41 protein-coding genes (2 of these 41 cut by a window edge) are annotated in these 57671 nt (G+C 69.0%); 17 read left to right on the top strand and 24 right to left on the bottom strand.

Going from position 1 to position 57671, the window contains the following annotated elements; genetic code table 11:
• A protein-coding gene (locus AC1RR5_RS23100; RefSeq protein WP_492925456.1) for a TonB-dependent receptor crosses the window boundary here: on the top strand, positions 1-444 show its final stretch. It extends 1833 nt beyond the left edge of the window; 444 of the gene's 2277 nt are visible here — the last part of the coding sequence; its start codon lies off the left edge, out of view; its stop codon occupies positions 442-444.
• An 8-nt stretch (positions 445-452) separates the two neighbouring features.
• Here the strand turns inward: AC1RR5_RS23100 and AC1RR5_RS23095 are convergent, their stop codons facing one another.
• The 4 genes from AC1RR5_RS23095 to AC1RR5_RS23080 form a co-directional block, all read right to left on the bottom strand.
• Positions 453-2258 (bottom strand): glycoside hydrolase family 9 protein, encoded by a 1806-nt coding sequence (locus tag AC1RR5_RS23095; protein ID WP_492925454.1) that lies wholly within the window; start codon positions 2256-2258, stop codon positions 453-455.
• Positions 2259-2280: 22 nt separating this feature from the next.
• Positions 2281-4824, bottom strand: coding sequence for a beta-N-acetylhexosaminidase (locus AC1RR5_RS23090; RefSeq protein ID WP_492925452.1), 2544 nt, complete (start codon positions 4822-4824; stop codon positions 2281-2283).
• A 74-nt stretch (positions 4825-4898) separates the two neighbouring features.
• Positions 4899-7508: a TonB-dependent receptor gene (locus tag AC1RR5_RS23085; RefSeq protein WP_492925450.1), complete on the bottom strand. Its 2610-nt coding sequence runs from the start codon at positions 7506-7508 to the stop codon at positions 4899-4901.
• A 227-nt stretch (positions 7509-7735) separates the two neighbouring features.
• A complete protein-coding gene (locus tag AC1RR5_RS23080; protein ID WP_492925448.1) occupies positions 7736-8989 on the bottom strand; it encodes an ROK family transcriptional regulator in 1254 nt (417 codons plus the stop codon).
• A 241-nt stretch (positions 8990-9230) separates the two neighbouring features.
• Here AC1RR5_RS23080 and AC1RR5_RS23075 point away from each other — a divergent pair, with 241 nt between their 5' ends.
• Together AC1RR5_RS23075 and AC1RR5_RS23070 are read left to right on the top strand one after the other, a co-directional pair.
• A complete protein-coding gene (locus AC1RR5_RS23075) occupies positions 9231-10187 on the top strand; it encodes a carbohydrate kinase family protein (protein WP_492925446.1) in 957 nt (318 codons plus the stop codon).
• Between the two features lie 30 nt (positions 10188-10217).
• A complete protein-coding gene (locus AC1RR5_RS23070; protein WP_492925444.1) occupies positions 10218-11441 on the top strand; it encodes an MFS transporter in 1224 nt (407 codons plus the stop codon).
• A gap of 6 nt (positions 11442-11447) precedes the next feature.
• Here the strand turns inward: AC1RR5_RS23070 and AC1RR5_RS23065 are convergent, their stop codons facing one another.
• The 3 genes from AC1RR5_RS23065 to AC1RR5_RS23055 form a co-directional block, all read right to left on the bottom strand.
• Complete coding sequence (locus AC1RR5_RS23065; RefSeq protein WP_492925442.1) at positions 11448-12149, bottom strand: dienelactone hydrolase family protein; 702 nt, start codon at positions 12147-12149, stop codon at positions 11448-11450.
• 113 nt (positions 12150-12262) lie between these two features.
• Entirely contained in the window at positions 12263-13846 is a 1584-nt protein-coding gene (locus AC1RR5_RS23060; protein ID WP_492925440.1) for a tannase/feruloyl esterase family alpha/beta hydrolase, read from the bottom strand.
• Positions 13843-15252 (bottom strand): MFS transporter, encoded by a 1410-nt coding sequence (locus tag AC1RR5_RS23055; protein WP_492925438.1) that lies wholly within the window; start codon positions 15250-15252, stop codon positions 13843-13845. The genes AC1RR5_RS23060 and AC1RR5_RS23055 overlap by 4 nt, the downstream gene beginning before the upstream one ends.
• A 106-nt stretch (positions 15253-15358) precedes the next feature.
• Here AC1RR5_RS23055 and AC1RR5_RS23050 point away from each other — a divergent pair, with 106 nt between their 5' ends.
• The gene (locus AC1RR5_RS23050) at positions 15359-17308 is read left to right on the top strand and encodes a cellulase family glycosylhydrolase (protein WP_492925436.1); all 1950 of its coding nucleotides are present in this window, start codon (positions 15359-15361) and stop codon (positions 17306-17308) included.
• A 63-nt stretch (positions 17309-17371) separates the two neighbouring features.
• On the opposite strand, the gene AC1RR5_RS23045 is transcribed toward AC1RR5_RS23050, so the two are convergent.
• A complete protein-coding gene (locus tag AC1RR5_RS23045; protein ID WP_492925434.1) occupies positions 17372-19612 on the bottom strand; it encodes a TonB-dependent receptor in 2241 nt (746 codons plus the stop codon).
• Between the two features lie 37 nt (positions 19613-19649).
• A complete protein-coding gene (locus AC1RR5_RS23040) occupies positions 19650-21212 on the bottom strand; it encodes a carboxylesterase/lipase family protein (RefSeq protein WP_492925432.1) in 1563 nt (520 codons plus the stop codon).
• A gap of 166 nt (positions 21213-21378) precedes the next feature.
• On the opposite strand from AC1RR5_RS23040, the gene AC1RR5_RS23035 reads away from it, so the two are divergent.
• The 3 genes from AC1RR5_RS23035 to AC1RR5_RS23025 all read left to right on the top strand — a co-directional run bounded on the left by AC1RR5_RS23035 (position 21379) and on the right by AC1RR5_RS23025 (position 25690).
• The gene (locus AC1RR5_RS23035) at positions 21379-21990 is read left to right on the top strand and encodes a TetR/AcrR family transcriptional regulator (protein ID WP_492925430.1); all 612 of its coding nucleotides are present in this window, start codon (positions 21379-21381) and stop codon (positions 21988-21990) included.
• Between the two features lie 96 nt (positions 21991-22086).
• Complete coding sequence (locus AC1RR5_RS23030) at positions 22087-22470, top strand: hypothetical protein (protein WP_492925428.1); 384 nt, start codon at positions 22087-22089, stop codon at positions 22468-22470.
• Positions 22471-22477: 7 nt separating this feature from the next.
• The gene (locus tag AC1RR5_RS23025; RefSeq protein ID WP_492925426.1) at positions 22478-25690 is read left to right on the top strand and encodes a family 78 glycoside hydrolase catalytic domain; all 3213 of its coding nucleotides are present in this window, start codon (positions 22478-22480) and stop codon (positions 25688-25690) included.
• 6 nt (positions 25691-25696) lie between these two features.
• Here the strand turns inward: AC1RR5_RS23025 and AC1RR5_RS23020 are convergent, their stop codons facing one another.
• From AC1RR5_RS23020 to AC1RR5_RS23010, 3 genes are all read right to left on the bottom strand, one after another.
• Positions 25697-27301: a GMC family oxidoreductase gene (locus tag AC1RR5_RS23020; protein WP_492925424.1), complete on the bottom strand. Its 1605-nt coding sequence runs from the start codon at positions 27299-27301 to the stop codon at positions 25697-25699.
• A gap of 32 nt (positions 27302-27333) precedes the next feature.
• Positions 27334-28167 carry a hypothetical protein gene (locus AC1RR5_RS23015; protein WP_492925422.1) on the bottom strand — a complete coding sequence of 278 codons (834 nt, stop codon included), beginning with the start codon at positions 28165-28167 and terminating at the stop codon, positions 27334-27336.
• An 82-nt stretch (positions 28168-28249) separates the two neighbouring features.
• The gene (locus tag AC1RR5_RS23010; protein ID WP_492925420.1) at positions 28250-29170 is read right to left on the bottom strand and encodes a LysR substrate-binding domain-containing protein; all 921 of its coding nucleotides are present in this window, start codon (positions 29168-29170) and stop codon (positions 28250-28252) included.
• 101 nt (positions 29171-29271) lie between these two features.
• On the opposite strand from AC1RR5_RS23010, the gene AC1RR5_RS23005 reads away from it, so the two are divergent.
• Positions 29272-30033 carry a phytanoyl-CoA dioxygenase family protein gene (locus AC1RR5_RS23005; RefSeq protein WP_492925418.1) on the top strand — a complete coding sequence of 254 codons (762 nt, stop codon included), beginning with the start codon at positions 29272-29274 and terminating at the stop codon, positions 30031-30033.
• A gap of 45 nt (positions 30034-30078) precedes the next feature.
• Here the strand turns inward: AC1RR5_RS23005 and AC1RR5_RS23000 are convergent, their stop codons facing one another.
• From AC1RR5_RS23000 to AC1RR5_RS22990, 3 genes are read right to left on the bottom strand one after another with little or no spacing between them, the layout of a single operon-like run.
• On the bottom strand, positions 30079-31488 hold the full coding sequence (locus AC1RR5_RS23000) for an FGGY family carbohydrate kinase (RefSeq protein ID WP_492925416.1): 1410 nt from the start codon (positions 31486-31488) through the stop codon (positions 30079-30081).
• Positions 31481-32884 (bottom strand): FAD-binding oxidoreductase, encoded by a 1404-nt coding sequence (locus AC1RR5_RS22995; RefSeq protein ID WP_492925414.1) that lies wholly within the window; start codon positions 32882-32884, stop codon positions 31481-31483. Before AC1RR5_RS22995 ends, AC1RR5_RS23000 begins: the two co-directional genes overlap by 8 nt.
• Entirely contained in the window at positions 32885-34486 is a 1602-nt protein-coding gene (locus AC1RR5_RS22990; protein WP_492925412.1) for a glycerol-3-phosphate dehydrogenase/oxidase, read from the bottom strand.
• 77 nt (positions 34487-34563) lie between these two features.
• On the opposite strand from AC1RR5_RS22990, the gene AC1RR5_RS22985 reads away from it, so the two are divergent.
• Positions 34564-35472, top strand: coding sequence for a LysR family transcriptional regulator (locus AC1RR5_RS22985; protein ID WP_492925411.1), 909 nt, complete (start codon positions 34564-34566; stop codon positions 35470-35472).
• On the opposite strand, the gene glpK is transcribed toward AC1RR5_RS22985, so the two are convergent.
• From glpK to AC1RR5_RS22945, 8 genes are all read right to left on the bottom strand, one after another.
• Entirely contained in the window at positions 35469-36953 is a 1485-nt protein-coding gene (gene glpK / locus AC1RR5_RS22980; RefSeq protein WP_492925409.1) for a glycerol kinase GlpK, read from the bottom strand. The genes AC1RR5_RS22985 and glpK overlap by 4 nt on opposite strands.
• A 1-nt stretch (position 36954) precedes the next feature.
• The gene (gene glpD, locus AC1RR5_RS22975; RefSeq protein ID WP_492925407.1) at positions 36955-38448 is read right to left on the bottom strand and encodes a glycerol-3-phosphate dehydrogenase; all 1494 of its coding nucleotides are present in this window, start codon (positions 38446-38448) and stop codon (positions 36955-36957) included.
• A gap of 18 nt (positions 38449-38466) precedes the next feature.
• Entirely contained in the window at positions 38467-39714 is a 1248-nt protein-coding gene (locus AC1RR5_RS22970) for an MFS transporter (protein ID WP_492925405.1), read from the bottom strand.
• Entirely contained in the window at positions 39714-41723 is a 2010-nt protein-coding gene (locus tag AC1RR5_RS22965) for an alpha-glucosidase (RefSeq protein WP_492925403.1), read from the bottom strand. Before AC1RR5_RS22965 ends, AC1RR5_RS22970 begins: the two co-directional genes overlap by 1 nt.
• Positions 41724-41830: 107 nt before the next feature.
• Entirely contained in the window at positions 41831-44164 is a 2334-nt protein-coding gene (locus AC1RR5_RS22960) for a TonB-dependent receptor (RefSeq protein WP_492925401.1), read from the bottom strand.
• Positions 44165-44265: 101 nt separating this feature from the next.
• Positions 44266-44853 (bottom strand): NADPH-dependent FMN reductase, encoded by a 588-nt coding sequence (locus AC1RR5_RS22955; RefSeq protein ID WP_492925399.1) that lies wholly within the window; start codon positions 44851-44853, stop codon positions 44266-44268.
• A 17-nt stretch (positions 44854-44870) separates the two neighbouring features.
• Positions 44871-45938 (bottom strand): LLM class flavin-dependent oxidoreductase, encoded by a 1068-nt coding sequence (locus tag AC1RR5_RS22950; protein ID WP_492925397.1) that lies wholly within the window; start codon positions 45936-45938, stop codon positions 44871-44873.
• Positions 45935-46843 (bottom strand): aldo/keto reductase, encoded by a 909-nt coding sequence (locus AC1RR5_RS22945; protein ID WP_492925395.1) that lies wholly within the window; start codon positions 46841-46843, stop codon positions 45935-45937. Before AC1RR5_RS22945 ends, AC1RR5_RS22950 begins: the two co-directional genes overlap by 4 nt.
• A gap of 24 nt (positions 46844-46867) precedes the next feature.
• Between AC1RR5_RS22945 and AC1RR5_RS22940 the strand changes: the two genes are divergently transcribed.
• The gene (locus tag AC1RR5_RS22940; protein WP_492925393.1) at positions 46868-48067 is read left to right on the top strand and encodes a YeiH family protein; all 1200 of its coding nucleotides are present in this window, start codon (positions 46868-46870) and stop codon (positions 48065-48067) included.
• Here the strand turns inward: AC1RR5_RS22940 and AC1RR5_RS22935 are convergent.
• Entirely contained in the window at positions 48064-49074 is a 1011-nt protein-coding gene (locus AC1RR5_RS22935; RefSeq protein WP_492925391.1) for a LacI family DNA-binding transcriptional regulator, read from the bottom strand. The genes AC1RR5_RS22940 and AC1RR5_RS22935 overlap by 4 nt on opposite strands.
• 177 nt (positions 49075-49251) lie before the next feature.
• Between AC1RR5_RS22935 and AC1RR5_RS22930 the strand changes: the two genes are divergently transcribed.
• From AC1RR5_RS22930 to AC1RR5_RS22900, 7 genes are all read left to right on the top strand, one after another.
• Entirely contained in the window at positions 49252-49872 is a 621-nt protein-coding gene (locus AC1RR5_RS22930; RefSeq protein ID WP_492925389.1) for an RNA polymerase sigma factor, read from the top strand.
• Positions 49838-50803 carry a FecR family protein gene (locus AC1RR5_RS22925; protein ID WP_492925387.1) on the top strand — a complete coding sequence of 322 codons (966 nt, stop codon included), beginning with the start codon at positions 49838-49840 and terminating at the stop codon, positions 50801-50803. The genes AC1RR5_RS22930 and AC1RR5_RS22925 overlap by 35 nt, the downstream gene beginning before the upstream one ends.
• A 96-nt stretch (positions 50804-50899) precedes the next feature.
• Positions 50900-53278 carry a TonB-dependent receptor gene (locus AC1RR5_RS22920; protein ID WP_492925385.1) on the top strand — a complete coding sequence of 793 codons (2379 nt, stop codon included), beginning with the start codon at positions 50900-50902 and terminating at the stop codon, positions 53276-53278.
• Positions 53278-54456: a ComEC/Rec2 family competence protein gene (locus tag AC1RR5_RS22915; protein WP_492925383.1), complete on the top strand. Its 1179-nt coding sequence runs from the start codon at positions 53278-53280 to the stop codon at positions 54454-54456. The genes AC1RR5_RS22920 and AC1RR5_RS22915 overlap by 1 nt, the downstream gene beginning before the upstream one ends.
• Before the next feature lie 77 nt (positions 54457-54533).
• Positions 54534-55160, top strand: coding sequence for a hypothetical protein (locus tag AC1RR5_RS22910; protein WP_492925381.1), 627 nt, complete (start codon positions 54534-54536; stop codon positions 55158-55160).
• Complete coding sequence (locus AC1RR5_RS22905) at positions 55157-56713, top strand: hypothetical protein (protein WP_492925379.1); 1557 nt, start codon at positions 55157-55159, stop codon at positions 56711-56713. Before AC1RR5_RS22910 ends, AC1RR5_RS22905 begins: the two co-directional genes overlap by 4 nt.
• Positions 56710-57671: the 5' portion of a hypothetical protein gene (locus AC1RR5_RS22900; RefSeq protein ID WP_492925377.1), read on the top strand. The gene runs 631 nt beyond the window's last position; the window shows 962 of its 1593 coding nt (coding positions 1-962); it begins with the start codon at positions 56710-56712; its stop codon lies off the right edge, out of view. Before AC1RR5_RS22905 ends, AC1RR5_RS22900 begins: the two co-directional genes overlap by 4 nt.

Raw genomic sequence — 57671 nt, 5'->3', positions numbered from 1 at the left:
CTGAACGGCGGCGCCAGCTACACCAACGCCAAGATCGTCAACTTCTACTGCCCAGCCGGTTCGCCGGCCACCTGCTCGGCGATCAATGGCCAGCCGCTCGGTCCGGCAAAGTGGCGCTGGTCGGCGGCCGTCGACTATTTGGTGGAGACGCCGTCCCTGCCCTTCGACATCGGCCTGAACTCGTCGATCGCCTACCAGGGCGCGGGGCGGCCGAACGTCAACAATCCGACGATCGGCCCGGCGCCCGAGGGCTTCAGCCTGTGGGACGCCAGCATCGCCTTCATCGACCGCAAGGACCGCTACCGCGTGGCCTTCATCGCCAAGAACATCGGCGACAGCTTCTACACCACGGCCAAGATCCCCAGCACCTATATCCGCCAGCAGGCGCCGCGTGACTCCGAGCGCTATTTCGGGGTCAGCCTGCGCGCCAACTTCGGTCGCTAGGGCAAACGCTACGGTGGCGGCGCGGACTGCGCCGTCACCGCCAGCAGCATCCACGAGGTGTGCGGGATCCATTGCTCGATCCAGCGCCAGTTCTGCTCGTCGGGACCCGCCGCCCAGCTGATGCCACGGCCGGAGTCGCTGTTAGGCGCGCCGGTGATGCCGTTGGAGATGCCGCCCTTGACCATGTCGCCGGCGCTGTCGGCGTGCGGCGGGTTCTTGGCCCCGAAGCCGTACAGCAGGCTCATGTCGTAGGGGTTGCGGCCCAGGGTCCAGTCGAAGCCAGCCTGGGACATCCGCGCCAAATCCGGCGACACCCCGAACGGCTGGCCCGGCGCGGCGTCGACCACGCGGCCGCCGACCAAGGCGGCGTAGGACAGCGAGGCCAGGCGCGCGCTCTCGCCCTGCCACCAGTACTTGGTCTCGTTCAGGTGAGGCATGAAGAAGCCCTCCTGGATGCCACCCACCGCCTTGCCGTCCTTCCACATCCGGAAGGTCTGGCGCGGATAGTCGTAGGGGTTGGCGACCTTGGCGTTCAGGGCCACCTGGGCCTTCAGGCTGGCGGCGATCACCGCCTTGGCCGAGGCCTTCCGCGCGGCCTCTTGCTCGATGTCGAGATATTCGGTCAGCGCCAGCACCGGGAAACCGGCCTCGGCGCCGTGGTAGTAGGGACGGTCCTTGTCGTCGCTGCGGAACCAGCCCTTGTGGGTCCAGCGGCCCTCAAGCGCCTTGGCGCGGGCGCGGGCGGCTTCGAGATAGGCCGCCTTGCCCGTCGAGCGGTGCAGTTCGACCGCCGCCAGCAGCAGGGTGTAGTCGTCGATGATATTCTCGCGGCCGTCGTCGACATAGCGACGGTTATTGGCCTGCATGTGGGCGAAGGCGCGCTCGGCGTCGGCCAGGTACTGATCGGCCGGGAATGCGCCCGCTAAGCCGCTGGCCTTGGACAGACGCGCGGCCCGCGCCAGGGCCGCGATGGCCACGGCCCCGCCCTCACGCGCGGCGGCCTGGTAGTTCTTGGTGTAGACGCCCTCGACCCCGACATAGCCCGTGACCACCCGCTCGGCCCCAGGCGTGGCCCAGCGGTCGAAGACGGTCATGTAGAAATAGCCCTCGGGCGACAGCAGCCGATGCAGGTAGTCAGCGCCCCACATCGCCTCCTCGATCAGCTGGCGATCCAGGCCCGCCTTGGCGAAGCGTTGCGGGGCCATGTCATAGGCTTTGGCCAGCGACCAGGCAGTGAAGGCCGTCTGCTGCGGATTGAAGAAATTGGCGTAGGACAGGTGCGACAGGTACTTGCCGTTATCGCCGCCGGCGTCCTTCCAGCCGCCCCAGACGTCGACGACGCGCTTGGTCCCGTAGACACGGATCTTGTGGTCGGCTGGATTGGTATGACGGCTGAGCTTGAAATAGTTGACCAGCGCCCCCGCCGTGGTCGCGAACAGGGCGTCGTCGGCCACCGCGACCGGCGCGGAGACCGCACTGGTTCCGGCAGCCTCGACCTTCAGCTGGTAGCGCCCCGCCTCGGCAAGGTCGGAGAAGTCGGCCTGATAGTAGCGCTTGCCCGCGCCCCATTCGCCGAAGGCCGGCAGCGGCGTCAGTTGTCCCGAACGAACGACCGCGCCGTCCTTCAGCACCGAGAAGCCCGGGGGCGCGCCGGAGCCGGCATATTCGACCACCGCGACCTTGGGCCCGGCGCGCTCGAGCGCGACCTGGTTCAGGTGGACCTTCAGGTCCTGGGCGAAGGCCCCGCCCGCCAGCATCGAGCCAGCCAGCAGCACGCCCGTCAGGATCGAAAGTCGCTTCGTCGTGGCGGTCATGACGCCCTCCCCTTTGTTGTTTTTACTGAAGAACGAGGTTGCGTCCGGCGCGCTTGCCGTCGGCCGAGCGGGCGCGGACCTCGACACGGCCCGACACCGGAGCGTCCTGGACGTAGGGTCGCCAGGCGCCGCCCTCGACGCGGTATTCGATGGCCAGGCCCGGGAACTCGACATTGGCCTTGAGCTTGCCATCCTGGATCACCGCCCCGACCGTCGGCACGCGATAGGCCACGCCCGCCGCGTCCAGCCGGGCCAGTTCGCGCTGGCCCAGCAGGTTGGCGAAGGCGTTCCACTCGGTGTCACGACGCGCGCGCATAGCGTCGGTGAAGCCGCCGGTGTCATGGCCATAGGCCTTGCCAGCCGCATAGGGCGCTTCCCAGTCGGCCGCGCGCCAAGCGCGTTCGGCTAGGGCCAGCAGGCGCGGATAGAGCATGTAGTCGACCTGGGCGTCGGAGCGCACGGTCTCGCTCCACAGCTGGCCTTGCAGGCCCACGAAGCGCACACCCGGCTTCAGCGGCTGGGTGTCCTTGCTCGTCTGCGGACGGCCATCCAGGCCCGTATAGACCTCGGCATGGACCGGCAGGTTCTCGGGCATGAAGTCGAACACCTTGCGGGTGTCGGTCGAGCGCGAGGGCCAGTCGTAGCCGCGCTCCTTGGGATCGGCGGCCTGAGGGCTGTCGAAATAGAGGACGTTGGGCGTGGAGATGATCACGTCCCACCCCTGGTTGGCCTGGCTGTGGGCCGCGACGTTGGCGTCGCCGCCCAGGTCGCCCCAGTAGTTGGAGTGGACGCGGTCGGGCATGCGCTCGGCCTTGGCGTGGGTCATGCCGTCGCTCCAGCCGGCCGGAACAACGTCCCGCGCCGCGACCATGGCCGAGACCTTCTCGATGAAGTGGCCGCCCAGGTCCGCCGGCTTGATCCCGGTCTTCGCCTCATAGGCCTGGCAGGCGGGCGAGCCGCTCCAGGCGCCGGGCGTCTCGTCGGCGCCGATATGGTAGCGCTTCAGCGGCGCGCCGGCCTCCTTGTGCAGCCGCGCCATCTCGTCGATCACCTTGCCGACGAAGGCGTAGGCGCTGGGCAGGCACACATTGATGGTGTTGTCGGTGTAGTGCTGGATGCTGCGATAGGCGCTCTTGTCGGCCGCCTCTGTGAGCAGGTAGCGGCTCGCCTCGGCTTCCGGCTTGCCCTCGGCGCGCAGCCGGGCGGCGCGGGCCTCCATGGCTTTGATCGCCGCGCGCGAATGGCCGGGCATGTCGAAGGACGGGATCACCTCGATGTGGCGCGCCTTGGCCGCCCGGACGATCTCGATGTAGTCGGCGCGCGAGAAGAAGCCGTTGACTGGCCCGGTCCCGTCCGGACCCGCGCCCAACTGTGGGATCAGGCAGGTGCGCTCGGACAGGTCGTGGCAGCGCCGGCCGCCGATCTGCGTCAGCTCAGGCAGGCCCGCGATCTCGACTCGCCAGCCCTCGTCGTCGCCCAGATGCAGGTGCAGCTTGTTGAGCTTGTAGCCCGCCATCTGGTCCAGGATCGCCAGGATCTCGGCCTTGGAATGGAAGTTGCGCGCGACGTCGATATGCACGCCCCGGAAGCCGAAGCGCGGAGCGTCCTCGATGGCCAAGCGCGGGACCGTGCGGTTGGCGTCGACTAACTGGGCCAGCGAGGCCAAGGCGTTGGCCGCGCCCTCCCCGTCGCCAGCGGCGATCGTGATGCCCGCGCCGTCGATGGTCAGGCGATAGCCGCCGGGCGCGGTCTTAGCCTTGGTGATGCGCAGCGGCGCGCCGGCCTTGGTCTCAGCGAAGCCGAGATGCGCGAGGGCGACAGCGACGTCGGACTTTGCGAAGCCGCCCAGCGACACGGCCACGCCGCGCGACAGGTCCAGACTGCCCTCGCCCAGTTGCGTTTTCAGCGGCGTCGGCAGGATCGCCCCGCGCGGAACCGGCTGCAGCGTCGCGCCGGCATTGGCGGCGTAGAGGCGCGGCGCGGTCGCCCATGCGGTCAGGTCGTGGGCCGACCGGCCGGCCAGCTTGGCCTCGTCGGTGAACGGGATCACGAACGGCAGGCTCTCAAGCCCTGTCTCGGGATCGACCACGGGCCGGGTGCTGTCGATGGTCCGCGCCGCCAGCCCCTCGCCCACCACATAGGCGTTGGGCATCGGATAGAGCTCGGACAGCTGCTGGCCCTCGATGCGCAGCGGCACGACGATCGGCTGGCCGGGCTTGAAGCCGGTGAAACTGGCCGTGGGGGTCAGGCGATAGAGGTCGCCATTGATGTTGGTCAGGGTGAAGTCGTCGCCGCCGGCCGCCAGTACGCGATTGACGTTGCTGAAGTACAGCGACCACCCCGCCTGCGGTGCGGTCGGGGCGGCCAGTGAGATCTGGGCCAACATGCAGGACGGATCGGGCTTGCAGGCCTCGGCCGCGGGCCGGTTGTCCAGCACGCGGTAGGTCAGCTTGAGGTCGGCGGCGAAGCGGTCGAGATCGGCCTGGCTGGGCTGAGCCAGCGCCGCTCCGGCCAACAGAACGGCGAGTAATCCGCCCGCGACGCACGACTTCAATCTTCCGACCATCAACGACCTCGAGGAAATTGGGAGGACGGGACCTTAGCCCCGCCCTCCCCAGGGGTTCCGACGAATGGGGTACGTCAGAAGCTGTAGCCCAGACGCACGCCCCACGTCCGGGGCGGGTCATAGGATCCACGGATCACGCCGCGATTGAAGCCACCGAAGTTCTTGGTGTCCTTGTCGGTCAGGTTGTCGCCGAACAGCTCGACATAGAACCGGTTCTGCGGCGCCGAGAGCTTGAGGCTGGCATTGACCTTGGCATAGGCGGCCTGGCCGTTGGTCAGGTGCGGCAGGTCCAGGTTCTGGACGTCCATCCACATGCGGTCCTGCCAGCGGACCTGGACATAGGGCTGCAGAACGTAGCCGCTCTTCAGGTCGAAGCTGTGCTCATAGGTCACCGACATCGAGTACTTGGGCGCGAACGGCAGCTGGTTGCCGACGATGGTGTCGTAGCCCGGCGCGCCGCAGTGGGCGACGTTCAGGATCTCGCGCTCGGCGCAGGCGAAGCCGTCGGTGAAGGTGCCGCCGTTCTTAATCTTGGTGTCCAGGAACGCGCCATAGCCCGACAGGCGACCGTGAGCCCAGGGGATGATGTCGAACTCGACCTCGACGCCCTGGATGCGGGCGCTGCTCAGATTGTCCGTCGTCCAGGCCAGCACGGGGTCGCCGAAGTTGGCGCTGAGCGGGTTGGTGTCCTTGCCGACCACCTTGTCGCCGGTGTTCTGCATGTCGGTGTAGTCGCTGTAGAAACCGGTCACCGACAGCCGCATGCGGCCTTCCAGCAGGGTCGCCTTGTAGCCCAGTTCGTAGGTCTTCACCTTCTCGGGGTCATAGGTCAGGAGGCTCAGGCACCCGTTGTTGCAGGTGTCGAACATCTCGTACATGCCGCCCATCTTGTAGCCGGTGGCCAGCGAGGCGAACCACATGACGTTGTCGCTCTGGAAGTACTGGGCGCCCAGGCGGTAGGTGCCTTGCTTCCACTTCATGGCCACGACATTGGGCGAGCCACCCGGCACGACCACGCCCAAGGGGGCCTCGCCACCCATGTCGAAGTTCAGGTCGTTGGACTGGTGGCCCCGGATGCTGTCGGGCGTGTGGTGGCCGTTGTACCAGGCAGAGGTCCCCTCCCAGAAGGCGTAGGTGACGCCGCCCTGGTCGGTCTTGCGGTCCCAGCTGTAACGATAGCCGGCGGTCAGGTTGACCTTGGGCAGGATGCGATAGTCGAACTGGCCGAACAGGGCCTTGGACTCGGTGGTCCGCTTGTTCTGGTCGAAGATCCAGGTGTCGGGCAGGCCGTCGGGCTGGAAGCCCAGGACCGGGTCATACGACGTGGCGTGGGGATCGTCGGTCCAGGTCTTGTTGGCCAACATCTCCATGTCGTAGCGGATGCGCTTGTTTTCCTTCAGGTAGTAGGCGCCCAGCACGTACTGGAACTTGGACGCGCCGCTCGACTTCAGCTGCACCTCGTGGCTGGTCGTGCGGTAGCGGCTGCCCTTGGTGAACCAGGCCTCGTCCCAGATGGGGTAGTAGCCGGTCAGTTCGGCCTCGTGCGAGGTCAGCGACGGGTCACCTATCGAGGACCACTGGCTGTTGGGATGCGCGCCGCCATCGACGTCCGACACCTGGTCGCGCTTCTGGTCCTGGAAAGCGCCGCGATACTCCAGCGTGGCGTTGTCGAAGACGTCGTAGGCGACCTTCAGCTGGTAGTCGTCGACGGTCATGTCGCGGCTGCCGGGTACATTGATCTTGGCGTAGCGCTGCGGGTGGTTACAGGCGTTGATCGTGCCGGCCGCCTGCTTGCAGTCGACGAAGTCGAGGTCGCCCGCGCCCTGGTCGGAGAAGCGCGAGATCGTGCCGGTCAGCTCCAGTCGGTCAGTCGGACGCCAGCGACCGATCAGGCGCGCGGCCCACTGGTCGGCGTTGTTGTAATAGTCCTTGGGCTTGACCAGCCGGTTGCGGCGCTGGTCGACGTCCGGGATGCCGTCCTTGTGGATGCCGTAGGCCGGCGACTCGATGTCGGTGAAGTCCTGCTCCTGGACCATGTAGCCGTCATGCTGCTCGACCATGAAGGCCGCCCGCAGCGCGAAGGTGTCGCTGACGCCCCAGTTGAAGCTGCCGCGCAGGCCGCGGGCGTTGTAGTTGCCCAGTTCGCTCTCGACCTTGCCGAAGGTGTCGTTGAACGACGGCTTGGCCGGGATGATGTTGATGGCGCCGGCCGGCGAGTTCATGCCGAACAGCGTGCCCTGCGGGCCGCGCAGCACCTCGACCCGCTCGACGTCGAACATCAGGGCCAGAGCGCCTTGCGAGCGCGGCGAGTAGAAGCCGTCCTGGTGGATGGCCACCGCGCCTTCGCCCACCTCGGTGAAGTCGGTGGAGGTCACGCCCCGGATGCTGGCGGCCGTGCCGCTGTCCGCGCCCGTGCTGAGCTGCACGTTGGGCATGGTGGACGACAGGTCGCGAGCCGACTTGATGCCCTGGCGGTCCAGGCTTTCCTGCGTGAACGCCGAGATCGCCAGCGGCGTCTGCATCAGCTTGGTTTCGCGCTTGGAGGCGGTGACGACCAGTTCCTCCAGAACACCGACGTCCGAGTTGGCGGCGGCATCTTGAGCGGCGGCCAGGCCCGGCAGGGCGAAGGCGGCCAGGGCCGAGGTCATGAGCAGACCGGCGCGGCGGGTAGCGAATAGAGACACGGATACTCCCCCTTATTTGTTGGCCGCGCGTCAGCCCCAGGCTTGTCGCCCGGCTCTCCCGCCTTCGCGCTGGCAATTCGACCGAATTGTCCGGAGGCGGCGTGGCTCGCCCCTTCCGACAGCCTGACGATAGGCGCCGGTTTTTTGAGGTGTCAATATATACTTCTATTGGATGTTTTTATTTATCGCGCCGCTGGATCGTGGCGAGGCGCCCTGCTAGAAATCGATCAGATGGCGGTGACGCGGCCCGTCGAACGGGCGCCCAGGAAGGTCTCGACCTCGGCCCGGCCCTTGCGTTCCTGCAGCAGCACTTCGTAGCTGGGCGACAGCATTTCGTGGATCGGCAGCACCGCCGCGCCCAGGATCGAGCTGTCGACCTGGCGGTCCGAAAGCGTGATGCGCGAACCGCCCTCCCCGCCACGACCGCGCACCGAATGGCGCAGCGGCATGGCCAGGGCCACCAACCGCTCGACTAGCGCGCGCGGGGCCGAACCGCCGATGACGATGGTGGCAGGATCCAACATGTTCTCGATGATGCAGACGGCATTGCGCAGGTGGCCCGAGGCCTGACGGCACCAGTCCATCAGCTTCTCGTCCTCGCCCTCCAGCAGGGCCAGGATCTCGGCGTTGGACAGCTCGACATCGACCCGGCCCGTGACGAATTCCGACAGCGAGTGCAGCGACAGATAGCGCTCCAGGCAGCCGTGATTGCCGCAGTAGCAGGCTTTGCCGTGCGGCACGATCGGGATGTGACCGATCTCGGTGGCGTTGCCGCCGGCGCCCTTGTAGGCGGCGCGATCAACGATCAGCGCCCCGCCCAGACCGACGCCGAAATGCAGGTAGAAGAAGCCCGTCAGGTCACGGGCGACGCCGAACAGTGATTCGCCCAGCGCGCCGGCGGCGCTGTCGATGCTGTAGAATACCGGCAAGCCGGAGGCCTTCTGGAGCTCTTCCAGGATCGACAGATCGGTCCAGCCCTCGAAGGCCGTGGGCCCCGTGAAACTGAAGCCCGGCACGTCGAACGGTCCCGGCAAGGCCACGCCCACGCCCCACAGCCGCTTGGCGTCGGACGAGCGCGCCGCCAGGTCGCCGACCAGCCCGACCACCGCCTTCAGGGTCGCGGCCTGGTCGCGAGCGTCGATCTCGACCTCGCTCCGGTGCAGCACCTCGCCGACCAGATTGACCAGGGCCGCCGAGGCCAGGCGCGGCTCAAGGCTCACACCGATCGAATCCCCGCCGCGCGGATCCAGCGCGAAGGCCATGGGCGGCTGGCCGCGCACCTTGTCGCCCTTCAGCCGCTTGGAGACGACGAGGCCGATCTCCTCAAGATCCTGGGTGATGTTGGCCACGGTCTGGGGGCTGAGCGCCACCAGGTCGATGATCTCCTTGCGCGACACCTCGCCCCGGCGCCGGATCACATCCAGCACGATACGGCGATTATAGGGGGCGCTGGACTGCTGGGTGGCGCCGCGGGTGGCCATGGACGATCGTCGAACTCCCTGTTGTGAGGTCTGGTCTGCCATCGCGGCCTTGGCCGGACAAGGGATACCCACCTCGAGTTAATTTCTTCCATCCATTGGTTTTAATAATTGACAGCCCTCGACAAGGTTCGCATGTTCGACGCCAACGACGGCGGTCACAGGCCGTCAAAGATCCGGGGGCGGACGACGGGACGGTGATTCAGCCGCGCGGCGCGCCTCGGCCACAGCGCAAGAGCATTCCATGGACCACCTGCACCACGCCCCGCCCAGCCTGACCATCATCGGCGACGTCGCCGTCGACCTGGTCCTGGGGCCCGTCGCGGGCTGGCCCAAGATCGGCACCGAGACCATCATGCAGCGCAGCGAGCTGCGCGCCGGCGGCTCGGGCGGCAACACCGCCCTGGCCATGCGCCACCTGGGCGCGCCCTGCCGACTGCTGTCCCAGGTGGGCGGCGACACCTTCGGCGGCTGGCTGGCCGAGGAGTTCAAGGGCGTCGACGCCCAGCTCGGGATCACCCAGACCGCCACGACCATCTCGACAGGCGTTATCCACGACTGCGGCGAGCGGACCTTCTTCACCACCAAGGGCCACCTGGAGGCGCAGAGCTGGGAGCAGATCCGTCCGCGCCTGGGCACGCCGCCCGCGCCGGGCTCGATCGCCCTGCTGACCGGGGTCTTCCTGCTGCCCCAGATGCGGGCGGCCTACGCCCAGGTTCTGGATGACCTGTCGGCCCTGGGCTACCAGATCGCCATCGACACCGGCTGGCCGCCCGAGGGCTGGACCTTCGAGACCCGCGCGGCGACCACCGCCTGGCTCAGCCGCTGCGACCACATCCTGCTCAACGAGATCGAGATCAAGGGCCTAGCCGGGGTCGAGGAGCTGGACGAGGCGTTGCTGGCCCTGGCGCCCGTCATGCGGCCCGACGCCACCCTGATCGCCAAGACCGGCGCCAAGGGCGCGGTCGCGGCCTATGGCGGCGCACGGTTCAAGGCCATCGCACCGACCGTCGAGGTGTTCGACACCATCGGCGCGGGCGACTCATTCAACGCCGGCTATCTGGCCGCGCGACTGGCGGGACTGGGCGTCAAGGAGGCGCTGGAGCACGGCTGCCGGACGGCCTCGGCGGTCATAGGCCACTTCCCACGCCAGTCGATCGCGCCCGGCCAGTTGGCCGAACTCGCCGTCGCAACGCTCTGACGCATAACAAGAAACGGGGGGGGAAGGACGATGCGGAACCGAGGCCCGGTGATCGGCTACATCCTGGTGGTGTGGTTCGTGATTTCGTTCGTGACCAACATCATCGGTCCGCTGATGCCGCTGATCATCGCCGACTTCCACCTCAGCCTGACCCTGGCCGGCTTCCTGCCGTTCTCATTCTTCCTGGCCTATGGCGTGGTCTCGATCCCGGCGGGCGTGTTGATCGAGCGGTTCGGACCCAAGCCGGTGCTGCTTTCGGCCTTCCTGCTGAACTTGGCCGGGGCCCTGACCTTCTCCGCCTTCCCCACCTACGGCGTGGCGGTGGGCGCGCTGTTCGTGATCGGCCTGGGGATGGCCATGCTGCAGGTGGTGATCAATCCGCTGATGCGGCTGGCCGGCGGCGAGCAGCACTTCGCCTTCTATTCGGTGATGGGCCAGCTGGTGTTCGGCCTGGCCTCGTTCGTCAGCCCGCTGGTGTTCTCGGCCCTGATGACCGGCCGCACGCTCCTGCCCTTCACGGCCCATCCGGCCTGGATCAGCCTCTACTGGCTGTTCGCCCTGATCTTCGCCGCCGTGATCGCGGTGACAGCGACCATGCGCATCGGCCCGGTCGAGTTGAAGGACGACGAGAAGGCCGGCGCGGCCAGCGCCTATCTGGAGCTCCTGAAGGATCCGCGGGTGATCCTGTTCTTCCTCGGCATCGCCGCCTATGTCGGAACCGAGCAGAGCCTGGCCAACTGGATGAGCCAGTTCCTGGCGACCTATCACGGCTATGCCCCGACGATCGAAGGCGCGCGCGCCGTGGCCAGCTTCTGGGGCCTGATGTCGCTGGGCTGCGTCGCCGGCCTGGTCGCGCTGAAGCTGCTGGACTCCAAGATCTTGCTGTCGGCCATCACCCTGGCGGCCATGGCCTGCCTGGGCGTGGCCCTGTTCGGCGATCGCCACGCCAGCCTGCTGGCCTTTCCGACCTGCGGCTTCTTCCTGTCGGCGATGTTCTCGATCGTCTTCTCGCTGGGCCTGAACTCGGCGCCGCACCATCACGGGGCGCTGTCGGGCATCCTGTGCTCGGGGATCCTGGGCGGCGCGGTCGTGCCGTTGCTGGTCGGGGCGCTGGGCGAGCATGTCGGGCTGCGCACGGCGATGCTGGTCGTGTACGTGACCCTGGGCTTCATCCTCAGCGTGGCCTTCTGGGCGCGGCCGCTGGTGCGCAACCAGACCATCGACCTGAAGCGACGGCTCAACAAGCCTGCCTGACCGCCGTCAGCCTCCCAGGTGCGCTCGGAAGAAATCCCGGGTGCGCTGGTTGGCCATGGTGGCGTCGGCCTCGTCATAGTGGTCGCCGCCCGGTCGGGCGAAGGCGTGATTGCGCCCCGGATAGACGTGGATCTCGATATTGGGCCGGTCGCTCAGCGCCGCGACGATGGTCTCGCGCGCGGCCCGGCCGATGTACTCGTCCTCGCCCGCCAGATGCATCAGCAGCGGGCAGCTAACCTTGTCGCCCTCGCCGACATAACGCTCTGTGCCGCCGCCATAGTAGGCGACCGCCACGTCGGGCTGTCCGCGCGCCGCGCCCAGGAAGGTCAGCAGGCCGCCCAGGCAATAGCCGGTCAGTCCGACCTTGCCGTTGGCCCCTTCCAGCGTCCTGGCCGCCGCGACGGTCCGCAGGATGTCGTCGGCGCCCTGGTCGAAGTCGTACCGGCTGTAGTAGCCGACAGCCGTCTTCCAGTTGGCCTCCGAACTCTCGGACAGCGACAGGCCACGCTCGAAACGCCAGAACAGGTCGGGACAGACAGCGATGTAGCCCTGGGCCGCATAGCCGGCGGCGATCTCGCGGATGCCGGCATTGACCCCGAAGATCTCCTGCAGGACCACGATGACCGACGCCGGACCAGCGCCCTCGGGACGCACGACCAGCGCGGCGAACTGGCCGTCGCCGGCTTCGATGGTCAAGGTCTCATCCATGTCGGCGCTCCACATCCAGCTAGGGGGTCCCCTTGCAGCAGGATGCGATACCAGTCGGCGTCGCGCTTGAACGAAGTCGTCATGAGATTGACGCCCCGCCGACCGGTGCGCGGCTAGCGGCCGGGCAGCCGGCAGCTGAAGCTGGCCGCGTCGTCGCTGGAGCCCTTGCCGTCCCACTGAGCGACCTTGGGATAGGCGCACAGCGGCCGCGTCCGCACGGTCTTGGCGGGCATGCCCAGCAAGCCGGCATAGTCGTTGTCGGTCTTGGCGGCGATCACGGTTTCTGGCGCCTTGCCACCCTCGACCCAGGCGTCCAGCGTCGCCAGCATGTCGAAGCTGTTCGTCCCGGGACCGCCAAAGCAGTGCGACATGCCGGGCACCATGAACAGGCGCGAGAAGGCGTCCGCAGACTTCACGCCCATCTTCGCACGAACGGCGTCGTAGTACTGGATGGTTGCCAGCGGCGTAATCGCCGCGTCGGACCAGCCGTGGAACACGATCAGCTTGCCGCCCCGCGCCTTGAACGCCGACAGGTCGGGATTGGTCGACGCGACGGTCGGCGCGATCGCCTTGGCGGCCTTCAGGTCCTTGTCCAGATTAAGCTGGGCCAACTGCCAGCCGGTGTTCGAATAGACGAAGTTGGCGAAGAACGAGCGCGCGAACGACGGATGCTGGGCCTTCTCGCCGCTGATCCACAGGGGCCAGGCGCCGGGCGTGGCTTCGCCGCCGGCCGGATAGCCCGGCAGGATCGACTTGCCCCTGGCGTCGCGCGGACCTTGGTACAGCTTGCGCAGGCCAGCGACCTGGGCCGGGGTCAGGCATTCCTTGGTCTGGCCGTCCTTGCACTGAACGACGACCGGATCGAAGCTGCAGCGGCGCGGGTCCTCGATCACGCCGTCGGCGAGGCCGTCCAGCTTGTCGCATTGGGCCAGGGCGGCCTTCTGGATAACCGGCAGCAGCGTATCGGGGATGCGGCTCTCGGGGACCTCGTGCACGGCCTTCCACGACCAGGCGAAGCTACCCATCAACCGGGTCCAGGCGTTGGCCGGGGCGCCGGCGACGATGCCGTCGAAGTCGCCGGGGTAGCGCTGGGCCTCCATCAGCGCCTCGCGCCCGCCGTCCGAGCAGCCGGTGAAGTAGGCGCGACGCGGGCCCTTGCCGTAGTGGACGGCCATCAGGGCCTTGGCGAAGACGGCGGTCTCGTGGTTGGCGCGATGGCCCCAGTCGACGATCTTCTCGGGCTGGTTCAGCGCCCAGTCGGCCGAGCCGCCGGCGCCGTCCTCGGTGTGGCCCATGTCGGTCCCGGCGGTGGCGTAGCCGGCATTGACCGCCGGGCGCATGGCCAGGCGCGGCCCGCCGAGGGTGCCGCCGTAGCCGCCGTTGCCGGTGGCCATGAACTTGCCGTTCCAGCTCGCCTCGGGCGGCAACCAGACCTCGACGCGGATCGACGAGGATGGCGTCGGCGTTAGGGTGGCGTTGACCCGGCAATAGGCGGCCGAGGCCGGCAGCGGCGGAATGCCGAACACCTCGATCTCCTGCGACGCGCCGATGGCCATCGCCTTGACGGCGGTGATCGTCGCGCCCGGAATCTTGACCTTGGCCAGGTCGTCGCACGGCGTGGCGGCCTGGGCCTGGCCAGCCAGGGCCAGCGATCCCAGAACGGCCAAGGGAGCGACCAGATAAGCGGCGCGGGTCATTGGATCACCGTCTCTTGTAGCGAAAGCTTGGTGGGAGCGACCGGCGCGTCGGCCGAGCGGGCGGCGATCTCGGCCACCATCTTCTCGTGCGACGCGCGGGTGATGGGATAGAGGGCGATCAAGCCGGCCGAAGCCAGGCCGCCGGCCAGCGGGAGCCAGAACATCATCGCCTTGATGCCGGCCAGGGTCTCGGGGCTCTGGGGCGCGTTGGGGACATAGCCGACGTGGGTCAGGGCGATGCCGAGGAAGCCCGCGCCCAGGCCCAAGGCCGCCTTCTGGCCCAGGACGACCAGGCCGAAAACCATCGACTCGGTGCGCACGCCGGTCCGCCATTCGCCGTACTCGACGGTGTCAGGCAGCATGCCCCAGAAGCAGACGACGTAGGACGCCAGGCCCATGGCCTGCAGCGCCACGGCGGCGAACAGCAGGGTCACGCCATGGCCGTCGGCCAGATGCCATAGGACCAGACCCGCCAAGCCAGGGACCGCGCCGATCAGCCAGGTCGCGCGCTTGCCGGCCAGGCGCACCACCACCGCGAAGGCGGGCACGCAGATCGCCGCCGTCAGGGCGCCGATGGCCAGGGCCGCGCTGCCCAGCTTGGCGTCGCCGACCACGTACTTGAAATAGTAGAGCAGGTTCTTCGAGAACATCGTGCCCGAAAAGGCGCTCAGGACGACGGCCCCCAGCACCAGCATCAGGGCCTTGTTGGCGGCTAGGCTGCGCAGGACGTCTCGGACCGGTCGCGGCGGCAGGGCCTCCTCCTCGGCCGCGTCCAGACCGCGCGCGGCCCAGGCCACGGCGAGCAGGCACAGGGCGGCGATCACGCCATAGGCCGCCGCCAGGATCATCCAGCCGCGGCGGGGCGCCTCGGGCGTCGACAGGGCCTGGGCCAGCGGCAGGGTCAGGGCCGCGACCGCGATGGCCGCAAGGGTGCCGAACACCATCCGCACGCCGGCCATGTCGCCCCGCTGGGTGCTGTCGCGGGTGATGCGGGCGAACAGCGCCGCATAAGGGATCGAGACCACCGCATAGAGGGTACGGAACAGCAGGTGGGTCACCGCGGCGAAGACGATCGCGCCGGCGCCGGGCCAGACCGGCCCGGCGAACACCGCCACGAAGCCGAGCGCCAACGGCGCTCCCCCCAAAAGCAGATATGGCCGGTAGCGCCCCATGCGCGTGCGGGTGCGGTCGACCAGCACGCCCAGTATCGGATCCAGGGCCGCGTCCCAGATCAGGGCCGCCATGTAGATGAAGCCGGCCGTCGCCGCCGGCAGGTCCAGCACGTCCGTATAGAAGAACAGCAGGTAGAGCCCGGCCGTCTGCCAATACAGGTTGAAGCCGAAATCCCCGACGCCGATCGCCGCCTTCCGGACAGCCGTCAGCCGAGGCTCATCACCCCGCGTCACGCTTGGCATTCCCTTACTCGCCTCCCCGTTCGGGGCTGGACCAACCGGCGCGCCCCGTTTATTCACCACTTGTATAACGAAATCACAATGCCCCCGGGGGAGCGGAATGTCAAAGCCGTCGATCGATGTTCGTGGAAGCCGTTTCGTGGACGCCCACGGGCGTCACGCGATCCTGCGTGGGGTCAATCTGGGAGGCGACTGCAAGGTCCCCTGGCCCGACGGCGGCACCGACCGGCCCAGCGACTTTTCCGACCACCGCACGGTCAGCTTTGTGGGTCGTCCCTTCCCGCTGGAAGAGGCCGACGAGCACTTGGCCCGCATCGCCCGCTGGGGCTTCAACACCCTGCGGCTACTGACCACGTGGGAGGCCGTCGAGCACGCCGGACCGGGCCAGTACGACGAGGCCTATCTCGACTACTTCGCAGCCGTCGTGGAGCGCGCCCAGGCCCATGGCCTGTTCGTCTTCGTCGACTTCCACCAGGACGTCTGGAGCCGGATGAGCGGTGGCGACGGCGCGCCCGGCTGGGTGTTCGAGGCCCTGGGCCTGGACTTCACCAAGTTCGATGCCGCCGACGCCGCCCACGTCATGCAGCATCGCTACGACTACGCCAGCGAGGAGCGGCGGCAGGAAGACCGCTATCCGATGATGAGCTGGGCCGGGAACTACCGCCTGGCCGCCAATGGCGTCGCCTGGACCGCCTTCTTCGCCGGCGAGATCCTGACCCCGGACTGGACGGTTGAGGGGCGCAACATCCAGCGCTTCCTGCAGGACCACTATCTGGGGGCCATGGCCGCCGTGGCGCGCCGCGTGGCGCGTCTGGACAATGTCATCGGCTTCGACACCTTCAACGAGCCGGGCCTGGGCTGGGTCGGGCTGCCGATGAGCGCGCCGCGCCTGAAGGCGACGCCCGAGGATCCCCTGCCCGTCTGGCCCGGCGCGGCCTGGACGCCGCTGGACGGCTTGCGCGCCGCGCGGGGGCGCACGGTCGAGGTGGCCGAGCTGGGCTGGAGCGACGAACGCGGCGTGCTGCGCGTACTGGGTAGCCGGACGGCCAACGAAGCCGGCGTCTCGATCTGGCGGGGCGATGGTCCCGACCCGTTTGAGCAGGCCGGCGCCTGGCGCTTCGACGACGATGGCGACCTGGTGCTGGACGAGGATTTCTTCCGCCTGCGCGACGGCCAGCCAATTGATCACGAGAACCAGTGCATGGCCCCGTTCTTCGCCCGCGTGGCGGAGACCATCCGCGCTGTGCGCCCCGACTGGCTGCTGTTCGCCGAGCTGTGCCCCTACCTGGTCGGCACCGGCCGGACGTTCCCGGAGGCGATGCCCGCGCGCAGCGTCAACGCCAGCCACTGGTACGACATCGACATCCTGCGCAAGAAGTGCTTCGGCCCGGACCATGACACCGACGCCCTGCGGGCCAAGTACTTCAACCAGATGGCCTACATCTCCTGGCTGGGGACAAAGTTCGGAAGCGAGGGCGCGCCGACCCTGATCGGCGAGTTCGGCATCCCCTACGACCTCAACCACGGCGAGGCCTTCGAGGCCTGGGCGCGGGGCGAGCGCGGCGAGCAGGTCTGGACCGCCCACGCCCAGGCCCTGTCGCTGATGTACGACGCCCTGGACGCCCTGCAGCTGTCCTCGACCCAGTGGAACTACACGGCCAGCAACCGCAACGACCTGCGGGTGGGCGACGGCTGGAACCAGGAGGACCTGTCGATCTTCTCGCCGGACCAGGTCGATGGCCCCTCGCCAAACGATCCCGACGCGGGCGCGCGCGCCCTGCTGGGCTTCTGCCGCCCCTACGCGCAGATGACCCAGGGCGAGATCACGGCCATGCGCTATGCCGACGATCGTTTCGAGCTGACGCTGGAGGCTGATCCGGCGATCGACGCGCCGACCGAGGTCTACGTTCCCGAGGTCCGCTTCCCGAACGGTGTGACCGTCAACATCTCTCAGAGCGCCGCCCGCTGGACCCACGACCGCGCCGCTCAAAAGCTGCAGATCTGGGCCGACAAGGCTGGGTCGCTGTCGATCGTCGTCGAGCCCGCCTGATCAAACGAAAAAGGCCGGAGGGTTTCCCCTCCGGCCAGTCGTTGCGCCTGATGGAGTAGGAACTCAGTAGCGCAGGTTCAGGGTCACGCCGTAGCGTCGGAAGGCGTCGCCGGTCAGGACCTGGCTGTAGTCGCCCTTGCCGCCGAACGGGGTGGTGAAGAGCGCGCTGGGGAAGCGCTGGTCGGTCAGGTTTTTGCCCCAGACCGCGATCCGCCAGCTGTCGTTCTCGGCCCCGATCCCGAGTTGCGCGCCCAGGACGCCGTAGCTGTCGATCCGGGTGTTGGGATCGCCGGTAGCCGAGGCGTTGTGGCCGTCACGCCAGCCGTAGTCGGCCGAGGCGTTCAGCTGCAGGCCATGACCGATGGGGCGTTCGTAGATCGCCGCCAGGCTGGTCTTCCACTTCGACGTCCCGCTGAGCGACTTGCCCGAGGCGTCGAAGCCGTAGAGGCCCGGCGCGATCAGCACGCAACCCGACGGCGTCGTCAGCGGGTCGCACGAGATCGGCGCGAACTTGCCGTACTGGGCGTCGATATAGGCCGCCGAGGCGATAACCAGCAGGCCCGGCGCCAGGACGGCGGTCAGGTCGCCCTCGAGGCCTCGGGTCTTGAGAACACCGGCGTTGATCGTGCGGAAGGCCGGCGGGGTCAGGGTGAAGTCGACCGTCTGGGCCTGATAATCGTCGAACTTGGTCGAGAAGGCCGCCACGTTCAGCACCGCCAGGCCGCCCAGCAGGGTCGCCTTGACGCCGACCTCGTAGCTGGTCGGGATCTCGGGACCGACCTCTTGGCTGACCGTGGCGCTGGACACGCCGGTCTGGTTGAAGCCCGGCCCCTTGTAGCCGCGCGACACCGTCGCATAGCCCATGGTCCGTTCGGCGAACTGGTACTGGGCGCCGACCCGCCACGAGACGTTGGTCTTCTTGGCGGTGTCGTTGAACGTCACCGTGGGATTAATCCCGAAGAAGCCCGGACGGGTGAACTGGCGGAAGTTGAGCCCGACCTTGTCGTGCGTCAGGCGCGCGCCGCCGATCAGGGCCAGCTTCTCGTTCAGCTGGTAGCTCGCTTGGCCAAACGCGGCATAGCTCTCGGCGTCGACCAGGCTGTTGATCGTCGAGTTGATGATCGGAGCCGGCGCAACGCCGAAGGTGCCGGTCTGGTCGGTCACCTGGTTGGTCTTCTGGCGGTAGTAGTAGAGGCCCGTGACGTACTCCAAGGCGCCGCCCGCCGGCGAGGCCAGGCGCAGCTCCTGGCTGACCTGGCGCAGGTCCTGGTTGGAGATGTTGTTGTTGAGGATGTTGATCGGCAGGCTGTCGGAGTCGCCGTTGCTGAAGTCGAAATCACGCCGGCCGGCGGTGATCGAGGTCAGGGTCAGGCCGCCCGGCAGGCTCCAGTCGACCTGGGCCGCGAAGCCGTAGTTCTCGCGGTCCTTGTACTGCGCGCCGTCGATGCAGAGGTCGGTGTTGTCAGGCGAGGCCTTCACCCCGCAGGCGCCCAGGGCCAGGCCCATGCCGCCGGTCGGGTTCAGCTTGTACGGCGACCAGGTGATCGACTGGTCCTGCTTGGCGTAGTCGGCGGTGATCAGCACGTCGAACGTATCGGAAGGCCGCCACAGCAGCTTGGCGCGGCCGCCCCACTCGTCGTTGCCGTTGAAGCGCCGACCGTCCTTCAGGTTATGCAGGACGCCGTCCATCTTGTTGACGAAACCGCCGACACGCAGGGCCGCCTTGTCGCCCAACGGCAGGTTCACCGTGGCGTCAGACTTGTTGTAGCCGTCCTGGCCGGCGTTGATGTTGGCGATGGCCTCCACGCGGCCGAGCTTGGGCGCGTTGGTGGTGATGCTGACCAGGCCCGCCGAGGCGTTCTTGCCAAACAGCATGCCTTGCGGGCCGCGCAGGATCTCGACCCGCGCGACGTCGTAGAAGCTGCCCAGCGCCATCTCGGGCCGGCCCAGCACCACGCCATCCAGCACGGTCGACACCGTCGGCTCGATCGAGGTCGAGAAGGTCGAGGTGCCGACACCGCGCACCGACACCCCGAACGAGGTGGCCTCGAAGCTGGGCACGACCAATTTCAGCTGGTCGATATTGCCGATGTTGCGGCGCTGCAGGTCGGCCTCGCCGACGACGCTGACCGCGATCGGCACGTCCTGCAGCTTCTGCTCGCGCTTCTGGGCGGTGACGACGACCTCGGTGATCATCATCGTCTCGTCGGGCTTGGCCGCCGAAGCGTTCTGCGCCATCGCATGTCCGGCCGCCAGGGCGCTGATCGAGGCCCCCAGCACCAGTCCGATCTTCAAGCTTTTCATTATTTTATCCCTCCCCTTCTTGTTTGATTTTGAGGTCTCAGCGCGCCTGGGCGTCTCGCAGGGCTCCCAGGGCGCGGATGCGTTCGGGCGTCGCCGCCAGGGCCGGGCCGTCGTTGGCCACGGTCATCCGCTGGTCGGTCGACGGGTCGTAGCGAGACCAGCCGGGATCGCCGGTCTTGGCGAAGGCGACCCAGGTATCGGCCCAGCGCGTCGCCACGACCTGGTCGGCCGCCGTCGGCGGGTCCTTGAGCTTGCCCAGGGTGTCGAAGACGAAGCCGAGGTCGCCGGAGTGCGGCGCGCCGCGCCAGTCCTTGCGCTTGGCCTCGACGACATAGCCGAAGCTGTAGCTCCACACCGGCTGGCCGCCTTTGGCAGCGAGGCCGGCCAATGCATGGGCCGGCTCGACGAAGGTAGCGTCGCTGGGCAGGTCGTTGTTCAGCGCCGACTTGGCGCCATAGATCGCCAGCAGCTTGTCTTCGGGCAGGCCCAACTGGGCGATGGTCTTGCCGGCAAACATGCCTTTCAGGAAGCCGGGGATGATGCCCAGCTCGTCGCTGTTGGCGCCGATCAGCAGCGGGACCTTGGCCTGACGCCCGGCCGCGAAACCCTCGACCGCCGAGCCCGTGACCAGGCGGCCGTCGACCACCGGGCCGGAGAAGGTCGCCTCCTCCATGTTCAGCAAATCGAGCTTGCCCAGCAGCTTGGCCGCCGGCAGCGCGCGCAGGGCCGCCGCGTCGGCGTTCTTCAGGCCCGCCTTGTCGGCGAAGGCCGTGCCGCTGGCCTCGGCCGAGACCTTGCCCGGCCGGTCGGCGGCCAGCAGCGGCCAGACATCGCGCCCGCCGCCAGACTGAGCGATGGCCTGCTGGAATAGGCCGCGCGCACCGGGGATCAGCATCATCTGCGCGACTGAGCCACCACCGGCCGACTGGCCGAAGATCGTCACTCGCCCCGGATCCCCGCCCAGGGCCGCGATATTGGCCTTCACCCAGGCCAGGGCGGCGATCTGGTCCATGAAGGCGTAATTGGCCTTGGGCTCGTCGGGATGTTCGGCGTCCAGAGCCGGATGGGCGAAGAAGCCGAAGCGGCCCAGGCGGTAGTTGAAGGTCACCACGACCACGCCGCGCCGGGCCAGGGCCGCGCCGTCGAACACCGGCTGGCTGCCCGAGCCCATGACGAAGCCGCCGCCGTGGATCCAGACCATGACCGGGGCCTTGCTCGCTTTCTCCGGCGTCCAGACGTTCAGGCTCAGGCAGTCCTCGCTGACCGGCAACTTGGTCTGGGTGTCGTCCCAGCCGACCCGGTTCTGCATGCAGTCAGGCCCGAAGGTTTGGGCGTCGCGAACGCCGGTCCAGGCCTTGGCCGCTTGCGGCGGTCGCCAGCGCAGATCGCCGATCGGAGCTTGCGCGTAGGGCACGCCCTTGAAGGTCCGCACCCCGTTCTCGACATAGCCCCGCAAGGCCCCGTCCCGCACGCTGGCCTCGACGGGCGTCAGCGGCGCCGACGGCGCGGGTGTCTGGCCCTGCGCGCCACAGGCGGTCAGGCAGGTCGCGGCGGCCACAAGCGGCGCGAGGCGTTTGGCGGTGAGGCCCGTTGCGAGCATGGCGTTTCCTTCGGACTCTGTCGGCCCGTCTCAAGCATTACGTTATGCAGTTGCATAATGAAATGTCGAGACTGATTCACCGATCGGTGAACCAATTTCCATTCCTGTGTGACTGTTGCTAGTGTCCCGCCCCTTGGGCACAGCCACTCCGACGAAGGACGACCTCTTGAATCTGCGCGCGCGTCAGAAGGCCGCCACCCAGGCCAGCATCCTCCAGGCGGCTCTGGAGATCTTTTCCGAGCAGGGCTTCGAGGGCGCCTCGACGCGGGAGATCGCCGCCAAGGCCGGCGTCCACCACGCGCTGATCAAGTATCACTTTGACAACAAGGACACCCTGTGGCGGGCGGCGGTGACGTTCCTGTTCCAACGCCAGGCCGAGGAATTGAAGCTGCCGGCCCCGGACGATCCGGCCTATCGCTCGTACCGGGACTTCGCCAAGGCGGTGATCCGCTCGGTGGTGCTCTATTCGGCCCGCCATCCAGAGCATGCCCGGCTGATGGTCCAGGAGAGCGTGCGCGACAGCGAGCGTTTTCGCTGGGCGGCCGACGAATTTATAGTAGAGGCGCGCAAGGCCGCCGAGAGCTTCATCCTGCTGTGCCAGCGGGAGGGCATCCTGCCCAAGGTGTCGGTGGCGGCCAGTGTCTACATCTTCGTCGGCGCGGCCCAGCTCTTCTACACCCTCTCCCCCGAGGTGCGACGGGTGTGGGGTCTGGACCCCTCAGATCCGGCGGTGATCGAAGAACATGCCGAGGCCCTGGCCGCGATCATGGTTCGCTGAACCCTCTCGACTTTCGTTATGCATTTGCATAACGTGAACGACGATAACCCACGCGGCCAAGTCGGGCGCAAGCGCGGGGGATCGGGGAGTGTAACGATGAAGCGTATGATGACGGGCCTGATCGCCGCCGCCCTCTGCGTGGCCCCGCTGGCCACCGCCCAGGCCCAGACCTCGCCGGCTGCCTCAGCCCAGCCCTACTACACGCTGGACACCAAGATCGCCGATATCTTCGCCGATCCCAAGGCACGCGACGCCTTCGGCGAGTTCTTCCGCAAGCGCGGCGAGGCCGCCGGCCAGCCCGAGGCCTCGCCCGAAGAACAGGCCAATATCGCCCAGGTTATCAAGAACTTCACGCCGCGCCAGCTGGCGACCTTCCCGCAGGCCAATCTGGACGAGGAAGGGCTGAAGGTCCTGGCCGAGGCGCTGGCCAAGGTGCCCGCCCCCGCCGCCCCATCGTCGCCCGCGCCCGCCGCGAACTGATCCCGCCATGACCGGTCCCACCCGGCGCGACGCTCTTTCGGGGGCGGCGGCTCTGGCGGCGTGCCTGACGGCAACCTCCTCCCGCGCGGCGACAGCCCTCGCCGCGCCCGGAGCCTTGTCCAGCGAGCACGCCGCCGGGCCGATCGGCCTGGATGCGCCGCGGCCGCGCTTGGCCTGGCGGCCGCCGGTGGCGCGCCAGAGCGCCTGGCGCGTGCAGGTCGCCGCCTCCGAGGCCGACCTGCTGGCCGGACGCCTGACCTGGGACAGCGGCAAGGTCGCCGACACCTTCGCCGTGGAAGCGGTCTACGGCGGCCCCGCCCTGCCCGCCCGCGCCCGCCGCGTCTGGCGCGTGCGGCTGTGGGACGCCGACGGCCACCCCGGCGCCTGGAGCGCGCCCGCCAGCTTCGAGATGGGCCTGCTGGCGCCGCAGGACTGGGGCGACGCCGCCTGGATCGGTCGCCGGTTGGAGCCGCCACACGGCTGGGCCGGCCAGACCCTGACGATCGACTTCACCCTCAAGGGCCGCTTCTTCGACGTCCTGTTCCGGGCCCGCCCCGAGGGCAAGACCTACGGCGAGGCCTATATGCTGCGCGTCGGCGAAGTGGATGGCGCGCCATCGCTGATGCTGCAGGTCCGGCAGTATCCCGGCGGCGCGACCTCGCAGGTCAAGCTGAAGCGATTGCAGGTGTGGCCACTGCCGGCCTTGAAGGGCCAGCGTCGCCGCCTGGTCATCAAGGCCCATGGGCCCAGCCTTCGCTTCAGCCTCGACGGCGTCGCGGTCGGCGCGATCGAGGATGCGGCCCAGACCGAAGGGACCTTCGGCTTCCTGGCGCCCGAGGCCGAAGCCGCCGTCATCCACGCCGTCGACCTGCGGGCCATCGACCGTCCCGGCTTCGAGAGCCGCTTCCAGGATGGCGACAACCCCTTCACCGGCGGCGACGTCTCCGGCGATGGCCTGGTCCTCGCGTCGGGCGTGCCGGGCAAGGACATCGTCATCCCCCTGGCGCACCCTGCCCCGCTGCTGCGCCGAGCCTTCGCCATTCAGGGCCAGATCACCAGCGCACGGCTCCATGTCGCGACGGCCGGCTGGGCGGCGATGACAGTGAACGGCGCCGCGATCGGCCAGAGCGCGCTGGCCACCGGCTGGACCGCCTATGACAAGCGCGTCCTCTGCCAGACCCATGACGTCACCAGCCTGCTCAAGGCCGGCGAGAACGTCCTGGCCGCCGAACTGGGTCGCGGCTGGTACGGCGTGACTGAGCCGAACGAGTGGTACTTCCACAAGGCCCCGTGGACCGCCGAGCCGGCGTTGAGGGCGAAGCTGGAGATCGTGTTGGCCGACGGCTCGACCCAGGTTCTGACCACGGACGACGCGTGGCGGACCGCCGACGGGCCCTGCCTGTGGGACTCGATCTATGCCGGCGAACGGCGCGACGCCCGCCTTGAACCTCTAGGCTGGCGCGGAGCCGGGTTCGACGACGAGGCCTGGGACCAGGCTCACCCCGTCAAGGGTCCGGCGGGCCGGCTGGTCGCCGCCATCCACGAAGCGATCGCGCCAACCGCTCGCCACGCCGCCGCGTCGGTCAAGGAAGTCCGGCCCGGCGTCTGGCTGTTCGACTTCGGTCGCATCCGCACCGGCGCGCCCGAGCTTTCGGTCACCGGTCCCGCCGGCCGGACCGTATCGATGGTGCTGGCCGAGAAGCTGCGCAAGGACGGCGCGATCCAGGTCGCCAGCGGCCTGATCGACGCCCAGCTGATGACCTACCGCTACACGCTGGCGGGCAAGGGTCGTGAGACTTGGCTGCCGGCCTTCGGCTACGGCGGCTTCCGCTATGTCCAGGTCACGGGACTGGACGGGACCCCGGCGCCCGACACGATCACGGCGGTCGAGATCCATTCGGCCGTCGCTTCTATCGGCCAGTTCCAGTGTAGCGACGCCCTGGTCAACGACATCCACGACGCCGCGCGCCAGGGCCTGCTCAACAACATGCACGCGGCCCAGACCGATACGCCCAGCCTGGAGAAGAACGGCTGGACCGGCGACGCCCAGGCCTCGTCGGCCGCCGCCGCGATCAATTTCGACGTCGTCCGCACCTGGGAGAAGTGGCTGGGCGATTTCGTCGACGCCCAGGCGCCCAGCGGCGAGCTGCCCGAGATCGTGCCCTCGACGCCCTACTACGGCTTCGAGAACACGCCTGGCTGGAACTACATCTGGGGTCCGACCCCGGCCTGGGACGTGGCGGCGTTCGTCCTGCCCGAGGAACTGGCGCTGCGCTTTGGCCAGTCCCCGTCGGGGCCGCTCCGCGCGCTACAGAAGCGTCTGGCCGACTACACGATGCGCTTCCTGAAAGCGCCCGACTATCGCTACGACCACGGCCTGGGCGAGTACGCGGCAGCCGTTCCGACCGGCCCCGTCGACGCCACCTCGATCCCCTACGTCTTCCATATGCTGAAGGCGACGGGCCAGGCCGAGCTCGCGGCCGAGGTCCGGGCCGCCTACAACGCCCGCTATTGGGACGCGACCGCCCGCCGCTACGTCGCACCGCCCGAGAACGGCAAACCCGCGCCCTACATCCAGACCATGAACGTCCTGCCCGTGGCGCTGGATCTCGTTCCCGACGGTCAGGCCCAGGCGGTGATCGACGGCCTGGCTGCCGACATCGTGGCCAAGGGCTACAGGCTGGACGTCGGCGTCTACGCCCTGCGCTATCTGCCGCTGCTGCTCAGCGATCACGGCCATGGCGACACGGTGTGGAAGATCGTCACCCGCACCGATGAACCCAGCTGGGGCTTCTGGCTGAAGAACGACATCCGCAGCATGCCCGAGGGCTGGAGTCTGGGCTCGCGGTCTTGGAACCACCACTACTTCGCCTCGATCAGCAGCTGGTTCTACGAGGGGCTGGCCGGCATCCGACCGACCGCGCCGGGCTATGCGCGCATGATGGTGCGGCCGACCCTGCCCGCTGGACTGTCCGAGGCCAGCGCCACTCAGCAGACGCCGCGCGGCGAGGTCGCCTCGCACTGGCGTCGTGACAAGGCCGGCCTGGTCACGTTGGAGGTCGCCATTCCCGGCGCCTGCGCGGCCGAGGTCTGGCTGCCGAACGGCGGTGCAAGACTGCCCCGCCCGCCGGTCGGCGCTCGCTGGATCGGTCGCCGAGACGGTCACGCCGTCTACGCCGTTCCGCCCGGCAACTGGACGTTCCGCTTCAGCCGGCCTTGATCCGCGCTACCGCTCGAGGATGATCGCCGCGCCCTTCTCGGCGATCATCACCGTGGGCGCGTTGGTGTTGCCCGAGGTGATGGCCGGCATCGCCGAGGCGTCCACCACCCGAAGGCCGTCGAGGCCACGAACCTTAAGACGCTCATCGAGGACGGCCAGCGGATCGTCGGCGGGGCCCATGGCCGCCGTGCCGACGGGATGGAAGATGGTCGTAGCCAAGGCCTTGGCGGCCGCCAGCAGCGCCGCGTCGGTGTCGGCCTGCGCGCCAGGCCGGAACTCCTCGGGCGCGTAGCCGGCCAAGGCGGGTTGCTCCATGATCCGGCGCGCCCAGCGCAGCGAGGCGACGGCGATCTCTTGGTCGGCCTCGGTGGTCAGGTAGCGCGGATCGATCAGCGGGCGGTCGGCGATATCCGGTCCCGACAAAGTGACACTGCCCCGACTGGTCGGGCGCAGGTTACAGACGCTGGCGGTCACCGCGCCGAACCGGTGCAGCCCGTCGCCCCACTTGTCCAAACTCAGCGGCTGGAAATGGAACTCCAGGTCCGGTGTCGCCAGGCGCGGGTCGGAGCGACAGAACATGCCCAGCTGCGACGGGGCCATGGTCAGCGGTCCAGACCTACGGAGCGCGTAGTCGACGCCCATGCCCAGCCGCCGGGCGAGATTGGCGTAGTCGGTGTTGAGGGTCCGCACGCCGCTGACCTTGTAGACGGGCCGGATCTGCAGGTGGTCCTGCAGGTTGGAGCCGACTCCCGGCAAGTGATGACGCACCTCGACACCCACGCGCTTCAACGTCGCGGCGTCGCCGATGCCCGAACGTTGCAGGATCACCGGCGAGCCCACCGCGCCAGCGGCCAGGATCACCTCCCCCTTGGCCCGTGCCGTCAGCACCTGGCCGCCGCGCCGGGCGCGCAGGCCGGTCACGCGCCGGCCGTCCAGCTCCAGGCGCTCGACCTCGACGCCCTTCTCCAGGCGCAGGTTCGCGCGCTTGAGCACCGGCTTGAGGAAGGCCGTGGCGGTGCTCCATCGCCGGCCGGCCCGCTGATTGACCTGGAAATAGGACGAGCCGGCATTGTCGCCGCCGTTGAAGTCCTCGATCTGCGGGACGCCGGCCTCCTCGCCCGCGTCGCGGATCGCGTCCAGCACGTCCCAGCGCACGCGCGGATGTTCGACCCGATATTCGCCGCCGGACCGGTGATGCTCGCCCTGCGGCGCGATGTGGTCCTCGTGGCGCAGGAAGTACGGCAGGACGTCGGACCAGCCCCAGCCGGTCAGCCCCTTCTGGCGCCAGCCGTCATAGTCCTGGGCCTGGCCCCGCATGTAGATCATGGCGTTGATCGCCGAGGAGCCGCCGATCACCTTGCCGCGCGGATAGGCCAGGATCCGATCGTCGAGGCCCACCTGGGCGGTCGTCTCGAACAGCCAGTCGGCGCGCGGGTTGCCGATCGCGAACAGGTAGCCGACCGGGATGTGGAACCAGATCCAGTCGTCCTGCCCGCCGGCCTCCAGCAGCAGCACCCGAACGGACGGATCGGTCGACAGCCGGTTGGCCAGCAGGCATCCGGCGGAGCCCGCGCCGACCACGATGTAATCGTACTCGCCCAGATCGATCACGCCGACTCGTCCTCCCGCCTCTGAGACTGCGGTCAAAGCGCCCGCGAGAACAGTCGCTGGCTCATCGCCTTCAGCGCCAGCGCCTCGGTCCAGCGGTCGGTCAGCTCGCGGCCTGCGGGGTCGGTGATGGCGTAGGGCGGCGGGCCGAGCTCGCAGAGGATCGGCAGGCTGTCGCCGGCATCGGCCTTGGCCAGCCAATGGTGCATCCCTTGGCTCCACCAGCCCTCGAACGCCGCGTGCCACGCGGCGCTGACCGGCGCCTCGACCGGCAACTGGACCTGGTTCGGCCCAGCGATCCGCAGATGGAACGCCCCGCAGCGCGCGATGACCCGGTCGAGGCGCTCGGCCAGATGCGGCGCGATCGGCAGGTCCATCTCGTGCGCCGTCACATAGTGCGAGAGGTCGCCGGTCAGCACGAGGCTTGGCAGGGCGTCCAGGATATCAGCCGTCCAGAAGAGATCGTTCAGCAGCCGGCCACGATGGGTCTCATAGAGGACTGGTAGCGGACAGCCCTTCGAGACCGCCAGCAAGGTATCGATCAGAGCGATGGCTTCATCGACGTTCGAGGCGACATTGGCGACCTGGATATTGACGTGATCCGCCGCGCCCAAGGCGATCGCCTGGTCGAGATAACGGGCCAACTGGTCGGCGTCGCGGACCAGCGCCTGGGCTTCCCAGGAGAGCCCTTCGTCGGCCATCCGCCGCGCCGTCGCTGCCGTGCGTGCGGTGCGGGCCAGGTTGACGCCCACGCCGTCGAAGCCCGCCGCCACGATCCAGTCCAGCGCCCCGTCGACGTCTTTGTCCAGATCCACGCCCGGCAGGCCGTCCATGGCCCACAGCGATTGGAAGACCTTCAACTGCGGCATGGCGCTCCTCCCCGAAGCGCCAGGAGACGACGGGGCCGCCCATAGGTCCAATCGCAAAAGCGGGGCGGCTCATGCGCCAATGCTATGAGCGGTCGGCCAACTCCAAGGCGGCCTCGACGCGGGCCTGGGCCGCCAGGGCGACGGCGGCGCGGAACTCGGCGATGACCGGCGGCGACGGGCCGATCTCCGGCTCCAGCAAGGCGAAGCCCACCTTCAGAGTCGGCCGAAAGCGACGGACGACGACGCCCAGCCGGTGGAACAGCGGGGCTGAGAACGGCTCGGCCACCGTGACCCCCAGTCCAGCCTCGACATAGGCATAAGCCGGGAACGAGTGCTGGGTCTCCAGCCGCCGATGCAGCTCGACCTTGCGCTCCTCCAGGGCGTGATCCAGGCCGAACCACAGGGCCTCGGCCTCGTGCATGGGGCCGATGAAGGCCTCGCCATCCAGGTCGCCGACGTCGATCTGCGCGCGGCTCGCCAGGCGATGGCCGGCCGGCAGGATGCAGACATATTCGGCCTCGACCAGCGGGGTGCTGACGACGCCGGTGCGCGACGAGGCCTCGACCGCCAGCCCGATGTCGGCCTGCCCCAGGAACACGCGGTCCACGACACCGCGCTGACCCAGGGACTCGACGGTGATCTTGATGTCGGGATAGCGGGCGTTGAAGTCGGCGATCACCGGCGGCAGCACCCCGACGGCTATGGCCGATAGCGAGGCGACGCGGATTGTGCCGACCGGATGGGCCCGGATGCGGCGCGCGGCCTGGTCCAGCAGATCGAGCCCCGTGAAGCTGCGCTGGACCGCGTCGTACAACGCCTCGGCCTGGGCCGTCGGGATGACCCGCCCGCCCCGGCGCTCGAACAGCTGGAAGCCGACCGAGGCCTCCAGGTCGGCGATCAGCCGGCTGACCGAGGGTTGGCTGACGTTCATCATCGTCGCTGCGGCGGTCACCCCGCCGCTGGCCATCACCGCCCGAAACGCTTCCACCTGGCGCATACGCATCGGCTACCCATAGGATTTCCAAATGAGCCCGGCAATCAATTCGATTTGATCCTATGGCCTCGCGAGTAGACCCTAACCTCAAGAAAAGCCGGGAGGTCACCATGTACGAACAGCAGCGCGAACAATTCACCCGCGAAGGCTACGCGGTCTTCGAGAAGGCGCTGGTCGGTCCCATGCTGGAGATGCTGCGTGAGCAGTGCGACAGCTTCGTCGCCCGCGAGGACGCCAAGATGGACGAGCTGGGCGTCGACACTATCGGCATCACCCACCGCGGCAAGCGCTACTTCGCCAACGAGTGCCAGCGCGAGCAGCCCAAGCTGCGCGAGATGCTGTTCGGCGAAACGATGGCGGAGATCTGCCGCGCCACCCTGGGCGACGATGTCTATTTCTTCTTCGACCAGTACGTCGTCAAAGGTCCCAGCGGCGGCATGCCGTTCGCGTGGCACCAGGACAGCGGCTACGTCGTCCACTATGGCGGCCCGCCGGCCCACAAGCCCTACCTGACCTGCTGGTGCCCGCTGGACGACGCCACGATCGAGAACGGCACCGTCCGTCTGCTGCCCTTCTCGCAGATTCCGGAAAGCCGCGAAGGCGTGCTGCCCCACACCAAACAGGACGGCAGCAACGACCTGGTCGGATGGACCGGCCCCGAGGAAGGCGTCACGGTCGAGGTTCCCGCCGGCAGCGTCGTGGTGTTTAGCAGCCGCGTGCTGCACGCGACGGGGGCCAACAGCACCTCGAAGATGCGCCGCGTCTACCTGGCCCAGTACTCGCCTGAAGCGATCATCAATCCGGGCACGAACCATCTGCGCCGCAACGCCATCCCGGTGCTGCGCAACGGCCAGCACGTCACTCTCGCCTAGCGCGATCTCGACGTCGCCTGGCGCTGCTCCCGGCGACGTCTTTTTTCAGATGACCGCCGCCGACCAGGCGGCGAACTCGGCAGCGGCTTGGTCCGAGCCGATCGAAGGCTCGAACACGCGGTCGTAGCGGGCGCGGCTGGGCAGATCGGCTTCGGTGATCAGGCCCGCCCCCAGCGCCGCTGCCATGGCCGCGCCATAGGCCGTGCCTTCGCGGGCGACATGCCGGCGCACCGGCCGCCCCAGCTTGTCGGCCAGGATCGACAGAAAGACGTCGGAGCTGGCCAGGCCGCCGTCGACGCCCAGCGCTTCGGAAAGCGGCAAGGCGGTCTCCAAGGTCTCGACGATCTCCCGCGTGCGGAAGGCAATCCCCTCCAGCACCGCCCGCGCCAGATGTTCGCGCCGAGTGCCCAGGGTCAGGCCGGCCAGCAGCCCCGTCGCCCCGAACTTGCCGTGCGGCGCGCCCAGCCCCTGCAGCGACGGCCGCATGTGGACACCGCTCGCTTCCACCGCTCCAGCGGCGGCACAGAGCGCAGCGGGACTGTCGAACAAGCCCAGGCCCGAACACAGCCATTCGACCGCGGTACCCGTCGAGATGATCATGCCCTCGACGCAATAGAGGGCCTTGCCGTCCTGCCGCGCGGCCGCCTCGGGCGGCATGGTGCGATGGGGCTGTAGAGGCGCCGCGCCCGTCGAGGCAATGACCACGCCGGAGGTGCCGTAGGTCGCCTTCCAGCCGCCGGCGTCCAGCGCCGCGTGGGCGACGAGGCCCGCCTGCTGGTCGGCGATCACGGCGGTGATCGGGACCGCTGCGCCCAGCACATCGGCCGAAGTCGTCGCCAGCGGTCCCCAACTGTCGACCAGCTTGGGGAAGATGTCCTCGGAGAGCCCCAGGAAATCGACCAGCGCGGTGTCCCAGCCCTGCTGCCCGCGATAGTCGAAGCAGCCGGTCATCCAGGCGCCGGAGAGGTCGGTGACGTGCGCCCCGCCACCGCTGAGGCGATAGACGAGATAGCTGTCGAGCCCGCCCCACAGCACCTCGCCGCCGGCACGGGCGATCGTCGCATTGAGCTTGCAGGCCGGAGCCTGGGGCCAGCCGGTGAAGCCGGCCGCCGCCAGTTCGCGGGAACGGACTCCATGGCTGAGGTCGCTCCACAGCACCATAGGCGCCAGCGGCCGGCCGCTCCCCTTCTCCCAGACCACGACACTGGCGCGCTGGGTGGTCACGCCCATGGCCCGCAGGTCGGAGGCAGTTCGGCCAGCCTTGACCAACGCTTCATGGATGCAGTCCAGCGCGGAGCGCCAGACCTGCTCGGCGTCCTGCTCGGCACGCCCCGGCCCCGGTAGCAACGTCTCCAGCGGCCGCGTCGCCACGGCCAGGATGTCGCCTTCCGGCGTCGCGAGCAGGGCCCGCGCCGTGGTGGTGCCGACATCCAGGGCCAGGAGTAATTCAGGCATCGGGCAGCAGGTTCCCGGGGTTCATGATCCCGTTGGGATCGATCGCCGCTTTCAAGGTGCGCAGCAAGCCAAGACCGCCCTCACCCAGGTCGTGATGCAGGTACGGTTTGCGGACCCGCCCCATGCCGTGGTGGTGGGCGACGCCGCCGCCATGCTTAGCGGTAGCCTCCATGATCCGCCGCCAGCACTCGAAATAGGCCGCCTCGCGCGCCTGACCGTCTTCGGTTTTCACCGCAAAACTGAAATAGAGGTTCAGGCCGGTCTGGTAGGCGTGCGAGCTGTGGGCCGAGGCGTTGAGGATGTCGGGCACTTCGTTCAGCGAAGCGATGGCGTCGTCATAGATCCGGCCGATCTGGGTCCAACTGCCCGAGATCTCGACCGTGTCGGCGATCAGGCCGCGCTCGAACATCTCCCTCCAGGCATGGACGTTGTTGCGGTGCGCCATCCAGCCCTTGCCGATCTCGGGCGAGCCTTCTTCCATGCCGATCTCGGCGGCCAGAGCGCGGATGTCCTCCAGCTCGGCCTCGACGCGCTTGCGCGAGCCTTCGTGGACCGCCAGCAGCATCGACTGGCCGCCGCGATCGTGATCGCGGAACAGGCGGCGGACCTCGCGGGCGTCGTACTGGCGCAGGACCGGCGGGCGCAGGTCGGCCTGGATCATCCGGCGCTGCAGCTCGAAGCCCTGGTCCATGTCGCGACCGAAGAAGGCGCTGTACGTGCGATACGGGGCCTCGCGACGCAGCTTCAAGGTAACGCCGGTGACGACGCCCAGCGTGCCCTCCGCGCCCATGAAGACGTGGCGCAGGTCGGGGCCGGCCGCCGCGCGCGGGGCCTTGCCCAGCACGACCAGCTCGCCGCTGGGCAGCACCACCTCGATCGAATGGACGATGTCCTCGATGTTCCCGTACAGGGTCGAGAACTGGCCGGACGCGCGGGTCGAGATCCAGCCGCCGACACTGCTGATGGCGATCGACTGCGGCCAGTGGCCGATGGTCAGGCCCAAGGCCGCCAATGCCTCCTCGGCCTTCATGCCGTTCAGGCCAGCGTCGAAGCTGGCCAGCAGATTGACCTCGTCGATCTCGCGCACCCGGTTCATGGCCGAAAGGTCCAGCACGATCGCCTCGGGGTTAGCGACCACGCCGCCGCAGACCCCGCTGCCCAGGCCGAACGGGATCACCGGGACCTTGCGGGCATTCGCCAGGGCCAGGGTCTTCTGGACATCGGCGACATCGCGAACCCGCACCGCGGCGGCGGGCTTGGCCATCGCATCGCCACGCCAGGCGCGCAGGTGGCTGACCGCCCACTGGTCGAAGCGGCGCGCCTCCAGGGCCTCGGCGTCGGTGCGAACCTGCTCGGGTCCGAGCGCCGCGGTCAGGCTGGCGATGAAGTCCTGCATCTAGGAAACCTTTGACTGAGGGGCCGCGAAGCCCAGGCTGTCGGCGTGAAGGTTGCGGCAGACGGCGATCTCGGCGACCTGACGCTGCGGGCTCCAGCCCAGCAGCTCGCCCATGGCCACGGCGGCGGGCGCCAGGGCCGAGAGGCCGCCGTCGAGTTGGAAGTACGACCGCATCGACCGGCGAACCCAGTAGTCTTCCAAGGTCAGCGCCCCTTCGTGCGTGACCGCGTGGCGGGCCTCGGCTGCGACGTCACCCCCGCCGCGGGCCACGTCGACGGCCTCGGCGCCATAGAGGTCGATCAGGCGTCCAGCGAGCGGGCCGGTCGCCTGCAGGTCCCGGTCGACGCGCAGCGTGTCGGCGGCGAAGTCCCCGCCCGGCAGGGCCTGTTTGGCGGTCGCGCAGGCCAGCGCGGTCCTGCCCAGCCGCTCGACGACCATGTCCGTGACCCGCTCGGCCATGGCGCGATAGGCGCTGAGCTTGCCGCCGGCGACGGTGATCATGCCCAGCGGGCCAGTCCACAACTCGTCGCGGCGCGAAATCTCGCTGGGCTTCCTACCGGCCTGGGCGATCAGCGGCCGCACGCCGCTCCAGACGGCGGTGACGTCGTCCAGCTTCAGCGGCGCGATGTGCAGCCCGCTTTCGGCCGAGGCGAACAGGTAGCGGACATCCTCTTCCGTGATCGTCGGCCAGGCGTCGGCGCGCGGATAGAAGGTGTCGGTGGTGCCGATATAGGTGACGTCGCCGCGCGGCACGGCGAAGGTCCCGCGCTTGTCGGCGGTGCGCAGGATCACCGTATTGGCGACCGGGACCAGGGCGTGCGGCACCACGACGTGGACGCCCTTTGTCAAGGTTAGGGCCGGTTCGGCGCCGCCGTCCTCCAGCGCGCGGACGAAGTCGACCCAGGGGCCGGCGGCGTTGACGATGACACGGCCCCGGACACAAACCTCCAGCGCCTCGTCGGCCAGGGTCGAGCGGCAGAGGACCTCGTGGTCCAGCGACAGGCCACGGACTTCGGTGACCCGCGCATAGCTCAGCGCCACCGCGCCCGCCGCCACGGCGGAGCGGACATTGCCTAGGGTCAGGCGGCTGTCATCGGTCAGGAACTCAGGATAGACGGCCGCGCCGGCGAAGGTCTCGCCGCGCAGCAGCGGCTCGCGTTGGGCGACCTCCTCGGGCGACCAGATCTGGTGGCGCTCGGCCTTGGGCGCCTTGCCCAGCTTCTCGAACAGCCAGAGGCCGGCCTTGATCTTGGCGATCGAGGCGACCGTAGGCGTGGGGATCAGGAACGGCTGCAGGCGGGTCAGGTGCGGCGCGATGCGGCGCAGGATCTGGCGCTCGGAGGCGGCCTCCTTGACCAGCTCAGTGTCACCCTGGGCCAAGTAGCGCAGGCCGCCATGGATCATCTTGGAGCTGCGGCTACTGGTTCCGCAGGCGAAGTCGCCGGCCTCGATCAGCGCCACCGACAGGCCGCGCAGGGCCGCGTCCCGCGCGACGCCCGCGCCGGTGATGCCGCCGCCGATCACGATCAGGTCGAACACGTCCGCCTCGAGCGCACGGACATGGCTGGCGCGATCCCTCGCGTCGAGCATGGCGTTGGTCATGCGTCCTCCCTTGCCGCGAAGCTAGGCGAATGACCAGGCGCACGGTAATGAGTAACTTGCATCAGCAAGTGAGCTCCATGGACCTGCGCCGTCTGAAGCATTTCGAAGCCATCTACCGCCTGCGCAGCTTCGCCCGCGCGGCCGACGAGGTGGGCCTGACCCAGTCGGCCCTCAGCCGCAGCCTCAAGAAGCTGGAGGAGGAACTCGACACCGTCCTCTTCGACCGCAGCACCCACTTCGTGCAGCCCACCGACCATGCCGAGCGGCTGATCCGCCACGCCCAGGACGTGATCGCCGCCATGTTGGTGCTGCGCGACGAGGCCACGACGCTGAAGCGGCCGGTCTCCGGCGTGGTGCGGGTCGGCTCGGGCCCCTACCCCATGCAGCCGCTGATCACCGAGACCATCGCGGTCTTCGCACAGCGGCTACCGGGCGTGCGGGTGACGGTGACGGCCGGCGACGCCGAAACCCTGCTTCAGGGCCTGATCGACCGTGAGTTCGACCTGGTGGTCTGCGACATCAGCAAGTTCGACAGCTCGACCTTCGCCCAGGACATCGGGGTCTGGCGGTTGCCGCCCGAGCCGCTGGCCGTGGTCTGCGCGCCAGACCATCCGGCGGCGACCAGCGAACGGCTGGACACGGCGCTCTATCCCTGGGCCCTGCCGCCGCCCTCGCCCGCCAGCCACGGCCGCTTCGCCAAGCCGATCCAGGCCCGCTTGAAGGCGGGCGCGTTTCCGGACTACCGGCTGGACTCCACCCAGGCCTGCCTGAACCTGGCCCGCTCGGGGGTCTGCATCACCGTGGCGCCGCGGTCCCTGGCGATCGAGGCCTGCGCGGACGGCAAGTTGGCGCATCGCTCGCTGCCAGCGACGTCAGTGACCAATGACGGCGTCCACTATCTCCAGCGGCGGACGCTGAACATCGCGTCCAAGACCTTCATGGATCTGCTGAGGCAGACGGCCAAGGATCTGGCCGTGCGGGACTAGCCCGCCATCGACACCACGGCCTCGACTGCGCGTCGCCAGCGCGAGGCCGAGGCCAGGCGCGTGGCGGCGTCGCCGGTCGGCTCGAAGCTGCGGTCCAGACGCCAGAAGGCGGCGTCATCGGCCTCGGCCATCACCGCCCGCCGCGCCAGCCAGGCCGCACCCAACGCCGTCGCTTCACGGGTCTGGGGACGGTCCACCGGCGCGTCCAGCAGATCGGCCAGGGCTTGCAGCATCCAGTCCGAGGCGCTCATGCCGCCGTCGACACGCAGGCGGTCCAGGTCATGGCCCGCCCCGAGATCGGCGGCCATGGCGTCCAGAAGGTCGCGGGTCTGATGGCAGACGCTCTCCAGCGCCGCGCGGACCAGGTCGTCTGGTCCCGTGGCGCGGGTAAGGCCGAAGATCGCGCCGCGCGCCTCGGGCCGCCAGTCGGGCGCGCCCAGGCCCACGAAGGCCGGCACCATCAGCACCCCGTCATTGGCGGCGCGGCCGGCCATGGCGTCGGCCTGGGCCGCGTCGGGCAGCACCCGCAGGCCGTCGCGCAGCCATTGCAGCGCCGCCCCGGCCACGAAGATCGAGCCCTCCAGCGCATAGGTCCGTCGGCCGTCCAGTTGGTAGGCGACGGTGGTCAGCAGGCGACGCTGGGAGACCACCGGCGCCTCGCCGGTGTTGAGCAGCAGGAAACAGCCGGTGCCGTAGGTGGCCTTGGCCATGCCGGGCGACAGGCAGGCCTGGCCGATCAGCGCCGCCTGCTGGTCTCCGGCCAGACCCCGGATCGGGATGGCGCCGTCGAACCACTCCACCGAGGTCGCCCCGAAGTCGCCGGAGCTGTCGCGGATATCGGGCAGCATGCCACGCGGCACGTCGAACAGCGCCAGCAGGGTCTCGTCCCAGCCGCCGTCATGGATGTTGTAGAGCTGGGTGCGCGAGGCGTTGGTGGCGTCGGTGGCGTGGGTCGCGCCAAGGGTCAGCCGCCACAGCAGGAAGCTGTCGACCGTGCCGCAGGCCAGCTTTCCCGCACGCGCCGCCTCGCGTGCGCCGGGGACGTTGTCCAGAATCCAGGCGATCTTGGCGGCCGAGAAATAGGGGTCGATCAGCAAGCCGGTGCGGGCGGCGATCTCGGGCTCGTGCCCGCCAGCGCGCAGGCGCTCGCAGAGGTCGGCCGTGCGGCGGTCCTGCCAGACGATGGCGTTGTGGATAGGCTTGCCGGTGGCGCGGTCCCAGACCACAACCGTCTCGCGCTGGTTGGTCAGGCCGAGGGCGGCGATGTCGCCGGCGGCCAGGCCCGCTTGAGCGATCGCCTCCTGGCAGACGGTCAGGCTGCTGGTCCAGAGGTCTTCCGGATCATGCTCGACCCAGCCGGGCTGGGGAAAGTGCTGCGGGAACTCGCGCTGGGCGATGGCGACGATCCGCAGGTCGGCGTCGAACACGATGGCCCGCGACGAGGTCGTTCCCTGGTCCAGGACGAGGAAATGCTTGTCCATCTCAGCGCCCGGCCATGAAGGCGTCCAGCGCCGCGCACTGACCAGGATCCAGGTGGAGCCCCAGCTTGCTGCGTCGCCAGACCACGTCGTCGGCCGTGCGGGCCCATTCGACGTCCATCAGATAGCGGACCTCGCGCTCGTAGAGGCCCGCGCCGAAGTTCCGGCCGAGGTCGTCGAGGCTCTCGGCGTCGCCCAGCACGGTCTTCGCGCGCGAGCCATAGGCCCGGGCCAGCCGCCGCGCCGTCTCCGGCGTCAGGAACGGATAGGCCGCCGCGACGTCGGCGACGCAGGCCGCCAGACCGCCCTTATCCAGGTCACCGCCGGGCAGCGGCTGGGTCGCTGTCCAGCGCGGCTGGCGGGCCCAGTCGATGTGGTGGGACAGCTTGTCGATCGCCGCCTCGGCCAAGTGACGGTAGGTGGTGATCTTGCCGCCGAAGACGTGGATGACCGGCGCGGCGCCCTGTTCGGCGTCCAGAGACAGCACGTAGTCGCGGGTGGCTTCCTGGGCGCTGTCGGCGCCGTCGTCCAGCAGCGCCCGCACCCCACCCCAGCGCCAGACGATCTCGTCGTGGGTGATCGGCTGGGCCAGGTACTCGCCGATCGCTTCGAGCAGGTAGTCGACCTCGGCGTCGGTCGCCACGACCTCGGCGGGGCCGGTCGTGTGATCCACATCGGTGGTGCCAACCAGGGTGAAGTCGTCCTGGTACGGGATGGCGAAGATGATGCGACCGTCGCCGTTCTGGAAGATGAAGGCGCGCGGGTCGAGCTTGCGGTTCACGACGATATGCGTGCCGCGCACCAGACGCAGGCGGGCGCCGGCGTGGGTCGCGGTCAGGCCGGCGACCCAGTCCGCCCACGGACCGGCGGCGTTGACCAGCGCGCGGGCCGTGAAGTCCAGCACCTGCCCTGCCCCGTCGACGGCCTGCACATGCCACAGGTCGCCCTCACGCCGGGCCGAGGTCACGCGGGTGCGGGTCAGGATCCGCGCGCCGCGCTCGGCGGCGTCCAGGGCGTTCAGCGCCACGAGGCGGGCGTCGTCGACCTGGCAGTCGGAATATTCGAAGCCGCGCTTGAACTGCGGGTCCAGCACCTTGCCGGCCGGATCCGTCGCGAAGTCCAAGCTCTTGGTCGCCGGCAGGCGCTTGCGTCCGCCGATGTGGTCGTAGAGGAACAGGCCCAGCCGCAGCATCCAGCGCGGCCGCAGCGACCGGTGATGCGGCAGGACGAATCGCAGCGGCTGGATCAGGTGGGGCGCGATCGCCCACAGCCGCTCGCGCTCCTCCAGCGCCTCGCGCACCAGCTTGAACTCGTAGTGCTCCAGGTAGCGCAGGCCACCGTGGATCAGCTTGGTCGAGGCCGAGGACGTGGCGCCGGCCAGGTCCCCCTGCTCGATCAGCGCCACCCGCGCGCCGCGCCCGGCGGCGTCGCGGGCGATGCCGCAGCCATTGACGCCGCCGCCGATGATCAGGAGGTCGAAGGGGGCTTCAAGGCTCATGCGCACTACGCTTCAAGGTCAGAGGTTGGCCAGCCGCAACGTCGGCAGCCACAGGTGGATCCAGGCCAGGGCCAGCAGATAGGCGCAAGACGCCATCAGGAACAGCGGCAGATAACCGACGCCGTTGGTCAGCAGGACTCCCGCCAGCTGCAGCACGGCCATGCCGGACAGGTTGCCGGCGAAGGCGCCCAGGCTGGTGACCGTGCCGACCCGCTGGTTGGGCACGACGTCCGTGATGATCCCGAACACATTGACCGAGAACCCCTGGTGGGCGGCCAGGGTCAGGCCCAGCAAGGCCACGGCGACCCAGGGATTGGGCGCGTGCAGCACCAGGGGCACCGGCGTCACCAGCAGCGCGCAGACCAGCATCACGGTCTTGCGGGCGCGGTTGATCGTCCAGCCGGCGGCCAGCAGGCGGTTGACCACCGCGCCGGTGATCAGCGAGCCGCTGGCGGCGATCAGGTAGATGCAGGCCAGCGGGACCGCGAACTCCTTCATGCTGAGGCCGAAGACCCGGTGGAACAGGTCCGGCGTCCAGAACAGCAGGAACCACCAGACCTGGTCGAACAGGGCCTTGCCGCCCATCACCGCCCAGGTGGCGCGGTCGCGCAGCACGTCGATCCAGCGGACCTTCTCGACCGGCGGGGCCACGGCGGTGTCTGACGTTTCAGGGGTCTCGACCGGACGCGGCTTGAGGGCGTCGGAATTGCCCGCGCCGCTCAGGAACCAGACGGCGACCCAGACCAGGCCCGCGCCGCCGACGATGGCGAAGGTGTTTCGCCACCCCACGGCGGCGGCCAGGAACGGCACGAACAGCGGCGTGACCACCGCGCCCAGATTGCCGGCGGCGTTCAAGAGGCCCAGCGCCAGGGATCGCGACTTGGCGTCGAAGACCGTGGCGATGGTCTTGATGCCCGTCGGCGTGCCCAGCGCCTCGGTCGCCCCCAGCGCCGCCCGGGCGATGGTGAACTGCGCCACCGTGTGGGCCAGGCCATGGGCCATGGCCGCCAGGCTCCAGGAGCCGACAGCCAGCGGGTTGGCGACCTTCAGGCCCACCCGGTCGGTGAACCAGCCGGTGAACATGAAGGCGATGGCGGCCGACAGCTGGAACGTCGCGGCCAGCTGGCCGTAGTCGGCGTCGGTCCAGTGCAGGTCCTCCTGCAGCACGGGCTTGAGGATCGCGATGATCTGCCGGTCGGCATAGTTGAGGATGCTGGCGACGATCAGCAGAGCCAGCAGGAAACGGCGGTCGAGCTTGAAGGTCATCAGAGCGTCCTGAGGTCGCGGAACAGCGCCGCGTCCGCCGCGTCGCCACGATAATAGACGGGCGGTTTGCCCAGCGGCGCGGGAGTGTCGATCGTCTGGCCGCCGGCGAAGACCTGGCCCGACCAGGCGTGAACCCAGTCGGCGCCGGCCGGCAGGTAGACCGGGCGCGCCTTCTTGCCTTCCTCGATCACCGGCGCGACCAGCAGGTCGCGGCCGAACAGGTACTGGGTCTGCTCGGCATAGGTGGCCAGATCGTCCTCGTGGTGCAGGAACAGCGGGCGCTGCAGCGGCAGCCCCTGCCCGCTGGCCTCGTTGCGCAGGCGACGGATGTACGGCGCCAGATGGCGATAGACCTGGGTCATCCGGGCGAAGTGAGCCAGCACCTCGGGATCCTGGTCCAGCTGCAGGTTCTGGTCGGGCCGGTTGCCCTCGTGCGAGCGCATGACGGCGGTGAAGGCAGCCATCTCGCTCCAGCGCATCAGGAGCTCAGCGGTGCGGACATTACCGAACAGGCTGGTGTACCCGCCGATGTCGCTGTGGTGATAGGCGTTGCCCAGCAGGCCCGAGGACAGCGCCGCGCAGATCACCGTGCCGATGCCGTCGTGGCGCGAGAAATCCACCGACTGGTCGCCGGCCCACAGCAGCGGGCAGTAGCGCTGCACGCCGGTGTAGCCCGCGCGCATGAAGAACACGGTGTCATCGGTCTTGCCCCGGCTGGCGATGGCGTCGGCATTGACCTTGGCCCACAGGGGCGGCCAGGCATTGTGCATCAGCATGCCGTCGACGCCATTGGCCAGGCGCACGTCGGTCGGCAGATACTCGCCGAAGTCCGCCATCCAGCCCGACAAACCGAAGTCCAGCATCTGCTCGCCGATCACCGCCTCGGCGAACCACTCGGCCGCCGCCGGATTGGTGAAATCGACCACGCCGCAGTCGAACTCGCCGAAGTCGACGATATAGGGCTCGTCGGCGTCCAGGCGCAGGGCCAGATAGCCGGCCTCCTTGGCCACCGGGTAGAGGTCGCCGTCGACGCAGAGATACGGGTTCACATAGCCCAGGAAGCGGATGCCGCGCTCGGCCAGCTCGCCGATCTTGCGATCCAGGCCAGGATAGCGGGTCTGGTTCCACTTCCAGTTCCAGAACAGCCGCTTGCCGAACGAGGTGATGCGCAGGCCCACCCAGTCCTCGCACCACAGGCCCGAGATCGCGACATCGGCCTTCTCATAGGCCTCCAGCCGCTGGAAGCTCTCGTCGCCCTGCTTGAGGCCCACGATCGCGCCGCCCAGCACCCAATCGGGCAGCGGCGGCTGACGGCCGAAGCGCGTGGAGAGCGCGCCGACCAGGTCGACGAAGCTGTCGGCGGCGAAGATCTCGATGCGTTCGGGGACTTCCCAGACCTCGATCTCGTGGAAGGCGTCATGGCGGAAGTCGAACGCCGCATAGGCCGTGGTCTCGACATGCACCGCCAGGCGACGCGAGGACACATAGGTCGGCTGCGGATAGTTGGTGTGGAAGTAGTCGCCGCCAGCCCCGACCTTGTCGGCCATCCAGGTGATCTGGGTCGACTTGTCCCGGCCGACGCCAGGCTCGGAGGTCCACAGCGGGAACCGGCGGCCGCGCAGGTCGAAATAGGACAGCTGCTCGCCCGCGCCCCAGACGTGTTCGCCGTCCTCGGCGACCAGGCGCAACCACAGGCGGTTGATCGGTTCGGCGCCGGCGTGAAAGAGGACACGGCCGTCGACGAAGACCTCCAGGGCCAGACGTTCGGCCGTCCCGGCCTCGGCGGAGAAGCCGATACGGACGCTGCCCTTACCGGCCTCGACCCTGGCGCCGCGCAGAGCCACACGCTCGCTGACATAGTCGGAGATCGCGAAATTGCCCCGGGCCATCCGAACCTCGGCCTCGCCGAGGCCGACGAACAGGCACGGCGCGTCCTCGGTGTGACGCAGGACGTCACGCCCCGCGGCGCGCAGGACGAAGCCGTTCGTCAGGGGAATATATTCGAGCACCTTGGAAAGCCTCCGCCACGGCGAACCTTGCGGGTCGCGACGTGGGTTCGCGAGTCAAAGAAGGAAGGCGGGTCCGACCGGGGGCAGCCGGGCCCGCAGGGGGAACATCAGTTGAAGTTGTACCGGACGGTCGCGCCGAAATAGCGCTCGCCGTCACGCGGCGTGATCTGGCGCAGGAACGACGTGCCGTTCGGGATGCGGTTGATCACATAGTGCTCGTCGGTGAGGTTCTTGCCGACCAGCGCCAGGCGCAGCTTCTCGTCCTTGCTCACGAACGCGACGCTGGCGTCGATCGTCGTGTAGCCCTTCTGGATCGCATAGGGGTTCTGGTTGATGTCGAAGCCCATCTTGCTCTGGTATTGCGCGCCGACATTGAAATCCAAGTCGAACTTCTGGCCTTCAAGCGGCACGAACCAGGTCGTGTTGACCGACAGCTTGTGCTTCGACGAATACGGCAGCGGCTTGCCGTTGATCGCCAAGGCCGTGCAGGTGCCGGTGGTCGGGCATTTGAACTTGTCGATCTTGGCGTCGACATAGGCGTAGCCGCCGCTGAAACGCAGGTTCCGGATCGGCTCGAACGTGAAGTCCGTCTCGAAGCCCTTGGTCGAGACGGTGCCGGCATTGGTCAGGCGGGTGACCACCGTGGTGCCGATCATGTCCAGATTGTTGGCCTGGAAGTTCTTGTAGGTGGTGTCGAAGGCCGAGACGTTCAGGACCAGGCGGCCATCCAGCAGGCGGCTCTTCAGGCCGATCTCGTAGGCGTCCGACGTCTCCGGAGCGATGCCGAAGTTGTCGATGGCCTGCATGTTGAAGAACACGTTCATGGCCGGGCCCTTGTAGCCCCGGGTGTAGCTGCCATAGGCCATGATGACCGGCGTCAGGTCGTACTGCGCGCCGACCTTGCCGGACCAGCCTTCGGCCTTGGTGCCGCCCGTGCCCGAGAAGGTCGGGTTGACGCCGCTCAGCGCGGCCGCGCCCGAGGTGCGCAGGCGGCGGTGCACGAAGTCGATGGTGTCATGCGTCCAGCGCGCGCCGAAGATGCCGCGCAGGCGGTCGCTGAAGTTCAGCGAGCCCTGGCCGAAGGCGGCGTAGTTCTCGAGCGTGGCCTGGAACTCGCCGATGCCCTGGTTGGACGCATAGGTCGAGGCGCCCTTGGCGCATGGCGTGGCCGTTCCCAGCGCGCCCAGGGTCACCGGGGCCAGGGTCGAGCTGGTGCACGAGGTCACCGTCCGGGTGAAGTAGTTGCTCTCCCAGGTGTGGTAGTAATAGAGGCCCGCCACATATTCGAAGAAGTGGCCGACCGGCGAGGCGATCCGCAGTTCCTGGGTGAACTGGTCGAAGTTCAGGCGGCCATAGTCGTGGCTGCGGATGTCACCCGCCAAGGCGCCCGTGGCGACATAGGTCGGGGCGTCCGAGCGGAAATCACCATCGCGCGCCTGGGCGTTCTTCCAGTTCCGATAGGCGGTGATCGAGGTCAGCTGATACTCGCCGAGCGACCAGTTCACCTGGGCCGAGAAGCCGCTGTTGATGTCCTTGGTCCACGGCGACTGGTCGTTGTCGATGTCCTTGTTGTCGTCGCCCGGCTTCAGCGGCTTCAGCGACGGCGTGAAGACGTTGTCGTTGTAGGCGCTCGAAAATACCGTGCCGATGCTGTCGGCGAAGCCGTTGTCGACGTTGTGCGAGTAGTCGGCGATCAGGTCGACGGTCAGGTCTTCGGTCGGCGTCCAGCGCAGGCGGCCGCGCAGGCCGTTGTGCTCGTAGCCATTGATGTCCTTGCCGTCGAAGACGTTCTTGCCGTTGCCGTCGAAGTGGCTGAAGAAGCCGGCCAGCGAGCCGGCCAAGGTCGAGGACAGCGGACCCGAGATCGAGCCGCGAACGCGGTACTCGTTGCCTTCGTAATAGGCCGCGTCCAGATAGCCGCGCTTCTCCTGACCGGGCGCGCGGGTGATCATGCTGATGACGCCGGCCGAGGCATTCTTGCCAAACAGCGTCCCCTGCGGACCGCGCAGGATCTCGATCCGCTCCAGGTCGAGGAAGTCAGCGGTGGCCTGGCCGCTGCGGGCATAGACCACGCCGTCGACGACGGTCGAGACGGACGGCTCGACGCCCGAGGCGAACGAGATGGTGCCCACGCCGCGAACGGTCAGGGCCGAGTCCTTGTTGGTGTTGCCTTTGCGGAACGTCAGCGACGGCGCGGCCTGGATCAGCTGTTCGGCGGAATTGATATTGGCCCGCTCCATCGCCTCGCCGCTGACGACGCTGATGGCGATCGGAACCTTCTGGACGTTTTCGGACCGCTTCTGGGCGGTGACGATGATCTCCTCGATCACCGGTGCGTCCTGGCTCGTCTGAGCCCAGGCCGACGTGGCTGCAAGCGTACCAAGAGCCAGCGCCATGGCGGCGCCGCTCAACATCGCAACACGATGGGTCTGCGTCTTCATCTCATACCCTCCCTTTGTAATTCCCACCTTGTTGGTGGGTGTTGTTTGCCTCCGAGGAGGCGTTTGGTCCTGCTAGAAAAGCTGGCTCCTCTTGCAGCGCTTCATGCCGAGAGCCTCACGTTCAGGAAGTCGGCGATCTGGTCGCCGACCAGGTTCAGCTGCGCGACCGCCGAGGCGTCGTCGCACGCGCCATCCTCGCCAAAGCGCGAGACCTGGCTGTTGATGGCCGCCGCCAGGGGCGTGGGCCAACCGCGCAGGGCGTGGACGATCGAGCGCAGGGTGGCGATGGTGCTGCCGGTCGCCTGCCAGCCATAGGCCGTCACGACCAGGCCGACGGGCATGCCGCTGAGATAGACGCGCCGGTCGCGCGCGGTTTCTTCCAGCAGGTCCAGGGCGTTCTTGATCACGCCGGAAATGCTGCCGTGATAGCCGGGCGAGGCGATGATCAGGCCATCGGCCCGGCGCACGGTCTCGACGAAGTCCAACTCCTGGGCCGTGCGCTCGACCGCCTTGGGCAGGTACATCGGCAAGGCGCCCAGGAAGTCGCCGCCGAACATCCGGGTCTCGACGCCACGCGCCTCGACCGCCTTCAGCGCGATCGCCAGGGCCCGCTCCGTGGACGAACTGGATCCGGCCACGCCGCCCAGACCGACGACGAGCGGCCGACCCTTGTTGGACTGGGACGCCATGGCTGCTGCTCCCCGCCCTAGACCAGAGGCCCGTGATCGATGTGCGGCAGCACGTGGCGGGCGAACAGGTCCGCCTCGGCCGCATGCGGATAGCCCGACAGGATGAAGGCCTCGATGCCCATGTCGCGGTAGTCGTTCAGCTTGGCCAGCACCTGGTCCGGATCGCCGACGATCGCCGCGCCGCAGCCCGAGCGGGCCCGGCCGACGCCGGTCCACAGGTTGGCCTCGGCATAGCCGTCGTCCTTGGCGCTCTCGCGCAGGGCCGCCTGGGCCGCCACCCCGGCCGAGGCCGAGTCCAGCGACTTGGCGCGGATCGCCGCGCCCTGGTCGGCGTCCAGCTTGCTCAGCAGGCGGTCGGCGGCGGTGCGGGCCTCTGCCTCGCTGTCGCGGACCACGACGTGGGCGCGGTAGCCATAGCGCAGCGTGCGGCCGTACTTGGCGGCGCGGGCCGTCATGTCGGCCATGATCTCGGCCACCACTTCCTTGCGGTCGGGCCACATCAGGAAGACGTCGCAGCCCTTGGCGGCGGCCTCGCGGGCGTCTTCCGACAAGCCGCCGAAATAGAGCAGCGGCGCCTTGCCCGAGACGGTGGTGATGCGCGGCGGATCCAGCTTCAGGTTCCAGAACTCGCCCTGGTGGTCGAGGCTCTCGCCGTTCAGCATGGTCTTGAGGATGCTCATCGCCTCGACGGTGCGGGCGTAGCGTGGGGCCGAGGCCAGCTTCTCGCCCGGCATGTCCGACGAGATGATGTTGACGGTCAGGCGGCCGCCCAGCATCCGGTCGATGGTGGCGATCTGGCGGGCCAGCTGCGGCGGCCACATCTCGCCGATCCGCACGGCCATCAGCAGGCGCATGCGCTTCAGCAGCGGCGCGACGCCGGCGGCGAAGGCGGTGGTGTCGACACCCAGCTCGTAGCCCGACGGCAGCAGGATGTTGTCGAAACCGCCGCTCTCGGCCTGCAGGACGATGTCGCGGCAGTGCTCCCAGCTGGACTTCAGCTTGGGATCGGGAACGCCCAGGAACTCGTAATCGTCATCGCAAAGGGCGGAGAACCAGCTGATTTCGCATGGCGGACGCGTGGTCATGGCAAGTTAGCTCCCATGGAGGCGACGAGGACGCGGTACCAGTCCGCGCGGGTCCAGCGCGGCTTGTACGCATCGGGTATTTCAGCGATGCGGGCCACGGTTTGCGAGCCCACGATCGGGATCGGCCGCGCCGGATGCGCCATGATCCAGCTATAGGCCGCCGCGCAGCGCGAGACACCGGCTGCCTCGGCCACTTCGTCGAGGATGGCGGCGACCGCCCTGCCCCGCTCGTCCTGCGGCGAGGCGATCCGGCCGCCGCCCAGCGGCGACCAGGCCAGGACGGCCATGTCGCGAGCCATGGCCTGGTCCAGCACGCCGTCGAACAGCGGGCCGTAGGCCAAAGGCGAAAACTCCGGCTGGCAAGAGACGATCGGCAGCGACAGGTGGGCGGCCAGGGCCTCGACCTGGGCGGGCGTGTAGTTGGAAACGCCGACCGCGCCGATCTTGCCGGCCTTGTGCGCGGCTTCCAGCGTCCGCGCCACCTGAGCCGGATGGGTCAGCATGTCGGGGCGGTGCACCTGCCATAGCGCCACGTGCTCCACGCCCAGGCGGGTCAGCGAGGCGTCGATCGCGCGCTCCAGATAGGCCGGGCTGGAGTCATAGGGTACGCCCGGAATGATGCCGCCCTTGGTGGCGATCACCATGCGCTGGGCCAGGTCCGGCGCGGCGGCCAGCACGCGGCCCAGCAGGGCTTCGGACGCGCCAAACGCCTCGCCATTGTCAGGCCCGTAGATGTCGGCGGTGTCGAATAGCGTCACGCCCGCGTCCAGCGCCGCCGCGACCAGATCCCGGGCGGCGCCGACGTCATCACCGCGGAAACGCCACATGCCCCAGGCGACCGAGGAAACCTCGGGACCATCGGCATGAAGGCGGTGCGTCGAAGGGGGCGTGTCGAGGTATGTCATCGTTGTCATATTACGCACGTTTGAATGTCTGGCAACGGTGGTTTTTCAACGATCGAAGCATGCGCTCAGGAACGGCATTTTCACATAAACCCACATATCATGCTGAAATACCTCAAATATCGCCCCATTTTTCCGGCACGACGAAAATCGAGGATGCTTGCTCATGTCTGCCAATATGATAACGGTGTCAGAACAAGATCGAGCGCTTTTCGGCGGATTTCGACGTATTTGGGGAGAATAATGGCTCGCTTCTCGACATACGCGCCCGGATTGGCGCTCGCAGGGCTCGCAACTCTGGCGGCAGCCTATGTGTCCGACCACTATGGCGCGCCACTGACCCTGATGTGCCTGCTGTTCGGCCTGTCGATGAACTTCCTGAGCGTTGATTCCCGGCTAGAGCCCGGCCTGACCGTCGCCTCGCGCACGCTGCTGCGCTGGGGAATCGTCCTGGTCGCCGCCCGCGTCACCTTCGGCCAGATGGCTCAGCTCGGCCCGCAGGCCCTGGCGGCCATAGTCGTCATCGTCGCCCTGACCTTGGGCTGCGGCGTCATCGCCGCGCGCCGCCTGGGCTTCTCCCCGGCCTTCGGCGCGCTGTGCGGCGGCGCCGTGGCGATCTGCGGCGCGTCGGCGGCCATGGCCTTCGCCAGCCTGCTGGGCGAGAAGCGGATCGCTCAGGCCCAGCTGACTTTGGTCCTGGTCGGCATCTCGGCCTGCAGCGCCGTGACCATGGCGCTCTACCCCGCCCTCGCCCACCACCTGCACTTCAGCGACCTGCGCGCGGGCTTCATGCTGGGCGCGTCGATCCACGACGTGGCCCAGGCCTTGGGGGCAGGCTACAGCTTCTCGCCCGCCGCCGGCGAGACAGCCGCCATCGTCAAGCTGACCCGCGTGGCCCTGCTAGCGCCGGCCATGGCCGTGGTCGCCCTGTTCATCCCCAAGGATCCGGACGCCAAGATCTCAACGCCGGTCCTGCCCTGGTTCGTGATCGGCTTCTTCGGCGTGGCCGCCATCAATTCGTTCGGCCTGATCCCGCATGCCGCGGCGGACGCCGCCGGTAAGGGCGCGACCGCCCTGCTGGCCTGCGCGGTGACGGCCACTGGCATCCGCTCGAACATGCAGTCCCTGACCCAGACCGGCTGGCGGCCGCTCGTGGCGATCTTGATCGCCTCAGCCCTGGCCCTGGTGCTGAGCGTCGCGGCGGCGACCTTCGTCATCCACGCCTAGCTGGACGCCTTGCTCGGCGGGGCGGTCGAGCCGCGCAGCACCAGCTCGTGCGCCAGGCGGCGGTTGACCGGCCCCTCAACGCCTTCGAACAGCAGACTGGCGGCCGCGTGAGCCAGTTGCCGGGTCGGCTGGCGCACCGTGGTCAAGGGCGGCCACAGCTGGCTGGCCAGCGCCGTATCGTCGAAGCCCGCCACGGAAAGCTCGCCCGGCAAGGCGATCCCGCGCCGATGCGCCACCGTCAGCACGCCCGCGGCCATGTCGTCATTGCTGGCGAAGATCGCGGTCGGCGGAATGGGCAGGTCCAGCATCGCGTCAGCCGCCGCCTCCCCCGAGGCGAAGTCGAAGTAGCCCTGGCGGACATAACGCGGCTCGAACGGCAGGCCCGCGCGATCCAGTGCTCGGCGATAGCCGAACAGCCGCAGGTCGCTGGCGGTGTGGTTGACGTGGCCGATGATGAACCCGATCCGCCGGTGGCCCAGCGTGATCAGGTGGCTGGTCATGTCGTCGGCCGCCTGGACGTCGTCCATCGACACCGAAGGGCTGCGGCCATGATCGGTGCCCGGCGAGATCCGCACATAGGGCACGCCGCGGCGGTCCAGTTCCTCCAGCGCTGCGACATTGTCGGTCACCGGCGAGGACAGGATCACGCCGTCGACCTGGGTCTGGTCGATCAGTCCCCCGATCTCGGCGGCCAGGTTGGGCGAGGCCGCATCGCTGGGCTGGGCCAGAAGCCGGACCCCCTCCTCGATGCAACGCTCCCAGATGCCGGTCTGGATCTGGTGGATGTAGTGCGGGCTGTGGTTGTCGTAGATCAGAGCGATCTGGTGACTGCGCTTGCCCGCCAGCATGCGCGCCGCGGCGCTGGGCTGGAAACTCAGCGCCTCGATCGCTTCCTCGACGCGCTGGCGCACCTCGTCGGAAACGTACTTCTCGCGATTGAGCACGCGCGACACGGTCTTGGTCGAAACACCCGCGCGGGCGGAAACGTCCTTGATCGTCGCACGCATAGTCGGGATTCGCCTGGCATCGCGGATAGGATCCCATTGCTATCCATTGCCGCGACCGCCTTCAATGTTTTCAACTCGCGGGGAATTCTGCCCGCGAAGCTGCAACCCGCCTGCCTGCCCCACCAGACGCTTCGCTTACGGCTGGCTGTCACAAACGGCTGATAGCAAGCTGGGCTCATGACTCTGGCCACTCACGAGCGGGCGATCTGGCTGGCGCGCAACGCGCTGCCGCACGAGCCTGCGCTGCGCGCGTGGCTGTCCCGCCGTCCGCTCGCCGGGCTGGAAGTCGACGACATCGTCCAGGAGACCTACGCGATCCTCGCCGCCCTCGAACGGGTGGATCACATCCTCAACGGGCGCACCTACATGTTCGAGGTCGCCAAGTCGGTGGTGATGCGCTCGCTACGTCGCAGCCGCATCGTCGCCTTTGAGGCGCTCGCCGAAGCCGAGGGCATGGAACCGCCCAGCGACGAGCCCTCGCCCGAGACCGTGGCCGCCGACCGCCAGGAACTGAGCCGCATCGCCGCCCTGATCGCCGGCCTGCCAGCCAAGTGCCGCGAGGCCTTCACCCTGCGCAAGGTGCACGGCCTGTCGCAGCGCGAGGTCGCCCAGCGCATGGGCGTTTCCGAGAACACGGTCGAGAAGCACGTCGGAAAAGGCATCGGTGTGCTGATGAATGCATTGGGGCGTGGCGGAAACGGACGCTTCCAGGCATCTAAGGACCGTATCGACCAGGACCCCCGTACCCAGGACCAGAGTAAACTTGACCACGATCCGAGACAGCAGCGCCGACATTGACGCCGCCGCGGCCGCCTGGGCCGCGCGCGTCGATCGGGGGCCGCTGTCGGACGCAGACCAGGCCGCCCTCGAGGCCTGGGCCGCGCAGGATCCGCGCCGGGCCGGCGCCTATGCCAAGGCCCTGGCCGTCAGTGTCCATCTGGATCGCGCCCAGGGTCTGGGCGCCGACTTCGCGCCCGCCGCCCATCCCACCGCCAAAGCCGCCGACCGTCGCCGCCTGCTGGCGACCGGCGGCCTGCTGGCCGCAGCCTCGGTGGTCGGGGCCGTGAGCTATGGCGCGCTCAGTCTCAAGGGCAGAGTGACGACCGCCAAGGGCGACATCCGCCGCGCGCCGCTGGCCGACGGCTCGGCCGTGACTCTCAATACCGACACCACGATCCGCGCGGCCTTCGACGGCAAGATGCGGCGGGTCGACCTGTTGCGCGGCGAGGCCCTGTTCGACGTCGCCAAGGACCCCGCCCGGCCCTTCGTCGTCGTGGCCGGCGACGTCCGCGTGCGAGCGGTCGGCACCAGCTTTACGGTCCGCACCCACGCCGACGGCCAGGTCGGCGTCATCGTCCGCGAAGGCGTGGTCGACGTCTGGCGCGGCGCCGAAGGCAAGCCGGTGCGCCTGGCCGCCGAGCACGCCGTGCAGGTGGCCAGCGCCGGCGCCCTTACGCCCACGATCGTCGGCTCGGCCGCCGTCGACCGGGCCATGGCCTGGCGGCAGGGCCAGATCGACCTGGACGGCCTGACCCTGGGCCAGGCCGCCGACGAGTTCGCCCGCTATTCCGACCGCCGGATCGTCATCGACGACCCCACGGTCGCGAAGCTGAAGATGACCGGCCTGTTCTCGGCCAGCGACCCCGACGGCTTCGCCAAGGCCGCCGCGCTCAGCCTGGGCCTGACCGCCACCCCGCAGGCCGACGGCGTCCTCCTGAGCCGCGGCTGAAACTTTTTTCGAGGACAGCATGGCGGGAGTTTCGACATCGAGGCTCCACCCCGATGAGGCCGGCGCGGGACCGGCGGATTTCGGGGCGACACCATCATGATGCGAAAGCAAACCCTGGCCGGCGGCGCGGCCGCCCTGGCCCTCCTGGCCTGCGCCGTTCCGGCGATGGCCCAGCAGCGCACCTTCGACGTGCCCGCCCAGAGCGCGGCCTCGGCCATCTCGACCTTCGCCCGCCAGGCCGGCCTGCAGGTCGTGGCCCCGGCCGACGGGCTGGAAGGCGTCCGCACCCCAGCCCTGAAAGGCCCGATGGACGCCCGCACCGCGCTGCGCAAGCTGATCGAGGGGACGGGCCTGGAGATCGTCTCCGACAGCAACGGCGTCATCGTCCTGCGGCGAGTGCCGACACCGACCGCCACGGCCGTCGAGGCCGAGCCGACCGCGCTGGACACCATCATCGTCACCGCCCAGAAGCGCGAGGAAGCCGCCCAGGGCGTGCCGATCTCGCTGACCGCCTTTTCCAGTCGCGCGGTCGAGACCTATCGCCTGGAGAGCCTGCGCGACATCTCGCGCCTGACGCCGGGCCTGCTGGTCTCGGCGTTCAGCCAGTCCAGCCCGACCATCGCCGTGCGCGGCGCGACCAACACCTTCACCCAGATCGGCGCCAACAAGCCGGTGGCCGTGGTCATCGACGACCTGTTCATCCCCCGCAACAGCGCCGCGACCTTCGAGCTCTATGGCTTGAACTCGGTGCAGGTGCTCAAAGGCCCGCAAGGCACCCTGTTTGGCCGCAACGTCACCGGCGGCGCCATCGTGCTCGACACCGGTAAGCCGGCTTTCGGCGACACGGCGGGCTCGGTGCGGGTCGGCGCGGGCGACTACGGCCTGCGCCAGGTCGACGGTCGCGTGGACATCCCCGTCGGCGACACCCTCGCCTTTCGCCTGGCCGGCTCGCTCAAGCAGCACGACGGCTACGGCAAGGACCGCCTGACCGGCCGCGAACAGGACGACCTGGACAGCCGCAGCCTGCGCGCCCAGGCCCGGATCCAGGCCAACAACGCCATCGAGGTGCTGCTGGGCGCCGACTATGGCGAGGACCACAACGGCGGCCGCACCCTGTCGTCCAAGGCCGCCGGCTCGGACGGCGACCGCCGCACCTCGGAGCTGGGCTACAACCAGGGCTTCGCCCGCAATCAATGGGGCGCCTCGAGCCGGATCTACTGGAACGCCCCGGCCGGCCAGGTCACCGCCGTCACCGGCTATCGCTGGTCGCAGTCGGGAGAGGACTATTCGGGCACCGGCGCCAGCTACCGCTTTCTGATCGGGACCAACACCCAATCGGTAAATCGCGATGTCGACGACGTCGGCCTGTTCTCGCAGGAGGTTCGCTGGGCCAGCCCGAAGTGGTCGCGCGGCGACCTGGTGGCCGGTGCCTATTTCGCGGACGAGGACGCCAAGCGCCAGCTGCGCACCCGTAGCCTGGCCGCCGTCACGGGCGTGGCTTCCTCCGACGTCCTGACCGACCAGGCCGTAAAGACCAAGAGCTATGCCGCCTTCGTCGACGGCACGCTGCACCTGCCGGCCGCCTTCGACCTGACCCTGGGCGCGCGCTACACCCACGACGAGAAGACCGCCTCGCTGTTGCGCACCGACTTCATCCGCCCAGCCACCGGCAGCTTCACCGCCCGCGACCTGAAGGCCGACTGGAGCGAGGTCACGCCCCGCGCCGTCCTGTCGTGGACGCCGCGCGAGAATTTCAAGGTCTATGGCAGCGTCACGCGCGGCTACACCGCCGGCGGTTTCAACACCGACGCGGCCGTCATCACCGCCCTGGCCCAGCCGTTCGATCCCGAGACCGTCACCAACTACGAGCTGGGCGTGAAGTCCCAGTGGCTGGCCGACACTCTGCGGATCAACGCCTCGGTCTTCCACATGGACTACAAGGACAAGCAGGAGCTGTTCTTCAACAACGTCACCCGGGTGCTGACCATCACCAACGCCGGCCAGGCCACGGTCGAGGGGGCCGAGGTCGAGGTGGCGTGGCGCCCCCTGCCCTGGCTGAACCTCAGCGCCAACTACGGCCTGCTCGACACTGTCTACGACGACTTCGTCATTCCCGGCGGCGCTGTGAACACCGGCAATCCGCTGGGATCGTCGCCGCGTAATAAGGGGTCATTGGCCGCCGACGTCCGCATCCCGCTGAGCGGCAAGGGCTATGTCACCGGCGCGATCAGCTGGGCCTATACCGACAGCTATTACACCGGCGCGACCAAGGACCCGAACCTGCACATCGACAGCTACGCCCTGACCAACCTGTCGCTGGGCTACGAGAGCCAGGACGGCCGCTGGATGCTGACGGCCTGGGCCAAGAACCTGGGCGATGTCGACTTCCTGCTGACCCCGTCCACGCAAGGCGTGCTGGCCGAGTATCTGGGCGAGCCGCGCACGGTCGGCGTCATGCTGTCGGCCAAGTTCTGATGGCGACGGTCGTGACCCGGCGCGGCCTGCTGCTCGGCGCCGCAGCGCTGGGCGCGGCCGCCCCGCTTCCCGCTAACGAAGACGTCGTCGGCCAGCCGCTGCGCCCCTGGCGGCGCGGCGGCCTGGATATCCACCACATCGCCACCGGCAAGGGCGACTCCACGCTGATTATCGGGCCGGACGGGTCCAGCCTGATGATCGACGCCGGCGCCTCGACAACGCCGCCGCCGGCCAGCCTGGACGCTCGTCCCAGCGCCGAGCGTCGCCCCGGCGAGTGGATCGGTCGTTATGGCCGCCGGCATCTGGCCGCGACAGGTGCGCCGAAGCTGGACACCTTCCTAGTCAGCCACCTGCATCCCGACCACATCGACGGCCTCTACGACGTCGCTAAGGCCCTGCCGATCGGCAAGCTGGTCGACCGCGACTATCCCGACTACGTCTTCCCCAAGCCGTCGGACGCGCCGTTCTTGAAGGCCTATGTCGCCTTCGCCCGCGAGCGCGTCCGCAGCGGTGGACGGGTTGAGCGCTTCCGGGTCGGCGCCGCCAACCAATTGGCCCTGCCCGGCGCAGAGATCCGAAACCTGGCCGCCAACGGCGAGGTCTGGACCGGGCGCGGCGCCGAGACCCGTCGCCTTTTCCCGCCGATCGACACCCTGCCCAAGGACGACATCCCCGACGAGAACGCCTGCTCGGCCGCTATCCACCTGCGCTACGGCGCGTTCGGCTATTTCGCGGCCGGCGACCTGACCAGCAACAGCTTCGACGGAACCCTGCCCTGGCGCGATGTCGAAACGCCCGCCGCCCAGGCCGCCGGCCCGGTCGACGTCGCCGTCGCCGCCCACCACGGCATGTTCGACGCCACCGGCGCGGATGTGGCGCGAGCGCTGAGGCCCCGCGCCTGGATCATCCCCGGCTGGCACGTCGCGCACCCCAGCACCGACGCCCTGGAGCGGATGCTCAGCCAGCGCCTCTACCCCGGCCCCCGCGACGTCTTCGCCACCGGCCTCTCGCCCGCCAATGAACTGGCCCACAAGTGGCTGACCGATCGCCTGGCCGCGCGCGGCGGCCACGTCATCGTCCGGGTCGCGCCGGGCGGCGGCAGCTGGCGGGTGGTCGTCACCGACAACCGCGACGAGGACGATCGCGTACTGGCGACCTGGGGTCCCTGGCCGGCTTAAGGCCAAGCTCGTTCAGGCGCGCTTCATGTTGGACGGGAGATGCTGGGGCTCGGCCGGACGGCGAGCGAGGACCAGCGATGGCGGACGGCCATTTTCCAGACGTCGAACTTCTGCGACGCGAACTCGCGGCCCTGATCCTGGAATGGGCTGGCAAGTCGGTGAAGGACGATCCTGACGGGCCGCTGTCCACCGCCCTGACCCGAGCGGTGGGCGAAGCGGCCCGGGACGCCGTCGTCGAACAGCATCAAGTCCTCTCCGCCGACGCCGCCGATCGGATCGCCGAGGCGCTCGAACAGCGCGCCAGGGCCAGGGGTCTCTGGGGCGTCCCACCCTGGGGCATGGCGCTCATGGCGATCGCGGCCGCGGCGCTGCTCGGCGTCGGCTACCTTCTTGGCCTGCAGGCCGGAAGAACCCAGGACGCTCTCCCCCCCGCGACGACCGCTTCCGCCGCGCCGATCGCGCCGATCGCCCCGGATGCTGACGAACCCGCGCAAGCCGCCGTCCCGCCTGTCGCCACCGCGCCTGAGCCCTCGCCCCGCCCCCAGCGCACAGCGCCGCCGGCCGCCAAGCCCGCCGCGCGATCCCCGCCGCGCGAGCTGGGTCGCCCCGCCCCGGCCAATGACGAGGCGGCGTCGCGCTCGAGCCAGCCCGTCGGCGCAGCGCCTGCATCGCCGACCGACCAGACGACGACGCCGAAGCCATGACCGCTGGCGTCCTCACAAAACGATCGGTCCCGACCGCTGTCGTCGGTCCCAAGGCCCAGGGCCGCAACTACGGCCTGCGGCGCTATGCCGGCCCGCGCCCGACGTCCGAGCAGCAGGCGCGTCTCGCCGACTTCGCCCTCTCGCTGGCCGGCTGGGCCATGCTGCGCCGCCAGCGGTTCGTCGCCATGCTGCCGCTCGCCGCCGATGGCTCGGCCTTCGCCGTGGCGCGGGCCCGCCATCTGGGCGAAGGCGAACTGGGTCCCGTGGCTGTCGCCCACCTGCTGATCGTCGACGCCACTCTTCTGGACGCGATCGACTGGGCTTCTCCGCGCCTGCTGAGCCTGCTGCCCGAGCCGGAGGACGCCACCTTCGGCCTGGAACCACTCATGGTCTCGCCGAAGAGCCTGGCGACCGCCGCCCCCCGCCCGCTGGCCGCGCCACGCATCGGTTGGAGCGACATCGCCATCGACGTAGGCGACGAGGACCCCGAGGCCGCGCTCGCCGCCCTGGTCGAGAGCATCGAGCCCCCGAGCCAACGCGCCCGCCTGACCGGTTGGGCCAGCACCAGCCTGATCGCGCCGGCCGGCGACCTCGATCCCGCGCGCATCTTCAGGCTAGTGACCCACGCCTCGGCCGAGAGCCCGGTCGCCTTTCAGGCCACGCATGAACTCTCGTCGCTGAAGACTACGGCCGAACCGCCCCTGGCCTGGAAGGCCTGGCTGAAGCTGGCCGCCATCGCCGAGCGGGAGCCGGCCGCCGCCGCCCTGCGCTCGGCGCAGTGGTCGCAGGACAAGGCTCGCCTCCCCGCCGACGACGTGATGTTCGAGGAGATCGCCAGCGCCTGCGCCGCGCTGACGCCCGCCGAGATGGTCGCGCTGCTGCGGGCGGTGATGCGCCATGCCGATGGCGCCGACGCCGCCAGCGCGGCCTTGCGTGAGGGCGTGTCCGAGACCTTTGACGCCCTGGTCGCTGTCGCCGACGCGCAAGGGACGGCCTTCTATGTGCGCGGGCTCGCGGACGGCGCGGACGCCGCAACCCTGAGCGCCCTGCGCGGGCTGGACGCGGTGATGGCCCAGCCTGAGGTCGCGACCTGGCTGGGCGATGTCGCCCGCCACCTCGATCTCTCTCCGGTCGTGCGCCTGTGGGCGGCGAAGCTGGCGACGGACCCGGACTTCGCGGACGATCTGGCCGTCGCCGGCCCGACCTTCCTTGACGCTGCCCTGGACACGACCCTGACGCTCCTCGACGACGAAGCGACCCGATGGCTGGCCGGCGCGCTGCTGCGGCAGCATTGCCTGCGCCTGCCCCGAGACGGCGCTCGGGTTCGCGTCGCCCTGTCAGCCCTGCTGGCCAAGCCGCCGTCCAGCGCCGACGCCGCCCTCGCCGACCCGGCGGTGCTGGCGGCCGCCAAGACCTTCACCCCCGAACGGTCTGCCGAGCTGGCGGCGCGGGCCATCCCCGCCGGCCTGCGCCACGCCCCGCGCCCGGCCGACTTCACCCGCGCCGCCTGGGCCTTAGTTTCGGCGGCCAGCGACGGGAGGACGGCGCGATGATCTACTGCGAGATCTGCACCAACACCTTCTCGCACGAGGACTTCGCCGACTGCCCGCACTGCGCCCTGGCCGAGGGGCGCACCGCGACGCCGGCTGTCCAGGCGCTCCCGGCTCGCGCGCTGGATACACCTGCCGCCGGGGTGACCATGGGCGAGGTCATCGACACCCTGCGCCGCATGACGCCGCCCGAGGCGCCGCCGCCTGAAACGCCAATCACCACGCCGCAAGCGCCCGAGGGGGTCAGCGAGAGCCTGCGTGCACTGGTCGAGCAGAAGGTCGACCAGGCCGCCGCGGCCGCAGCCGAGCCGTCGACCTTCGCGCCCCCGAAGGCCGAGCCCGCCGAGGCTGATCCCGCCGACGCCGCGCCGATCGTCGGCCAGACCACCCGCGAGCTCGACGTCGAGACCCTGCGCCGCATCCGCGAGTCTGGCGTCTTCACCGTGGTGCTGCTGGGCTTCCCGACCGCCGGCAAGACCTGGTTCCTCAACCGGCTGAAGTACGAGCTGCAGGAAGGCGACGCCTATGCCTGCTATCCCCGTCGCGCCCCGCCGGGCGACGTGGAGAACACCACGCTGTTCACGGCTCACCGCTTCCGCAAGGGCGCCAACGACTTCTACGTCATCGACATCCCGGGCGAGCGCTTCCTGCGCGCCGTGGAGGGCTCGTTCCTCGGCGAGGCCAATACCCTGATGCGGCACCTGATCTATACGGGGCATGCCTTCCTGACCTTGCTGCCGGCCGACGAGACCCTGCTGTCGGAGCTGGCCCACGACGTCCTGTGGCGCCGCGCGGCCGCCGGCCAGGCGCCGTCCGTCGACCTCTCCACCCTGCCGCCAGCCCAGGCGCTGATCGACAAGGTCGATGCGCTGAAGCGCCAGATCTCCCAGGCCCGCAAGGCTACGGACGCCGGCGACGGCAAGGCCCAAGCCAAGCTCAAGGCCCTGGTGCGCGAGCGCAA

Source organism: Caulobacter sp. GW821-FHT11E11 (genome assembly GCF_058808315.1).
The sequence above is the reverse complement of the archived record's forward strand: the minus strand, read 5'-3'. Positions and strand labels throughout refer to the sequence as shown.

What these genes read in the sequence shown, in the direction of transcription:
- AC1RR5_RS22940 (WP_492925393.1), top strand. Translation starts at nt 46,868, where the DNA reads ATGTCTGGCAACGGTGGTTTTTCAACGATCGAAGCATGCGCTCAGGAA.
- AC1RR5_RS23075 (WP_492925446.1), top strand. Translation starts at nt 9,231, where the DNA reads ATGGACCACCTGCACCACGCCCCGCCCAGCCTGACCATCATCGGCGAC.
- AC1RR5_RS22945 (WP_492925395.1), bottom strand. Translation starts at nt 46,843, where the DNA reads ATGACATACCTCGACACGCCCCCTTCGACGCACCGCCTTCATGCCGAT.
- AC1RR5_RS23015 (WP_492925422.1), bottom strand. Translation starts at nt 28,167, where the DNA reads ATGCCGCAGTTGAAGGTCTTCCAATCGCTGTGGGCCATGGACGGCCTG.
- AC1RR5_RS23030 (WP_492925428.1), top strand. Translation starts at nt 22,087, where the DNA reads ATGAAGCGTATGATGACGGGCCTGATCGCCGCCGCCCTCTGCGTGGCC.
- AC1RR5_RS23050 (WP_492925436.1), top strand. Translation starts at nt 15,359, where the DNA reads ATGTCAAAGCCGTCGATCGATGTTCGTGGAAGCCGTTTCGTGGACGCC.
- AC1RR5_RS23080 (WP_492925448.1), bottom strand. Translation starts at nt 8,989, where the DNA reads ATGGCCACCCGCGGCGCCACCCAGCAGTCCAGCGCCCCCTATAATCGC.
- AC1RR5_RS23045 (WP_492925434.1), bottom strand. Translation starts at nt 19,612, where the DNA reads ATGAAAAGCTTGAAGATCGGACTGGTGCTGGGGGCCTCGATCAGCGCC.
- AC1RR5_RS23060 (WP_492925440.1), bottom strand. Translation starts at nt 13,846, where the DNA reads ATGACCCGCGCCGCTTATCTGGTCGCTCCCTTGGCCGTTCTGGGATCG.
- AC1RR5_RS22995 (WP_492925414.1), bottom strand. Translation starts at nt 32,884, where the DNA reads ATGCAGGACTTCATCGCCAGCCTGACCGCGGCGCTCGGACCCGAGCAG.
- AC1RR5_RS23005 (WP_492925418.1), top strand. Translation starts at nt 29,272, where the DNA reads ATGTACGAACAGCAGCGCGAACAATTCACCCGCGAAGGCTACGCGGTC.
- AC1RR5_RS23070 (WP_492925444.1), top strand. Translation starts at nt 10,218, where the DNA reads ATGCGGAACCGAGGCCCGGTGATCGGCTACATCCTGGTGGTGTGGTTC.
- glpK (WP_492925409.1), bottom strand. Translation starts at nt 36,953, where the DNA reads ATGGACAAGCATTTCCTCGTCCTGGACCAGGGAACGACCTCGTCGCGG.
- AC1RR5_RS22910 (WP_492925381.1), top strand. Translation starts at nt 54,534, where the DNA reads ATGGCGGACGGCCATTTTCCAGACGTCGAACTTCTGCGACGCGAACTC.
- glpD (WP_492925407.1), bottom strand. Translation starts at nt 38,448, where the DNA reads ATGAGCCTTGAAGCCCCCTTCGACCTCCTGATCATCGGCGGCGGCGTC.
- AC1RR5_RS22955 (WP_492925399.1), bottom strand. Translation starts at nt 44,853, where the DNA reads ATGGCGTCCCAGTCCAACAAGGGTCGGCCGCTCGTCGTCGGTCTGGGC.
- AC1RR5_RS23010 (WP_492925420.1), bottom strand. Translation starts at nt 29,170, where the DNA reads ATGCGTATGCGCCAGGTGGAAGCGTTTCGGGCGGTGATGGCCAGCGGC.
- AC1RR5_RS22905 (WP_492925379.1), top strand. Translation starts at nt 55,157, where the DNA reads ATGACCGCTGGCGTCCTCACAAAACGATCGGTCCCGACCGCTGTCGTC.
- AC1RR5_RS22960 (WP_492925401.1), bottom strand. Translation starts at nt 44,164, where the DNA reads ATGAAGACGCAGACCCATCGTGTTGCGATGTTGAGCGGCGCCGCCATG.
- AC1RR5_RS22970 (WP_492925405.1), bottom strand. Translation starts at nt 39,714, where the DNA reads ATGACCTTCAAGCTCGACCGCCGTTTCCTGCTGGCTCTGCTGATCGTC.
- AC1RR5_RS23090 (WP_492925452.1), bottom strand. Translation starts at nt 4,824, where the DNA reads ATGGTCGGAAGATTGAAGTCGTGCGTCGCGGGCGGATTACTCGCCGTT.
- AC1RR5_RS22915 (WP_492925383.1), top strand. Translation starts at nt 53,278, where the DNA reads ATGGCGACGGTCGTGACCCGGCGCGGCCTGCTGCTCGGCGCCGCAGCG.
- AC1RR5_RS22920 (WP_492925385.1), top strand. Translation starts at nt 50,900, where the DNA reads ATGATGCGAAAGCAAACCCTGGCCGGCGGCGCGGCCGCCCTGGCCCTC.
- AC1RR5_RS23025 (WP_492925426.1), top strand. Translation starts at nt 22,478, where the DNA reads ATGACCGGTCCCACCCGGCGCGACGCTCTTTCGGGGGCGGCGGCTCTG.
- AC1RR5_RS23065 (WP_492925442.1), bottom strand. Translation starts at nt 12,149, where the DNA reads ATGGATGAGACCTTGACCATCGAAGCCGGCGACGGCCAGTTCGCCGCG.
- AC1RR5_RS22950 (WP_492925397.1), bottom strand. Translation starts at nt 45,938, where the DNA reads ATGACCACGCGTCCGCCATGCGAAATCAGCTGGTTCTCCGCCCTTTGC.
- AC1RR5_RS22935 (WP_492925391.1), bottom strand. Translation starts at nt 49,074, where the DNA reads ATGCGTGCGACGATCAAGGACGTTTCCGCCCGCGCGGGTGTTTCGACC.
- AC1RR5_RS22985 (WP_492925411.1), top strand. Translation starts at nt 34,564, where the DNA reads ATGGACCTGCGCCGTCTGAAGCATTTCGAAGCCATCTACCGCCTGCGC.
- AC1RR5_RS23000 (WP_492925416.1), bottom strand. Translation starts at nt 31,488, where the DNA reads ATGCCTGAATTACTCCTGGCCCTGGATGTCGGCACCACCACGGCGCGG.
- AC1RR5_RS22930 (WP_492925389.1), top strand. Translation starts at nt 49,252, where the DNA reads ATGACTCTGGCCACTCACGAGCGGGCGATCTGGCTGGCGCGCAACGCG.
- AC1RR5_RS23095 (WP_492925454.1), bottom strand. Translation starts at nt 2,258, where the DNA reads ATGACCGCCACGACGAAGCGACTTTCGATCCTGACGGGCGTGCTGCTG.
- AC1RR5_RS22990 (WP_492925412.1), bottom strand. Translation starts at nt 34,486, where the DNA reads ATGACCAACGCCATGCTCGACGCGAGGGATCGCGCCAGCCATGTCCGT.
- AC1RR5_RS23040 (WP_492925432.1), bottom strand. Translation starts at nt 21,212, where the DNA reads ATGCTCGCAACGGGCCTCACCGCCAAACGCCTCGCGCCGCTTGTGGCC.